The sequence below is a fragment of the Leptolyngbya sp. AN02str genome (assembly GCF_050565595.1).
Taxonomy (GTDB): Bacteria; Cyanobacteriota; Cyanobacteriia; order Elainellales; family Elainellaceae; genus Kaiparowitsia.
Genome location: NZ_JBNXVR010000005.1, coordinates 115,343 through 173,013 on the forward strand (window position 1 = coordinate 115,343; position 57,671 = coordinate 173,013).

General features: G+C 51.4%; 46 protein-coding genes and 1 pseudogene (2 of these 47 running past the window's edge). 36 read left to right on the forward strand and 11 right to left on the reverse strand.

Going from position 1 to position 57,671, the window contains the following annotated elements; genetic code table 11:
* Positions 1-190: the beginning of a phosphoribosyltransferase family protein gene (locus ACQ4M4_RS05575; RefSeq protein ID WP_430683481.1), read on the reverse strand. The gene continues 377 nt to the left of window position 1, outside the view; the window shows 190 of its 567 coding nt (coding positions 1-190); it begins with the start codon at positions 188-190; the stop codon falls past the left edge of the window.
* A 719-nt stretch (positions 191-909) separates the two neighbouring features.
* Between ACQ4M4_RS05575 and ACQ4M4_RS05580 the strand changes: the two genes are divergently transcribed.
* Entirely contained in the window at positions 910-2,070 is a 1,161-nt protein-coding gene (locus tag ACQ4M4_RS05580) for an ABC transporter substrate-binding protein (protein WP_430683482.1), read from the forward strand.
* 317 nt (positions 2,071-2,387) lie between these two features.
* Positions 2,388-3,470, forward strand: coding sequence for a ring-opening amidohydrolase (locus tag ACQ4M4_RS05585; RefSeq protein WP_430683483.1), 1,083 nt, complete (start codon positions 2,388-2,390; stop codon positions 3,468-3,470).
* A gap of 81 nt (positions 3,471-3,551) precedes the next feature.
* On the opposite strand, the gene ACQ4M4_RS05590 is transcribed toward ACQ4M4_RS05585, so the two are convergent.
* Complete coding sequence (locus tag ACQ4M4_RS05590; RefSeq protein ID WP_430683484.1) at positions 3,552-4,520, reverse strand: acetamidase/formamidase family protein; 969 nt, start codon at positions 4,518-4,520, stop codon at positions 3,552-3,554.
* A 709-nt stretch (positions 4,521-5,229) separates the two neighbouring features.
* Between ACQ4M4_RS05590 and ACQ4M4_RS05595 the strand changes: the two genes are divergently transcribed.
* The 12 genes and pseudogenes from ACQ4M4_RS05595 to ACQ4M4_RS05650 form a co-directional block, all read left to right on the forward strand.
* Complete coding sequence (locus tag ACQ4M4_RS05595) at positions 5,230-6,309, forward strand: ABC transporter substrate-binding protein (protein ID WP_430683485.1); 1,080 nt, start codon at positions 5,230-5,232, stop codon at positions 6,307-6,309.
* Between the two features lie 50 nt (positions 6,310-6,359).
* Entirely contained in the window at positions 6,360-7,181 is an 822-nt protein-coding gene (locus ACQ4M4_RS05600) for an ABC transporter ATP-binding protein (RefSeq protein WP_430683486.1), read from the forward strand.
* Positions 7,182-7,404: 223 nt separating this feature from the next.
* A complete protein-coding gene (locus ACQ4M4_RS05605; protein WP_430683487.1) occupies positions 7,405-8,175 on the forward strand; it encodes an ABC transporter permease in 771 nt (256 codons plus the stop codon).
* A 458-nt stretch (positions 8,176-8,633) separates the two neighbouring features.
* A complete protein-coding gene (locus ACQ4M4_RS05610; RefSeq protein WP_430683488.1) occupies positions 8,634-9,857 on the forward strand; it encodes an ATP-grasp domain-containing protein in 1,224 nt (407 codons plus the stop codon).
* A 288-nt stretch (positions 9,858-10,145) separates the two neighbouring features.
* Positions 10,146-12,119, forward strand: coding sequence for a glycoside hydrolase family 2 protein (locus ACQ4M4_RS05615; RefSeq protein ID WP_430683489.1), 1,974 nt, complete (start codon positions 10,146-10,148; stop codon positions 12,117-12,119).
* On the forward strand, positions 12,031-13,116 hold the full coding sequence (gene galT, locus ACQ4M4_RS05620) for a galactose-1-phosphate uridylyltransferase (RefSeq protein ID WP_430683490.1): 1,086 nt from the start codon (positions 12,031-12,033) through the stop codon (positions 13,114-13,116). The genes ACQ4M4_RS05615 and galT overlap by 89 nt, the downstream gene beginning before the upstream one ends.
* A gap of 279 nt (positions 13,117-13,395) precedes the next feature.
* Positions 13,396-13,614, forward strand: coding sequence for a hypothetical protein (locus tag ACQ4M4_RS05625; RefSeq protein WP_430683491.1), 219 nt, complete (start codon positions 13,396-13,398; stop codon positions 13,612-13,614).
* A gap of 214 nt (positions 13,615-13,828) precedes the next feature.
* Entirely contained in the window at positions 13,829-14,392 is a 564-nt protein-coding gene (locus ACQ4M4_RS05630; RefSeq protein WP_430683492.1) for a DUF2243 domain-containing protein, read from the forward strand.
* A 208-nt stretch (positions 14,393-14,600) separates the two neighbouring features.
* The gene (locus tag ACQ4M4_RS05635) at positions 14,601-15,731 is read left to right on the forward strand and encodes a M24 family metallopeptidase (protein WP_430683493.1); all 1,131 of its coding nucleotides are present in this window, start codon (positions 14,601-14,603) and stop codon (positions 15,729-15,731) included.
* Positions 15,732-15,734: 3 nt separating this feature from the next.
* Entirely contained in the window at positions 15,735-16,802 is a 1,068-nt protein-coding gene (gene galK / locus ACQ4M4_RS05640) for a galactokinase (protein ID WP_430683494.1), read from the forward strand.
* A gap of 232 nt (positions 16,803-17,034) precedes the next feature.
* Positions 17,035-17,286: a hypothetical protein gene (locus ACQ4M4_RS05645; protein ID WP_430683495.1), complete on the forward strand. Its 252-nt coding sequence runs from the start codon at positions 17,035-17,037 to the stop codon at positions 17,284-17,286.
* A 111-nt stretch (positions 17,287-17,397) separates the two neighbouring features.
* A pseudogene (locus ACQ4M4_RS05650) lies at positions 17,398-17,613 on the forward strand (NADH-quinone oxidoreductase subunit B); the annotation flags it as partial.
* A 12-nt stretch (positions 17,614-17,625) separates the two neighbouring features.
* On the opposite strand, the gene ACQ4M4_RS05655 reads toward ACQ4M4_RS05650, so the two are convergent.
* Entirely contained in the window at positions 17,626-19,236 is a 1,611-nt protein-coding gene (locus ACQ4M4_RS05655; RefSeq protein WP_430683496.1) for an ATP-binding protein, read from the reverse strand.
* Positions 19,237-19,329: 93 nt separating this feature from the next.
* Positions 19,330-20,289: a phosphate/phosphite/phosphonate ABC transporter substrate-binding protein gene (locus ACQ4M4_RS05660; protein ID WP_430683497.1), complete on the reverse strand. Its 960-nt coding sequence runs from the start codon at positions 20,287-20,289 to the stop codon at positions 19,330-19,332.
* Between the two features lie 885 nt (positions 20,290-21,174).
* On the opposite strand from ACQ4M4_RS05660, the gene ACQ4M4_RS05665 reads away from it, so the two are divergent.
* The 8 genes from ACQ4M4_RS05665 to ACQ4M4_RS05700 all read left to right on the forward strand — a co-directional run bounded on the left by ACQ4M4_RS05665 (position 21,175) and on the right by ACQ4M4_RS05700 (position 30,722).
* Positions 21,175-21,381 carry a hypothetical protein gene (locus tag ACQ4M4_RS05665; protein ID WP_430683498.1) on the forward strand — a complete coding sequence of 69 codons (207 nt, stop codon included), beginning with the start codon at positions 21,175-21,177 and terminating at the stop codon, positions 21,379-21,381.
* Positions 21,382-21,572: 191 nt separating this feature from the next.
* On the forward strand, positions 21,573-22,394 hold the full coding sequence (locus ACQ4M4_RS05670) for an MBL fold metallo-hydrolase (RefSeq protein WP_430683499.1): 822 nt from the start codon (positions 21,573-21,575) through the stop codon (positions 22,392-22,394).
* 223 nt (positions 22,395-22,617) lie between these two features.
* Positions 22,618-23,424, forward strand: coding sequence for a phytanoyl-CoA dioxygenase family protein (locus tag ACQ4M4_RS05675; RefSeq protein ID WP_430683500.1), 807 nt, complete (start codon positions 22,618-22,620; stop codon positions 23,422-23,424).
* Between the two features lie 43 nt (positions 23,425-23,467).
* On the forward strand, positions 23,468-24,457 hold the full coding sequence (locus ACQ4M4_RS05680; RefSeq protein WP_430683501.1) for a glycoside hydrolase family 43 protein: 990 nt from the start codon (positions 23,468-23,470) through the stop codon (positions 24,455-24,457).
* 34 nt (positions 24,458-24,491) lie between these two features.
* Positions 24,492-24,845 carry a hypothetical protein gene (locus ACQ4M4_RS05685; RefSeq protein ID WP_430683502.1) on the forward strand — a complete coding sequence of 118 codons (354 nt, stop codon included), beginning with the start codon at positions 24,492-24,494 and terminating at the stop codon, positions 24,843-24,845.
* Positions 24,846-25,820: 975 nt separating this feature from the next.
* Entirely contained in the window at positions 25,821-27,089 is a 1,269-nt protein-coding gene (locus ACQ4M4_RS05690; RefSeq protein ID WP_430683503.1) for a glycosyltransferase family 1 protein, read from the forward strand.
* A gap of 24 nt (positions 27,090-27,113) precedes the next feature.
* Complete coding sequence (glf, locus tag ACQ4M4_RS05695; RefSeq protein ID WP_430683504.1) at positions 27,114-28,397, forward strand: UDP-galactopyranose mutase; 1,284 nt, start codon at positions 27,114-27,116, stop codon at positions 28,395-28,397.
* Between the two features lie 57 nt (positions 28,398-28,454).
* Positions 28,455-30,722, forward strand: a complete 2,268-nt coding sequence (locus tag ACQ4M4_RS05700; protein WP_430683505.1) for a family 1 glycosylhydrolase — start codon at positions 28,455-28,457, stop codon at positions 30,720-30,722.
* A 76-nt stretch (positions 30,723-30,798) separates the two neighbouring features.
* On the opposite strand, the gene arfB is transcribed toward ACQ4M4_RS05700, so the two are convergent.
* Positions 30,799-31,215 (reverse strand): alternative ribosome rescue aminoacyl-tRNA hydrolase ArfB, encoded by a 417-nt coding sequence (gene arfB / locus ACQ4M4_RS05705; protein ID WP_430683506.1) that lies wholly within the window; start codon positions 31,213-31,215, stop codon positions 30,799-30,801.
* Positions 31,216-31,219: 4 nt separating this feature from the next.
* A complete protein-coding gene (locus ACQ4M4_RS05710; protein ID WP_430683507.1) occupies positions 31,220-32,017 on the reverse strand; it encodes a DUF3891 family protein in 798 nt (265 codons plus the stop codon).
* Between the two features lie 377 nt (positions 32,018-32,394).
* On the opposite strand from ACQ4M4_RS05710, the gene ACQ4M4_RS05715 reads away from it, so the two are divergent.
* From ACQ4M4_RS05715 to ACQ4M4_RS05750, 8 genes are all read left to right on the forward strand, one after another.
* Positions 32,395-33,186 (forward strand): 4'-phosphopantetheinyl transferase family protein, encoded by a 792-nt coding sequence (locus tag ACQ4M4_RS05715; protein ID WP_430683508.1) that lies wholly within the window; start codon positions 32,395-32,397, stop codon positions 33,184-33,186.
* 452 nt (positions 33,187-33,638) lie between these two features.
* On the forward strand, positions 33,639-35,108 hold the full coding sequence (locus tag ACQ4M4_RS05720; protein WP_430683509.1) for a lysophospholipid acyltransferase family protein: 1,470 nt from the start codon (positions 33,639-33,641) through the stop codon (positions 35,106-35,108).
* Between the two features lie 362 nt (positions 35,109-35,470).
* Positions 35,471-37,222 (forward strand): ABC transporter ATP-binding protein, encoded by a 1,752-nt coding sequence (locus tag ACQ4M4_RS05725; protein WP_430683510.1) that lies wholly within the window; start codon positions 35,471-35,473, stop codon positions 37,220-37,222.
* A gap of 232 nt (positions 37,223-37,454) precedes the next feature.
* The gene (locus tag ACQ4M4_RS05730; RefSeq protein ID WP_430683511.1) at positions 37,455-38,441 is read left to right on the forward strand and encodes a helix-turn-helix transcriptional regulator; all 987 of its coding nucleotides are present in this window, start codon (positions 37,455-37,457) and stop codon (positions 38,439-38,441) included.
* 249 nt (positions 38,442-38,690) lie between these two features.
* The gene (locus ACQ4M4_RS05735) at positions 38,691-41,180 is read left to right on the forward strand and encodes a TonB-dependent siderophore receptor (RefSeq protein ID WP_430683512.1); all 2,490 of its coding nucleotides are present in this window, start codon (positions 38,691-38,693) and stop codon (positions 41,178-41,180) included.
* A gap of 36 nt (positions 41,181-41,216) precedes the next feature.
* Complete coding sequence (locus ACQ4M4_RS05740) at positions 41,217-42,284, forward strand: iron-siderophore ABC transporter substrate-binding protein (RefSeq protein WP_430683513.1); 1,068 nt, start codon at positions 41,217-41,219, stop codon at positions 42,282-42,284.
* Positions 42,285-42,326: 42 nt separating this feature from the next.
* Entirely contained in the window at positions 42,327-42,698 is a 372-nt protein-coding gene (locus ACQ4M4_RS05745; RefSeq protein WP_430683514.1) for a DUF1636 domain-containing protein, read from the forward strand.
* Positions 42,699-42,980: 282 nt separating this feature from the next.
* Positions 42,981-44,846 (forward strand): ATP-binding cassette domain-containing protein, encoded by a 1,866-nt coding sequence (locus ACQ4M4_RS05750; RefSeq protein ID WP_430683515.1) that lies wholly within the window; start codon positions 42,981-42,983, stop codon positions 44,844-44,846.
* Between the two features lie 48 nt (positions 44,847-44,894).
* On the opposite strand, the gene ACQ4M4_RS05755 is transcribed toward ACQ4M4_RS05750, so the two are convergent.
* The 5 genes from ACQ4M4_RS05755 to ACQ4M4_RS05775 all read right to left on the reverse strand — a co-directional run bounded on the left by ACQ4M4_RS05755 (position 44,895) and on the right by ACQ4M4_RS05775 (position 49,518).
* Positions 44,895-45,755, reverse strand: a complete 861-nt coding sequence (locus tag ACQ4M4_RS05755) for an ABC transporter ATP-binding protein (protein WP_430683516.1) — start codon at positions 45,753-45,755, stop codon at positions 44,895-44,897.
* Positions 45,756-45,812: 57 nt separating this feature from the next.
* Positions 45,813-46,862, reverse strand: a complete 1,050-nt coding sequence (locus ACQ4M4_RS05760; protein WP_430683517.1) for a FecCD family ABC transporter permease — start codon at positions 46,860-46,862, stop codon at positions 45,813-45,815.
* A 53-nt stretch (positions 46,863-46,915) separates the two neighbouring features.
* Entirely contained in the window at positions 46,916-47,941 is a 1,026-nt protein-coding gene (locus tag ACQ4M4_RS05765; protein WP_430683518.1) for a FecCD family ABC transporter permease, read from the reverse strand.
* 425 nt (positions 47,942-48,366) lie between these two features.
* Positions 48,367-48,771 (reverse strand): ExbD/TolR family protein, encoded by a 405-nt coding sequence (locus ACQ4M4_RS05770; protein ID WP_430683519.1) that lies wholly within the window; start codon positions 48,769-48,771, stop codon positions 48,367-48,369.
* Between the two features lie 96 nt (positions 48,772-48,867).
* A complete protein-coding gene (locus tag ACQ4M4_RS05775; protein WP_430683520.1) occupies positions 48,868-49,518 on the reverse strand; it encodes a MotA/TolQ/ExbB proton channel family protein in 651 nt (216 codons plus the stop codon).
* A 571-nt stretch (positions 49,519-50,089) separates the two neighbouring features.
* Between ACQ4M4_RS05775 and ACQ4M4_RS05780 the strand changes: the two genes are divergently transcribed.
* The 6 genes from ACQ4M4_RS05780 to ACQ4M4_RS05805 form a co-directional block, all read left to right on the forward strand.
* Positions 50,090-51,712 (forward strand): TonB family protein, encoded by a 1,623-nt coding sequence (locus tag ACQ4M4_RS05780; RefSeq protein ID WP_430683521.1) that lies wholly within the window; start codon positions 50,090-50,092, stop codon positions 51,710-51,712.
* Positions 51,713-52,676: 964 nt separating this feature from the next.
* Positions 52,677-52,991 carry a hypothetical protein gene (locus ACQ4M4_RS05785; protein WP_430683522.1) on the forward strand — a complete coding sequence of 105 codons (315 nt, stop codon included), beginning with the start codon at positions 52,677-52,679 and terminating at the stop codon, positions 52,989-52,991.
* On the forward strand, positions 52,988-55,039 hold the full coding sequence (locus tag ACQ4M4_RS05790; protein WP_430683523.1) for an ATP-binding protein: 2,052 nt from the start codon (positions 52,988-52,990) through the stop codon (positions 55,037-55,039). The genes ACQ4M4_RS05785 and ACQ4M4_RS05790 overlap by 4 nt, the downstream gene beginning before the upstream one ends.
* Positions 55,040-55,606: 567 nt before the next feature.
* Positions 55,607-55,930, forward strand: a complete 324-nt coding sequence (locus tag ACQ4M4_RS05795; protein ID WP_430683524.1) for an ArsR/SmtB family transcription factor — start codon at positions 55,607-55,609, stop codon at positions 55,928-55,930.
* 271 nt (positions 55,931-56,201) lie between these two features.
* Positions 56,202-57,275, forward strand: coding sequence for a PstS family phosphate ABC transporter substrate-binding protein (locus tag ACQ4M4_RS05800; protein WP_430683525.1), 1,074 nt, complete (start codon positions 56,202-56,204; stop codon positions 57,273-57,275).
* A 104-nt stretch (positions 57,276-57,379) separates the two neighbouring features.
* On the forward strand, positions 57,380-57,671 hold the 5' end (the start) of the coding sequence (locus ACQ4M4_RS05805; protein WP_430683526.1) for an ArsJ-associated glyceraldehyde-3-phosphate dehydrogenase. It continues 722 nt past the right edge of the window; 292 of the gene's 1,014 nt are visible here — the first part of the coding sequence; the start codon lies at positions 57,380-57,382; its stop codon lies beyond the right edge, outside the window.

Sequence of the window (57,671 nt, forward strand, 5' to 3'; positions counted from 1 at the left end):
TAGGCTGATCTGCAAATCGTTGGGCGATCGCATCGAATAGCGGTTGCGCTAGGTGCGGGTTACGAAATAGCTTAATGCAGCGAAAGAATCGGCTTGCATGAAAACCACTGGCTAACTGGAAATGTCCAGTCTGCAAAGCTCCTGACTGTTCAATGAGTTGAAATAGCTGGCGATCGCGTTCAGTTGTCATGAGTCAACGTTGATGGGTGCTTTAGATAACTTTGTCTGTACCAAGGTATCATGAGCTGTTCTAATCAACTTAGATAGATAGGACAAATTCGCTCATAAAACCTGTGGTTATGCGCTTGTCCGAAACAGATAGTGCGATCGCAGAAGACTTGAAAATAAGCATTCACAATAAAATTTGAAATTCAGATAGAAGAAGCTCATCATGAAGGATGAAACTCCGCATGAAATCATCGAATTAAGCTTGGTTAGATATAGATATTTGTATTGATGGGAAATATGGATTCGAAACTTTAAAAGTAATGAGTAATTAATGAGCTAATTTTCCAAAAAAAAGATGGGTAATCGTGATGCTTGATACAAATTAACCTAAGGTTATTCGTCAAAATTTAGGTCGTGGTTTTGAGTCTCCAGATCTGGATCGATCACTTCATTAAGAAGATTCTTAAAGAAGATTCTTGTTTCACCTGTTTGCTATCTTCTATCTCATGAATCGATCGTTTAAGCGCCAATTGATCTAACGTAGATTCAGTGTCATGCCTGCTCAAAAGATCTCGTACTCTGCCGATTTTAAGTGTCCAACCTTCAGAGATTCAATTGCCAAAGAAATAGGCTAAGCGCATGGTGAACTTTGGTGTATTGCCAGCCGTTACCAGCCGTTTGTTGCAATCAATTCTTCACAGGTCTACCAACTGTAGTTCTAGATAACGTCGTTAGAAAATTATGATGCACAGCTTATTGCCCAAGTCAGTCTTCAACAAAATGCTGAAGCGACAGTTCATTAGTCTCTGTCTTGCTGCCACGGCGATCGCAGGTTTGGGGGCTTGCCAATCTGTTGAAGCGCCACCCTCTGCCAGCGAATCACCATCTGCCGCCGACACAGCAGCGAGCGCTACCAACACCGAAGAGCTCACTACCGTTCGGTTCACGTTGTCCTGGTTGCTGCAAGGCGTGGATGCTCCGCTCACCCTGGCCATTGAGCGGGGCTATTTTGCGGAGGAAGGGATTGAGGTTGTTTTTGAGCGTGGTTTCGGTTCTGCTGACACGGCCAACAAAATTGCCGCAGGCCAATACGACATGGGATTTGGCGATATGTATTCCATGATCGAATTTAATGAGCGCAATCCTGATCAAAAGCTTGTCGTTGTTGCTGTGCCCTATAACAAAGCTCCCTTTGCCCTAGTGACGCTCAAGGAGAGTGGCATCGACTCAGTAGCAGAATTTGAGGGGAAAAAGCTGGGTGCTCCGGCAGGAGATGCGCCCCGACGATTGTGGTCGGTGCTGGCCGATGAGGTTGGAGTTGAGTCTGAATCGGTTGAGTGGGTTACGATGGAGCCTCAACTGCGGGAAAGCTTCTTGCTGCAAGGAGAGGTGGATGGTATTAGCGGCTTCATCTACTCCATGCTGCCGTCTATTTTGAAAGGTGGCAAAACACTGGATGACCTGAACATTTTCTACTACAAAGACAATGGCTTGGACTTTTACGGCAACGTTGTGATTGCCCAGCCAGCGTTTTTAGAGCAAAACCCTGATGCAGTTAGGGGATTTTTGCGGGCTTACATGCGCGGGATGCAGGATGTTCTGCGTGATCCAGAGGCGGGTCTTGCCAGTGTGATTGCTGCTGGGGATGAACTGATGGATCCCGAAGCAGAACGGCTGCGGTTGCGACTGGCTATTGAAAACCTGCTGGTGAATGAAGAGGTACGACAGTTTGGGCTAGGAACGGTTGATCCAGCTCGATTGGAAACCACGATTCAACAAACGGTAGAGGGCTTTGGATTACAGCAAGTTCCTGCGATAGACGAGGTGTTTGTGGATGACTATTTGCCACCTTTGGAAGAGCGCCAACCACCCGCAGACTCGGAGCTGGGTGCATTAAGCTAAGCCACATTGTATTGCGATGTAAATACTTTTGGGCACCACGGCGATATTGTGGAATTCTTGCTATGCCTGAGTTCCGCAATATCGTTTTTATGCTTGAAGCAAGCTCTTATACATTCTTTTTGGCTTGGATAACCCAGCCAAGTAGGGTTTGTAGCAATGAAGTCGAGGAGTTCGTTAAAGGATTCAAGTTCGCTTGAGATGATCACTCGCTGGCTTTTGTTGGATCGTTTTAACTCAACGGGCTTAACCGTAGTATTGGCGGAGCGATTCATGTTTTATCGTATCAACGCAGTTTAGATGCAGAGGAGCGCGATCGCATGCAGGTCAACGTGTTCAAAATTCCACAACAGGGGCCAGATGATGTCTGTGGCTTGGCAGAACTAGTTGAGCAGGGCCGCATTGACCCCGCCTCTATTGTGGCTATTTTGGGCAAAACCGAGGGTAATGGCTGCGTCAACGACTTTACGCGAGGATTTGCAGTGCAGTCGTTGCAACAGTACTTGGCAGAAAAGATTGGGATTACCGCTGCCAGACGCATTATTTACGTGATGTCTGGCGGCACGGAAGGTGTGTTGAGTCCCCACTTAACCGTGTTTACTCGGGAGCCTGCCCAGTCTGCAATATCTCCTCGCTGGGGATTGGTGTTGGGCACCCACCACACGCGCGACTTTTTGCCGGAGGAAATTGGATCGCTGGACATGGTACACACGGTTGCAGATGGGGTCAAAGCTGCGATCGCAGAAGCAGGGCTAGAACCGGAGCATGTCCATTTTGTGCAAATTAAATGTCCACTGGTAACGGCCCATCGGACGGTGACAGCGAATCCCAGCGCAGAGTCGGCTGCGTCCGTTTTAAGCGACAGCTACAAATCCATGGCTTACTCGCGAGGAGCCTCTGCCTTGGGTGTGGCGATCGCGCTTGGGGAAGTTGCACCCGATCACATTACCGCCGAAACCGTATGCCGAGATTATGAAATTTACTCGCGTGTAGCCTCTACATCTGCTGGGGTGGAGCTGCGCAATTGCGAAATTTTGGTTTTAGGCAATGCGCCAACTTCCACGAGCGCCTATGTAATTGGTCACAGCGTGATGCAGCATGCCTTGGATACTCAAGCGATTCATCGAGCGATCGCCCAGGTGGAACAACCTGTGGATCAAATCGTGAACATTTTTGCGAAAGCAGAGGCAGATCCATCGGGATATATTTTGAATAGACGGCATACGATGCTAGATGATTCAGATATTAGCCATACGCGCATGGCCCGCGCGGTGGTGGGAGCGGTGGTGGCTTCCGTGATTCAAGATCCAATGGTGTATGTGTCTGGCGGTAGCGAACATCAGGGGCCGCCCGGCGGGGGGCCAGTGGCGGTTATTGCTCGACGAGTTGACCTTCGTTCCTAAGCAAGAGGGCTGTGCTCGCTAGGGGAACGGTTGAGAAGAAGAGGCTCAGCCCCTTTTCCATAACCGTGTTGAAGTGCGGTCTTATAATGCGATCGCTTTGGGTAATAACGATTTGGGCAGGAGCGCATGGACTCCGCGCCGGGGTGCATTGGCGACCTGCGTAATGTGAAAATGTACCGCGATACTGCACAACACATAAGCATCTTCTGCATCTAATCCCAAATAGGTTTCCAACAGCAGGATCATTTTGGTTAATGCTTGCTCACACGCCTCATCCAGACTGGGGGCAAAGCCCATGGTCATCCAGTAGTCTGGTGTTTCGACTAGGGGTAACAATGCCTGGGGAATGTGCGATCGCACCCAAACTTGAATTGTGCCGTTCATTGACGTTTCCACAGCGGTCAGGCTGACTTCGCCATCCCCCTGGGCACTGTGCCCATCCCCAATCGACAACAGCGCACCCGGCAGATAAACGGGCAGCCATAGCCGAGAGCCAGCCTGCAAATGGCGACTATCCATATTGCCGCCGTAGTCTCCTGGTGGAATTGAATTGCGGTTTGTGTCCTGGGTGGCTACCCCAATCACTCCAAAAAAGGGTTGCAACGGTACCTGAATGCCGCTGCCTGAGGGAAACTCCAGCACTTGGCGCTCTAAATCAAGCTCTATAAATCGTACCCGGGTTTGACAAAAACGCTTGGGTAATGCCCCCGCCCCCTCACGAATAAGGTTAAATGCCATAGGAACGCTGGGCACGATTTGCTCTAGATAAACTTCCAGCACGTCTCCGGGTTGGGCTTGGTCAATGTAGATTGGCCCTGTTAGCAAGTGTGGACCACTGCTGACGTGACGATCACGCGGCAGATGTTGGCAAATGTCGATTAAGCCGGGGGGCAAAAATTGCGCCGGAGCCTGCTCATACAGTTGATATCCGGTATAGGTTTCTACGGTAATGCGATCGCTCGACTGCACCACAATCGCGGGCGGCAGCGCAGATGAAAAGCCGCCAAAATGAACCGTTTCACAGGTTGCATTCAACACATGATGAGTCACTCCAATATCCTCATTTTTTGAAATGTAATGGTTAATTTCGGCATATCAATGCTGATGAAATGCCATGTGCGATTTCATTCGCACCAAATTCTACAAACCCGAACTCTTGCGCGATCGCAGCGTTCATTTTGGTATCTACTTAGCCAATCATAAAATTCAACGTCGAATCTCCAAATTCTTGATTTCGATCGGGAATAGAGCCTGTTTAGTAGCACGCAATACAGTTCATTCCCACTCAAGCTCTTAGGATTATATATCATATATGATTTGTTGAATCGCTTATCTGGATAGACTTTAAGCGAGAGTCTTCAATATTTCTGTAGGGTTGAATCTTCCTGGTCTCTTTTGGATTTAGGTGGGTTGCCCATTGCTGAACCGTTTCTGAACACTTTGTTATCTGAACACTCTGTTACCGGAACACTTTGTTATTGGCTCGACAACTCAACCACAACTCGGCGTCTGAACAATTTATCGATCGGAGTTCATCAAATTGGCGGAACACCCGACAGTCAAACATTGCAAATCAAACCCCGAGTCAACCAACCAGTCAAATTGGGTCGCTAAATCAGCGTTAGGTCAGCGTTTCATTTTTTAAGGTTCATCCTTGTGCGCAGTGTGAATAGTTGCGGTGTTCAAAGTCGGCACTGCACGCCTTGAAACTGCGAGCTGCAATACCGAGTCAACCGAATTTTAAGGAGAAATGGTAATTATGGTCATGTTTCGTCGTCGTACGTTTTTGGTACAAGCTGTGGCCGCGATCGCCACAGTCCTCATGCTCAAAGCCTGCACCAGCCCCCAAGCACCCTCTGAGCCAACCAGTGCTGAAGCAACAAGCACGTCTAATAGTGCCACGGTTCGCTTTACTCTAGACTGGGCGGTGCAGGGGGTTCATGCCCCAATCGGAGTGGCAATTGAAAAGGGCTACTTTGCAGAAGAGGGCGTTGATGTTGCCTTTGAACCCGGAACAGGCTCTGCCGATGCCATTACCAAAGTTGCTTCAGGTGCCTTTGATATGGGGTTTGGCGATATTAATAGCTTGATGGAGTTTAATGTCAACAATCCAGAAACGCCTGTGCGAGCCGTTGCCATCTATTACAACCAATCGCCTATGGCGGTGATGACGCTCGACGAAAGCGGCATTACAGATCCTAAACAACTAGAAGGCAAAAAGTTGGGAATTCCTGCCGGCAGCGCCACTCGACGCCTTTTGCCCCTGTTTGCTCAAACGGTTGGATTTGACGAGGCGCAGGTGGAGCTACCGGCCATCGAATCGAAGCTTCAGCAAACGCTGCTTCTAACAAAAGAAATTGATGCGATCGCCCCCTTCACCATTTCGGCGCTGCCTAATTTAAAGGAAGCAGGCTATCCTCCTGAACGCCTAAATATTTTTCGGTTCACAGATTATGGTCTCGATTTATACGGAAATGCGGTCATCGTTTCTGCTTCTTATTTAGAGAATAACCCGGAGGCGGTGCGAGGATTTTTGCGAGCATTGGCGCGTGGCCTCCAGGATACGCTGAGCAATCCCGATGAGGCGATCGACATCATGGCCGAGTTTGATGATCTCTTTGAAAAAGACTTGGAGCGGGAACGCCTGCAAATTGCCATCGACACATTGTTCCTATCGCCAGAGGTGACTCAAAACGGATGGGGAGCCGTCGATCCACAGCGCTTCGAGCGCACGATTGATCTGGTGGTGAGCGGCTTTGGGCTAGCGCGAACTCCAGCCGCGAATGAGATTTTTGACGCCCAGTACTTACCGGATGCAGCAGAGCGATCGCTCCCCTAGGGCACACGGTCTCCATCCCAAAGCAGTTGTTAAAGCAAAAGGATTTGTCTATGCCTGAGTCTGCTCCTCTCGTTACGGCTCGCCCCACGGATGTTACTCCCGTTTTAGAGTTCAAAAAAGTCGGCCTCGAATATCTATCTGCTGGTCGCCCGATGCGGGTGATCGACCAGGTGGACTTTACCATTCGGCCTTCTGAGTTTGTGTCGATTGTTGGATCAAGCGGCTGCGGCAAAACCTCGCTTTTACGCATGATTTCGGGACTCAATCCAGCGACGTTGGGTGAGGTCTCATTTTATGGAGACCCTATCAAAAAACCGCTGAAAAACGTTGGGATTGCCTTTCAAAACCCCGTCTTGCTTCCCTGGCGCAACACGTTGAGAAATGTCTTGCTGCCGCTGGAGATTGTGCCGCCTCACAAGCATCAGTTGCGATCGCAAAAAGCGCTGTACTTGGCAAAAGCTCGGGAACTGCTGTCTACGGTGGGCTTGCAGGATTTTCAAACTCACTATCCCTGGCAGCTCTCTGGGGGGATGCGGCAGCGAGCTTCGCTCTGTCGCGCCCTCATCCATCAACCCGAGATTTTGCTACTGGATGAACCGTTTGCCGCACTCGATGCATTTACCCGTGAGGAAATGTGGGATATGTTGCAGCGGCTGTGGGCTCGCACCCAATGTACCAGTGTGTTGGTGACTCACGATTTGCGAGAAGCCCTATTTCTATCAGATACGGTGTATGTGATGGGGCCAAGGCCCAGCCAGATTGTGCATCGGATTGAGGTCAACTTGCCTCGTCCCCGCACCCTCGATATGTGCTTCTCAGAGGAATTCCACCAAATGTATACCGAGCTGCGTCGCCATATTCAACGCAACTAGCAGCACAACTTATGGTGCTTCGCAAATCTTCACCAATATCTATCTACGCTTTGAGGTGAAGACTGTGCCTTTTCTGGATTCTGTGTTGGTTAAGGGCGATCGCATCGATATTTCTCGCTTTCATTGGATGAAACATATCCATTGCTTGTTCATCTTGAGTATCGATCTATGCTCGTATCGAACTTGCTAGCCTCTGCTCAACTCTTCACTCATCCATCAACCTATGCTAACGCTCAAAGATATTCTCAAGTCCAAGCACTCGTCCTATCTGTTCCCGCTGATAACGACGGTGTTGTTGCTGATCGGGTGGGAGTTGGCAGTACGACTGTTTTCCATTCCCACGTTTGTGTTGCCTGCACCGTCTGCCATCTTTGCTGAACTGGCTCAGTGGGGGCCAGTGGTTACCCGCAATGCGATTACCACGCTGAACACCACCCTAATTGGTTTTGGGCTAGCGCTCGTGACGGGTGTATTTTTGGGATTTGCGATTGGTTACTCGCGGGTCGCTTACCTCACGCTTTATCCGTTATTGATTGGGTTTAACACGATTCCAAAGGTGGCGCTTGTGCCGCTGATGGCAATTTGGTTTGGCATTGGAACGACACCCGCCATTCTCACTGCATTTTTGCTGGCCTTTTTTCCCATTGCTGTGAATGTGGCGATCGGGTTGGCCACGGTAGAACCCGAAATGCAAGATGTGCTGGTATCGCTTGGAGCCTCCAAAATCGAAGTGTTTCAAAAAGTTGGTCTACCCCATACATTGCCCTACTTGTTTGCCTCCTTAAAAGTTGCAATCTCGCAGGCGTTTATCGGTTCTGTCATTGCCGAGACTGTTGCTTCGAATGGCGGCATTGGTTATGTCATTTTGAACGCGAGTTCCAATTTTCGAGTCCCGTTGGCCTTTTTAGCACTGATGGCTTTGGCCGTGATGGGGATTGTGCTGTACGGCATCTTTGCCGTGTTGGAAAAGCGCACCGTTCATTGGATTCGCTAGTTTCTCCGTTTCGTAACGCGTCTGTATGCCTCTCTGTTGAGTTTCACACTGCGAAGCCAACAGAGGGGCAATTTCTTTTATATGCGCTGTTTATCGAAGCACCTTGAGATCTCACCTAAACAGGACTTAACGCAGGTGAATGATTTTTGGATGAAATGCGTAAGCCTTACTAAAGCAAACACAACCTTACTAAAGTTGACAGTCGGATAATGCTTGGGATGGAGATGGAATGAAGAATCAGCCGCTAGGCTACAAATAGAAGCCCTCATCCATCGCTTGCTCGCAAGATTTAAGGATGCATTGGCTGGGCCTACAGTTCTCGGCCCTGCGATCGCCGACAGATGCGAGGAGCAGACGATGCCCACAATTTTTAACCACAAGGATAAATTGATAACGTTTGCCTAAAATTAATGACTTTAATGACTTCCTCGACCTTTCCATACTTTCAAGGAAACTCTTTGTCCGATTTGTTCGGTCAAGATATTGAGAACGATCGCTACGCATTGCTGCTCAACTACCCCGCAACGGCAAGTTGGGCTGCCTATCCCAACACTCAAAAGTACTTTTTACAGGACGGTAGCAGCGAATCTACCAAAACTCCATTCAATAAAATTTGCCAAAAAGAGCCTTGGAAAAATTTAGCTGTATTGGGCGATCGCCTTCCCGGTATTGTCATCAGTCCACCTCATCCACTGCTGATGCAGTACTGGCAGGATCAGTTTGGTTTTCGGTATCCGCATTTAGAAAAACTGGACTGTGCAACGTATCTCGATGACCTGAGCCAGAGCGATCGCATTGATCACGTGCTGACGCTCTTCCCGTTCGACCATTTGCACCCCGAAAAACATGCCATTCCTCCCGATACGCACTACCACTTGCTGAGCAAAGCAACCTTGGCAAAACTAGGTGTATCCTGCCCTAACTATCACACGTATTTTCTAGATCAAACTCCCTTAGCCGCTATTTCCTTTCCTGAACAATTTCCCTACCTCATCAAAACATCCCATGGCTTATCCGGTGAAGGAACCTATATTATCCGCAACAAGAGCGACCTCAACTATTGCCTAGACGAACTCAAACAGTACTTAAAGATTCGCCTTTTAAAGACAATCATTATTTCTGAGTTTGTAAAACACGAAGTTCAAAATTACTGTGTGCAGTTTTATGTAAGTAAACAAGGAGCAATGACGCTCATTGGGGTGACTCAGCAAATTGTTAGCCCCGAGGGCAACTATTTGGGTGGCATCATTGACTATACGTACGATCTCAGTAAGTTCTACGACATGATTGCTGCGATGGGAAGTGCAGCCCATCAACAGGGGTACTTTGGTGTGATTGGGTTTGATGTATTGGAAGATCGAGATGGTCAACTGTACGCGATTGATGCAAACTTTCGGATTAACGGCTCTACGCCCCTATGTTTACAGCGGCATCGGTTGACAGCCCACAATAAAGCGATCGCAAAATACTCTAGCAACTACACAATGGAAGGAACGCTCGATTCGATTTTGAGCACGCTGAAGCCAGCGTTGGACAATCAGGATTTTATGATTCTGTCGGCACTGGAGAAAGTGAAGTACGGCAAAATCTTCACCGAGATTTACGGCATTGTTGCAGGTGAAACGCTGAGCGACATGCAACACATTGAGCAGTCCTTACATCAAAAAGGATTGCAGCTGTAGCAGAGGAAAACAGGGGCGATTTAACAAGAAGCGAGCTGAGCAATCGTTAGAAAAATACCTGATTGCTAGGCACGCATAAGAACAGCCAAAGCCTTTGTTGCGAGTAGCTTTGAAATTTATGTAATCAAAGTATTTTATTTAGGAAATGCTCTGAAAGCTTGATGAGGTAAGAATTGATAAATCAAGCAATTAAATATCGTTCACAGCTCAAAAGAACTGCGAGAATAGAGTTATGTAAGGATGTGTGAAAGGGCATCCTAATAGAAAGCAGTTTGGCTCGATATCTCTATGAAGTCCTTTGGTAAGTGCCTCGAAAACCAATATCCTTGCGACCTGACAGCCACAAAGCGATCGCAACTGGAAGCCGCATACCCTCGTCCCCAGCTCCAACGCCCACAATGGACCTCGCTGAACGGGGCATGGAGGTTTATTTTTGATGATGAAGGAAAGTATAGAATTCCTTCTGATATCGCAACCTGGAGCCAGCATATCGAAGTTCCCTTTGCACCGGAATCTATCCGAAGTGGGATTCACGACACAGGCTTTCATACGAACTATTGGTATCAGCGAGACTTTGCCATACAGCCCAATGAAAACCGGGTGTTACTTCACTTTGGGGCGGTCGATTATCGAGCCCGCGTGTGGGTGAACGGACAGTTCATGATCGATCACGAAGGCGGCCATACTCCCTTTTCGGTCGATATTACATCGGTGCTGCATGGCGAGGGCGTGCAAACGGTAACGGTATGGGCCGCAGACGATCCGCACGATCTGGCCAAACCGCGAGGCAAACAGGACTGGCAGCTTGAGCCCCATAGCATTTGGTATCCGCGTACAAGTGGCATTTGGCAAACGGTGTGGCTGGAGCAAGTTCCTTCAACCTACATTGAACGCATCAAGTGGACTCCGCACTTTGAACGATGGGAAATCGGGTTTGAAGGCTTTGTGACCGGCCAACCGCAACAGGACATGCACTTGAAGGTTCGACTAACGGTTGGCAACCAGCTGTTGGTCAACGATACCTATGAAGTAATGAATGGTGAAATTCACCGTCGAATTGCATTATCGGATCCGGGAATTGACGACTACCGCAACGAATTGTTGTGGAGCCCCGAAAAGCCGACGTTGATTGATGCTCAGATTCAACTGTGGTGCCAGGGGCAGTTAGTGGATGAGGTGGCATCCTATACGGCCATGCGCACCGTCAGCATTCAGCGCGATCGCTTTATGTTGAACGGGCAACCGTACTACTTGCGTCTGGTGCTTGATCAGGGCTATTGGGAAGAGACCTTGATGACGGCTCCATCGGACGAGGCGCTGCGCCGCGATGTAGAGTTGGTGAAGCAGATGGGCTTTAATGGGGTTCGCAAACACCAGAAGATTGAAGATCCACGCTTCCTATACTGGGCCGATGTGTTGGGTCTGTTGGTGTGGGAAGAAATGCCCAGCGCCTATCGCTTCACTCCTAAGGCGATTGAACGGTTGACCAAGGAATGGACAGAAGTCATTGAGCGAGATGCGAGCCATCCCTGTGTGGTGGTTTGGGTGCCGTTCAATGAGTCGTGGGGGGTGCCCGACTTAACGGCCACTCCGGCGCACCGCCACTGGGTGCAAGCGCTGTACCACCTCACCAAAACTCTGGATCCCACTCGTCCGGTAATTGGGAATGATGGGTGGGAAAGCACATCTACCGATATTTTGGCGATTCACGACTATGACACCAATCCGCAGAGTTTGTCCAAGCGGTATGGCCCGGAGGTGAAGCTGACCGATCTGTTTGATCGGCAGCGGCCAGGGGGGCGGGTGCTGACGCTGGATGGCTATCCGCACCAGGGGCAGCCGATTATGCTGACGGAGTTTGGTGGGATTGCCTATACCAAACCCGAAGACCTCGACTCGACTTGGGGCTACGCTCGCTCGTGCAATATTTCGGAATTTCAACTGCAATACGGCGCATTGCTAGAAGCCGTGAATCAGGTCGAGATCTTTAGCGGCTTTTGCTACACCCAGTTGACGGATACCTTCCAAGAGGCAAATGGGCTGCTATATGCCGATCGCACACCAAAATTCCCGATTGAGGCGATCGCATCTGCTACTTTGGGCAGGGGCTACCCGCCAGAAGAGCAGACTATGCTTCTAGAATCGGTAAAAGTGGCATGGTCCCAAATGGAAGATGCATTCTCAGACGCTGTTAAAGCCCGACGGACGCAAACTAACGCTGTACAGCAGGTTCCCCATTGCGGAGGGAATAGTTGCCCCTAGTCCAAGTCGGGAGCCTGTACAGGCTACGCCGCATTTGCGGTGGCATCCACTGCGAGGGGAATGGGTTGCGTATGCCAGCCACCGTCAGGGGCGCACGTTCATGCCCCCGCCGGAATACAATCCACTGGCTCCGACAAAAGATCCTAACTTTCCAACCGAACTACCCCAGGGAAACTACGACATTGCGGTGTTTGACAATCGGTTTCCGTCCTTGATTCTTTCGGTAACCGAAGCGCCCACAGAAATTGTAGAGACTGTCCCTGCCAATGGAGCCTGCGAGGTGGTTGTGTTTACACAAAATCCGCAGGCTTCTTTGAGTTCGTTACCGTTGGATCATTTAGAGTTGTTGTTTCAGGTGTGGGGCGATCGCACTCGTGCCATCAGCGAGCATTCCCAAATTCGCTACGTGCTACCGTTTGAGAATAAGGGCGTTGAGGTGGGGGTGACGCTGCACCATCCCCATGGGCAAATCTATGCCTATCCCTTTGTTCCGCCCGTGCCAGCTCGGATGGAAACATGCCAGCGTGAATACTATCAGCAACATCAGCGAGGATTGTTGCAGGATTTGATTGCGAAAGAAATTCAGGACGGCCAAAGGATTTTATATCAGGATGAGTGGGCTGTTGCATTTGTTCCGGTGTGTGCCCGGTATCCTTACGAGGTGTGGATTGCTCCTATTCAACCGAGCGCAACCTTTGCTGACCTCAGCACCCATGAGCGGGCTGGACTGGCCAAAGCGCTGAAAACGGTGACATTAAAATTTGATGGGTTATGGCAGCGTCCGTTTCCCTACTTGATGGCTTGGTTTCAAGCGCCTGTGAATGGGCGATCGCATCCTGAATGGCACCTCCATGCGGAATTTTATCCCCCCTACCGCACGAGCGATCGCCTCAAATATTTGGCGGGGACTGAGTTGGCCGCTGGAATGTTTGCCAACGATGCCCTACCCGAAGAAAAAGCCAAAGAGCTACAAGCAGTGGCGGTGACGTTGGAGTAGGGAAACGAAAATCGGCGATCGCTGACCAGAATAAGCACTAAGGATGAAGTGTAATCCTTCAAGTTGTTTTCTAATAGACAAACAGCAGGATTCTGCATGAATACAAACAAATATATTTGGTAGATGTGTTTTTCATCGGCTGCAAGCAACGTTTAAGCCAGATTTAAGAGAACCAATTTTTGATTCATGTGAGGAATTCAGCCATACGCCAGAATGACCGTATGTTGGGTCATTTTGGCGATCTTTTCAAGATGATTTCAAGATGAATGGAGGAACCCCATGAGTAGTGGTCATGCAAGCCATAAAGGGCCTGGAATTAAGCACAGTCACGACAGTGGGCAAGTCGATTCTGCTGCTACAACCCCAGTCGCTAACCCCGAGGATTTGCTGCCTGAAGGAGAAGGCTATCCGTATAATGCTCAGGGCAAAGCTCAGGGTACAGAGAGCAATTCTGAAGCAACCGAGCGCCCCCATGAGAACTCAACTCAGTCGCAATAATCAGTGTTGCGATCGCCCTACAAATCAGTCCAACAAACAAGTCGAGTACATGAGTTCAGCCTCTGAGCAACTCACAAGCTGCGCTTTAGATTGGGATCGTGTTAATGAAACGGTTTCAATCTAAAGCGAGAATGACTGATCTGCTGCGAACCAATGTGAACTGGTGCGAACCAAAGACAAAACCAGTGCGACAGACCCATGAGGAACAATGGCGATGAACGCAAACAGCTCAACCTCAAATCCCTCTACGCAACGTGATGTGGAGGCTATCTTAACGCCTAATCTGTGGCCTTTGTGTTTAGCCGGATTGGTCTTGGGTATTGGTCAGGGAGGATTTTTTGATGGTATTGTTTTTCATCAACTGCTGCAATGGCATCATATGTTTTCCAGCATTGAAACGGACCAAACTGTGATGGGTATGGAACTGAATACTCTGGGAGATGGGCTGTTTCACCTGTTTGATTGGTTGATGACCCTAGCTGGAATTGGCCTGCTGTGGCGCGCCGGACGCAAAGAACAAAATGCGTGGCATGGTCGGCTGTTTTTGGGCTCTTTGTTGACAGGAGCCGGAATCTTTAACCTGGTTGAGGGAATTGTTGATCACCATATCTTGGGGATTCATCACCTTAAACCTGGGCTTTATCAGGGATGGTGGGATCTGGGCTTTTTGCTATCTGGAGTTGTGCTCATTGGCATTGGGCTGGTGCTGGTGCAAACTGCGAAACCCGTACATCAATTCAATCTAGGCACTTCGACACCATCAAACACCAGATCCTAAAACTCTCTGGATTTACGTATTGGTGTTGTGGGTTGGGTGCTTCGCACCCTACCCACAACACCAGCACACCAGCTTTAGTGGGTTTGCGTAAGTTCTGACTCTGTAATGTCTGCTGTGTGGGCGGTACAGAGTTTTACGGTTTTACGTTTTATGATGGCGGCTTGCCGATAAACCTAACTTGTCTATTTAGCAAAGGCACCTTCATGTCATGAATCGAATTGAAGAAGTTTCTGCAAAATTGAAACTCATGCGCCAGAGCTTGAGCGAAACGGAGTCTGCTGGAATTCGCCTACGGGGAACAGACTGGTTTGCCTGGGCCACAGCAGGAGGCTCTAACACGGTGCTGCTGGGGGCAGAGACGGGTGCTGCCGAAGTGCTGGTTACCCCAACGGATGCATGGATTTTGACAGATGAAATTGAAGCCCAAAGGCTGAAGGACGAGCAACTCCCTCATGTTGTAGAAACTTCTCCATATCAGCTGTTTGTGCATCCGTGGGCTGAGGTCTCAAAGCGCAATGCATTTGTGCTGGAGGCGGTGGGCGGTGGGCGAATTTTGAGCGATAAGCCTTCTGGCTCGTTTCACGATCGCACCACGTTACACGAATATCCATTGCCCCAATCGTTGATCAAACAGCGGCGAGTGCTGCTGCCCAGTGAGCTAGAGCGGTATCGGCAGGTGGGGCGTCTTGCCAGCGAGGCCATGACCGAGGTGTTGTTGCAGGCGCAACCCACCTGGACTGAGCAACAGTTGGCGGGAGCTGGAGCCAGAGCCATGTGGGCTAGGGGGCTGCACCCTGTTCTGACGCTAGCCGGGGGCGATCGCCGTTTGCCGCTGTATCGTCACCCTTTGCCCAGCGCAGAACGGTTGGGATGGCAGGCCATGCTAGTGTTTTGTGCGCGAGGATCGGGGTTAGTGGCTAGCCTGACTCGGTTTGTGTGGTTTGACAGCCCATCTGCCCAGGACAAGGCTCTACATTGCACCATTGCGGAGATTGAGGCGATCGCCCTTGAGCGCTCTCAGGTAGAAGTGCCATTGAATGCGGTGTATGCTGCATTGGCGCAGACCTACGAGCAGTACGGCTATGCCAACGCCATTCGCGAACACCACCAGGGGGGCACAGCTGGCTACGGAGCGCGAGAAGTAATCGCCACTCCCGAAACGAGCGATCGCTTAGCTGCCAACATGGTTTTGGCGTGGAATCCCAGCATTCCAGGAGCCAAAATTGAAGATACCTTCGTCCTGCACGATGACAACCGCCTGGAGAATATCAGCCTTGATCCCCAATTTCCCCATCAGGATGTGAACGGACGACCTCGACCCATTCCTTTGGAGCGGTAACGTATGGACTACATACAAATTTTTAATGCGGCTGCAGAAGTAGAGGCGATCGCTCCCGGACGCGTGAATTTGCTGGGGGAACACACAGACTACAATGACGGCTTTGTGCTGCCGACGGCCATACCTCAACAAACGAGAGTGGCAATTGGCCACAGCCCCAACGATCGCCATCATATTTACTCAGCGGAACTCGAAGAATGGATTGATATTCACCCCATCAAAACGAGTCACACCAAGCCCGAAGGCTTTGCTCGTTACGTTTATGGCTGCATTCGTGTGCTGGAAACTGCGGGATATGATGTTCCTCCTCTCAATGTGTTTGTCACGTCTGCGGTTCCCATTGGTGCTGGGTTATCGAGCAGCGCGGCATTGGAGGTGGCGACTTTGCGGGGATTGCGATCGCTCCTGCACCTTGAGATTGACGATGTGAAAATTGCGCAGTTGGGGCAACAGGCTGAAATTCAGTACGCTGGCGTGAGCTGTGGCATTCTCGACCAAATGGCATCCAGTCTGGCCGATACGGAACATATGCTGTTTCTCGATACGCGCACGTTAGAACGCCAGATTGTACCTTTTCCCGCTGGGGCTGCCATTGTTGTGATTGATAGCGGAGTGGCGCGATCGCTTGCGGCCAGTGGTTACAACCAGCGCCGCGCCGAGTGTGAAGAGGCCGCGAAACAATTGGGAGTTAAGGCCCTGCGCGACGTTCCAGATCCGCAAGCTGCTGCCGCCTTACCAGAATTGTTGCGAAAACGGGCTCGCCATGTCATCACCGAGAACAACCGCGTTCTGCAGGCGCGAGATGGGGTTGCAGCAGATGAATTTGGTCAACTCATGAATGATTCCCATGCCAGCCTGCGCGATGACTACGAAGTGTCGATCGCGGCGCTGGATCATTTAGTGGAACTACTGCAGCAAACGCCGGGTGTTTTTGGGGCTCGGTTAACGGGTGCTGGTTTTGGCGGTGCTTGTGTAGCGTTAGTCACAAAAGGACAGAGTGAAGCGATCGCTACTCATGTGCTAGAAGCCTACAACCATGACGGTTTTGACGGTCGCATCTTGGTTGTTTAGCTCTTCCATAATTTGTCAACTAAACTGGGTTTAAATCAGGCTCAAGTGAGTCATCAAGCCATTGTTTTTAGTAATCGTTTACCAATGATTTTTTCATGGAAACTTTATGCCTTGCTCCCTCCTAGGCTAGAGGTGGTTTCCATCGCAAATTCTTATGCTTAGGACTGGAGTAGATTGCTCCGTCTCCAATTTATCTAATTTTTTAGTCCATTCATCCGAAAAGAGTAGATATATGCAACTTCAAGTTGAGTGCGATCGCCCTTCAGTTGTGCAACCTTGCCTCATTTGTGCTGAACCCGTTGCCATGGCTGCCGCTCGCATCATTCTTTGCGACGATCAGGGTCATGGCGTTGGCGAAGTCTGCACAACCTGCCTCGAAAACGGATTTGACTGGCTGAGTGCTCAATTTGAGCAGTTAAGCAAGCCCAAGAAGCCTGCGATCGCCCGACAACCTCGCCATTTAGAGATGCCGATCAGTGCGTAACGGGCCTTCTCTCGGTTGATGACTGATGAATAGTTAACCCAATGGCCATATGGCGGATTCGCCCCCAAACTCGAGCGAGGCGAGATTAGTTCCGCCTACAACGCTCCCTAAGTGACAAGGCAACTGCCCGAAAATATAATTTTGACCACGGTTGATGATTTGTACAACTGGGCAAAACTGTTGAGCTTGTGGCCGTTGCTCTATGGCACAGCTTGTTGCTTTATCGAATTTGCAGCACTCATTGGCTCCCGGTTCGATTTTGACCAGTTTGGGCTATTGCCTCGCTCGACTTCTCGCCAAGCCGACTTAATTATGTTGGCGAGGACACGTTAGCGCCCCCTAGCTCAACGGCAGTTTAATCACAAACTTAGTCCCTTTCCCCAGTTCAGACAGACAGTCCAGGCTACCGTGATGCTGTTCCACAATAATTTTGTAGCTGATTGACAGGCCCAGCCCCGTTCCCTTGCCCACGGGCTTTGTGGTGAAAAAAGGATCGAACAATTTCTCGCGCACTCCCGGCAAAATTCCCGGTCCATTGTCAGCAATCACAATTACCACTGCGTTGCTAAAAACTTCGTTGGTAAGGGTAATTTGGGGGCTCCAGGAACTCTCCTCAAATTGTTTCTCGCAGTGTTCCTCCAGGGCATCAATCGCATTCACCAGAATATTCATAAACACCTGATTGATTGAGCCACCACAGCAGGTCACCTTGGGCAAGGGGTTGTCCTGTTTAATCACCTCAATCTCTGGCCGATTGGATGTGGCCTTGAGGCGGTTATGCAAAATCATCAGGGTGCTATCCAACGCGGCCTGCAAATCAGTCGGTTTCTTGTCGGTTTCGTCTAGGCGAGAAAAGGTTTTCAGCGACTTGACAATGCCTGTAATACGTTCACTGCCCACCTGCAACGAGTGAAGCAGACGGGGAAAGTCCTCCATTAAAAACTTTAGATCAATGGTTTCTGATAGGGCCTGAATCTTTTTGGAGGGAGTTGCATATTCCGCAACATATAGCTCGATGAGCGCTAACAAATCCTCTGCATACCGCTGGGCCGGTTGGATATTGCCAGCAATGAAGCTGACAGGATTGTTAATTTCATGGGCGATCCCAGCGACAAGTTGCCCTAGGCTAGCCATCTTTTCGTTTTGCACTAGTTGGCCCTGGGTAAGCCGCAATTCCTGCAACGCTTGTTCTAGGGCGGCTGCCTTTTCGGATGCCTGGGCTTCGCTCAACCGCAGCTTTGCCTGCTGCTCCTCTAGCCTTTGAATGGAGCACTGCACCTGCTGGGTCATGTGGTTAAAGGCTTGGGTCAGCACTGCCAACTCATCTTGACTGGTAACTTGAATCGCTTGATTGAGTTCTCCCGCCGCCATCCTGTGGGTTGCCTGGGTCAGGGTTTTCAATGGCCCAGTGATGGAACGACTAATTAACCGCGCCAAGCCTGTGCCCACTAGCCCCGCCACTAGGGCCAGTCCCAGGCCGTATTGACGAGTCGTCGCCAGTTGAGCCTGCAAAGGGGCCGTAGAAAGCCCAATGCTGATTGCCCCTAGAGACTCATCTCCAGCGCGTACCACCTGCCCCGCCAGCAATTGATTTGATCGCCATTCAAAGATGATGGTGGGGCTTTGCAATAGGGTTTTTCCCCACGGGTCTACCTCCAAACTGTAGATTTTCACGTCTGGTTCGTAAACATCGGAAACCAGTCGGCCATCTTCCTGATAGGCTCTGCCCGCCGTTAGCAGCTTGCCTTGATTAAGCTCCTGCTGCAACTGCTCCATCATGACTTCAATTGCATCGAAGTCGCGGGCGTAGAAATCATCCCGAGACGAGGCCACCAGTGTATTCAAAATCATGGTGGCTTGATGTTCTAGCTCCTGGCGCAACTGCTGCCGCTCTCGGTGTAGCAACACTAGGGTCAGGCTGGTCACGGAGGTGATCACCAGCGCTGTCATCGCTAGGGTCAATTTAGTTGATAAGGATGGGGAGAAAAGTTTGCCCATGCGCAATTTCCCTGCCGGATGCTGTGTGTTCTCTTCTCCAAGGCTCTATTCAGACACCGCCCTAACACGGATATACATCTTCTGCAGTTGATTCAGGTAATCATCGCTAGGAAAGGGATCAAACTTGGCCGTTTCGTCAAAAATTTCCAGGATCGCTTTACCTTCCTCTGCCTGATCGAGCGTGAGCAACCTTTGGGTAATAGTATTTACCACTGCCGGGTCTAAATCGCTGGCAACCAGCGCAATGTGGCGCGGTACCGGATCGGTCTCGAACAAAATTCGCATATTAGCCCGGACGGATTCTGGCAGTTCCGCAAAGGTCTGATTATCCACCACTCCCACGGTGGCATCGCCGTTGAGCACCCATTCCAGAACGTTCTCATCGTCGTAGCTGAAGATATAGCCAACTTCGTCGGCTGCCACCGGTGATTTGAGGGAGTTTTTCTCGGTGATCTTCAGATTTTCTTCCAGGAAATGATAGACCGGCAGCATATAGCCGGAGGTGGAGTAGGGCGCATCTAAGGCGACTAGGTGTCCCGGCAGATCCTGGAGAGATTCAACGCCGGAATCTGCCATTGTAAAAATGATGGAATGGTACTCGGCATCACCCTCTTTCCATCGGCGCAGGATCAACTGAGCGTCTGCCTCTTCGGCCAAACGCAGGGCTGGATAGGCGCTGTCAAAAAAGACATCTACTTCTCCATTGGCCATCCACTGGCTCATGGTGGCGGCATCGGGAGCGACTTTCACCTTGGCACCATCGATGCCAGATTCTGCGAGCTGTGCTGCCAGATAATCCGCCAGGGGCTGAAATTCATCGAGCGATCGGGTGGGGTTGTTGGAAATATCGCCCAGAACAATGGGATTGGTGGCGGGTTCAGTTGCGATCGCAGTCTCTTCCTTTGCTGGCCTTTGAGCATTGGTATCCACCGCTGAACCAGAGCAGCCCACCAAGCCCAGCAGCAACCCCATGGAGACCAAACTGGTAAAACGAGTTAGAAACATAGATTAACGTTTTGTAGCGATATAGGGTTTATTATTCTCCTTCTGGAGTGTAGAATTCCCAGTTTTCTCTGAGGTCTATCTTGCGATCTTGAGGTATATCTCTAGGGCTTACGCTCTTCATCCGAAGAACCGGGGGAAATGATGTTTGGAGCGCTTAGTGTCCCAAACGTCATTCAACTGCGTAAGTCCTGTCTCTGTAGAAGCTCTAACCAGTTTGGTTCAGATTACCCTGCCGAGATAGTAAATTACATGATGGCTTAGGCACTTGCGCCTGTTGGCTTAATTTTGGTGCTGTTTAAGACAGATCTGGCTATCACTTCTTCCTCGCGGTACTATCCCATCCTCCTTTTGGCTGCTATATCAATATCCAATCAGCAAAGACAGCTCCGGACGGATGGCAGGCATGATGGATGACGCAGGGATGCGCTAAGGGCCTATTAGAGGGGAATCTGGCCAGATACAACGTTCCATCACCTGTCGCAGGCGGTGATCATCGTCTCCATCTCGGCGTTGCTGGCGTTGCTTGGGTTCAACCAGCGCTTTGAGCCGTTGTTTGGCGGGCCATCTGCTTTTGCCTACCGTCTACTTCCCTAACCTGTAGATGCGCCCTTAGCCGTTGGTGATGTGCTAGACACTCAGATGTTTGTTATACAAGTAGGGTGGAGCTGTACTTCCAACAACAAAAATCCACACATTTGAAACCCAACCGAGTCGTTGGACACGGCTTTTCACTTCATTGGCCGATGAATCGTCTAAAGAATTCAGCGATCGCTTCAATTTCATTTTTGGATGCTGTGATTCCATGCCGTTGTTGGTGTGTATTGAGATCTCTTTAAAATCTTCAATTTGTTCGTTGTCTCTACCCTACTTTGACGCGAGCCCAGCATGAACCCTGATAACCAGTTATCTGCCAAAACAGCGCAAGTTTACCAAGCGCTAGCCGAAGCCCACGATTTTATTGCCGCACTCGATGTTCAAATTCACTCGGGGCAATTTCCCATGCCAGGAGAAACGGACTTGAATGAAGCGCTGCTGCCCAACGGGTGGACTCCCATTGTGGATGCCAACTCGTGGCTTGCGGACGAGTTTTAGGGCGTTTAATAATTGGCGTTGGATGATTGGCCTGTTCTTTTATTTTCCTGCGTGGAAACCTGGTTTTGGCGGTTTATTGTTCCTGATGGAAACCTCGCTTACCCATCCCAGCAGTGTTCTATTTTCAATGGTCTTCAAGAGCCGAAAAATAGGAAAAAATTATGCACATCCATCATCTCAACTGTGGTTGCATGTGTCCGGTTGGTGGGGCACTGTTCGATGGCTTTAGCACTGGTTTGGTATCTCATTTGGTTTGCCACTGTTTGTTAGTGGAAACCAATCGGGGCCTTGTGCTAGTTGATACAGGATTTGGACTGCAAGATATTCAGTCACCGTATTCTCGATTGAGTCCATTTTTCATTCATGTCAACAATATTCAATTCGATCGCAAGTACACAGCGATCGCTCAAATTGAGCAGCTTGGTTTTTCGGCTCAGGATGTTCGCCACATTGTTTTGACCCATCTCGATTTTGATCATGCGGGTGGGTTGGAGGATTTTCCTGAAGCGACGGTGCATGTGATGCAGAGCGAGAAAGAGACTGCGCGCGATCGCCATGGAATCATTGCCCGCGGGCGGTATCGTCCCCAACAGTGGAATGAGGTGAAACATTGGCAGCACTACACTGCAGGCGGCGAACCCTGGTTTGGTTTTGAGGCTGTTCGGGATCTCAAAGGACTTCCCCCCGAAATTTTGTTAATTCCGTTAGTGGGTCACACATACGGTCATGCTGGAGTTGCCATTCAAACGTCGAATGGGTGGTTGTTGCATGCTGGAGATGCTTATTTCTACCGCGATGAGATCAGCCCTCATTATCCTCACTGCACCCCAGGATTGCGCGCCTATCAATGGATGATGGAAGTCGATCGCAACGCTCGGTTGTTCAATCAAGCTCGACTGCGTAAACTATCGCGCGATCGCAGCCAAGAAGTCCGCCTTTTCTGTAGCCATGATGCGATCGAATTCACAACATTTGCTAAAGAGAATCAGCCCCTTTCTCGCTTTCAGAATTAATTCAAGGAAATTAGGAATCTTTGGGTTCTGATGGAATGAATGACACGAATTTGTGCCGTTAGTAAATTGCTATCAGCGAAATTGAGATTTTTGAAGAAAGAGTCAATTGTCATCATTGTGCATCTATCAATGGGGAGAATAAATCTGTAGGTGGGCTTTATTCCCTTCCTGGATGGAAACGTGAAATATCGCCTCAAGATCCCCGTTTGGAGCGGGTGGCAATATGGTTCAACATATCAATCGATCAGTGTTTAGCCCAGCGGATTTGGATCAACTGGCAGCCGACCTAAATCGAGATGGAATTTGCATCATTCGTGGCCTATTCGATCGCGCATTGATAGATGAATGGAAGGTTGCCTTTGATGCATTATTTGCGGAGCGACAGCAGCGACCGGGTGGCATTGCGCCTAGGGGCACCGCTCGTGGCTACATTACCTTGCCCTGGGTAGCCCCCTTTGCGAATCCGGCTGTGTTTGCGAATCCTACAATTTTAGATGTGCTGAATCGGGTGTTTTATCAGGAGTACAAGCTCGTTCAGCTTGCCGCCGATATTCCCATGCAAGGCTCGGAATATCAACAAATTCACCGCGATTTTCGTCCGCTATTTACTGACCACATCGTGACGCCGCTATATGCACTGGCGGTGAACTTTCCCTTGGTAGAAGTGAACGCCAACAATGGCCCGTTTGAAATGGCGCGGGGAACCCATGTGATGCCACGCGACGAGGCGCTGATCAAAATTCGGGCGGGAGAAATTGCCATGGAGCAGTTCTACCTGCAACCTGGCGATGTGATGGTGCGATCGCCCCTTGCACTGCACCGAGGCACCCCAAACTACACCCCCCACCCCCGACCCATGATCGTGATGGGTTACGTGATGCACTGGCTTCATACCCACAAGGTAGATTTAACCCTGGAAGAGTCGTATTACAATCAACTTGCTCCTCAGCTTCAGCAGTTGTTGCGGTGCCAAACGGTGAATCAATTATCGGCCCAGGCAACCGAAACGTATACGAATTTTGAGTACTAAATTCTTGAGCCTGCAACGGTTAGGCTGGAATTCTAAACCTACAATGGCAGCCCAAACGTATACCAACCCCGTGTACTCCCAGTACTTTGCCGATCCGTTTGTTTGGCGGTATCAGGATGTTTACTATGCGATCGGCACGGGACCAGCCGAGGCCGTAGGTCAGGTTGATGCCGCTGACCAATCGCATGTTTTTCCGCTGCTGCAATCTAGAGATCTGGTGAACTGGATGAAAGCAGGGCAGGCGTTGCAACGTCCCGATCCTGCCCTGGGAGACAACTTTTGGGCACCGGAAGTTGTCTATAGCGAGGGACTGTTTTACCTGTACTATTCGGTGGGGCATCAGGATAAGCGGCATCAATTGCGAGTGGCTACTAGCGCTCACCCGCTTGGCCCGTATGAAGATGTGGGTCTGCCTTTGATTGATCCCAGCACTTGCCCATTTGCCATCGATCCCAGTCCTTTTCAAGATGATGACGGGCAGTGGTATCTATTTTACGCCCAGGATTTTTTGGATAGGGATGAGAACGTGCGTGCGGGTACTGCGCTGGTGGTTGATCGCCTACACAGGATGACCCAGCTTGCCCACCAGCCCAAGACGGTGCTGCGCGCTCGGCATGATTGGCAACGGTTTTTGGTCAACCGTCCGATGTATGGTAGCGTTTACGATTGGCATACGCTCGAAGGCCCATGTGTGCGCAAACATGGCGATCGCTACTATTGCTTTTACAGTGGTGGTCGCTGGGAAACGGAAAATTATGGAGTGGACTATGGGGTGGCAGATCAGGTGATGGGGCCATACTCCGATGCGGGAAATGAAGCGGGGCCACGGGTGTTGCGATCGCGCCCAGGTCAAATCCTTGGCCCTGGCCACAACTCGATGATTTTAAGCCCTGATGGACACACGGAGTATGTGGTCTACCACGCCTGGGATGCCAAAATGACTGCCCGCCAAATGCGCATTGATCGGCTTAGGTGGACGGCAGAAGGGCCACGCTGCGATGGGCCAACCTGGACACCACAATCGTTGCGATAAATTGCGCTGCTAATTCTGTGTTTGAGAGTGCGCTATGCCAGCAAATGTGTTGATTGGAAATGCTCAAACTGAAGGAGCCCAGCGACGGGGCTGGTTTGTGGGAGGGTTTATCACTCCGCTGGATGATCCCCGCTCTACGACAGCTCTAGAAGTGAAGTGGGGTGTACACGCAGAGGGCGATCGCCGGGTTGAATGGTCTGCCCCCGCAGACACCGCTACGCTGTCAATTTTGGTGCAGGGTCGTTTTGGGCTACAGTTTCCCGATGGCGAGATTGTGCTTGCCGCCCAAGGTGACTATGCGCTGTGGCTCCCAGGAGTTGCCCATACTTGGTGTGCTGAACAAGATTCTGTTGTTGTTTCGGTGAGATGGCATCCTCAACAGGCTTGAGGCTTGCATTCTGGCGTGACCGGAGCTGTGCGGCGTATACTGATGGCGCTCTGAATCTACCGTTTGGCTCGTGCTGGTTCATCATGTAGCCTGGGCCGAGTCATTCGCCACGGAATAGACCTCCTGACAAATCATTGCACAGCGATTTTACGCTTCAAAAGGCGATTTGCGCAGCCAGTCTATTGTCTTTATCAAGAACACCGAGGGTTGATAGCAGGTTCGCGAATCATCAACCGAAAACCTTGTGTGGAAAAAACTAAGTTCGGGATGATGCCCCAATTTTTTTGCAAGAAACGGCCATCTTGAAGCGGTAAATCATACGTTGGATATTACGTTCGATATCAAGAGAATCGAATTGTTCCTTTCGTATCTAATGAATTTATCTCTACCCTATGGCTAATTACCTTTATCTCAAAGTGTCAGTATTATGAAAGTTTATGATTGATCTCGATCGAGAATAACCTAACTGCCAAATCGCTGCTCTACAAGATTCATCTCATTGAAAGACTCGAATTCAACGAGCATAAACTTGCTTGGCTGAACGAATATCTATAGCAATTCGCAGAACTTCTATCAAAAGAAGTATCGTTAATAGAATAAAAACTTCTATTCTTTAGATATTCACTTGGTGGTCTGAAAGCAGTCAGCAGTTCATCGCAACATTTCTTAGCCTGTTTTTGATCGTTTCTGAACCGTAATTCATCATTGCGATCGCTTGCAACTGTTCCTCCAAAGGCGATCGCCATCCATTTCCAAGCCGAAACTTACTCTTTTGGATAGGTTTATAGTTTCGTCCAGGTTGATTAAGGTTTGAGCATGAAAGACGGTTTCACTACTTCCTGCAAACTCTTATCACTCATTTGAGAATTAATCATTTGAGATGTTGGGGAGTCCTCAATTTGACGAATACATTAAACTTCCAACCATAAAAACAGTTGTTCAAGAATTTAATTTCATCAAGAATAAGGTACGTTAATGTCTAATCTGCAATGGTCTGAAAACCCCAATAAAAAATCTTCTGGAGTTCCAGATCTGGTTTGCTTCTCTCATCTGCGATGGGATTTTGTGTATCAACGCCCTCAACATTTGTTGAGTCGCTGTGCTCAAATTCGAAGAGTTTTTGTTGTTGAAGAACCATTTACCAGTTCTGATACTACCTGCCGATTAGACATTAGCAAGCGTGAGTCTGGAGTATGGGTTGTTGTCCCCTACTTGCCTATAGGATTAAACGAAGAAGACTCGATTCAATGTCAACAGCAGCTTGTTGAGCAGTTATTTTGCGAAGCTCAAATTCAATCCCCAATTCTTTGGTATTACACACCAATGGCGGTGCCGTTTACTCAGCAGCTTGATGCGTCGGCAGTTGTGTATGATTGCATGGATGAGCTGTCGGCTTTTAAGGGGGCGCATCCTCAGCTGCGATCGCGCGAGGCCCAACTGTTTCAGCGGGCAGATCTGGTGTTTACCGGGGGGCACAGCCTCTACGAAGCCAAACAACACCAACATTCCAGTGTGCATGCATTTCCCAGCAGCATTGATAAGGCGCACTTTGCCCAAGGCAGAGCCATTGCAACAGAGCCCACCGACCAAGCCTCGATTCCCCATCCTCGGCTTGGGTTTTATGGGGTGGTGGATGAGCGTATGGATTTGGACTTGTTGCGCGGAATTGCCAAGGCTCGTCCAGATTGGCATCTTGTCATCATTGGCCCCGTTGTTAAAATCGATCCCGAAACCCTGCCCCGCGAGCCCAATATTCATTACCTAGGCGGCAAGCCCTATCAAGCGTTGCCCAACTATTTGGCAGGGTGGGATGTTGCGCTTTTGCCCTTCGCGCGCAATGAATCGACTCGCTTTATTAGCCCTACCAAAACACCAGAATATTTGGCGGCTGGCAAGCCTGTTGTATCCACTGCAATTCGTGATGTGGTGCGGCCCTATGGCACTGAGAACTTGGTTCACATTGCCAATACAGTACCTGAGTTTGTGGATGCGATCGCCACTGCGCTGGACCCAACTCACACATCGCCGGATTGGCTCAGCCGGGTAGATGCTTTCCTATCCCAAACATCGTGGGATCGCACGTGGCAAGCCATGAATGAATTGATTGAAGACGTAATCGCCACACGGCAGCAAAATACGACCCGTCCACCCCAGTCACAAGATGCTGTTGCTGCCCGATCTGCTCAACAAGACGGACAACGCACCGTTGCCGCGAACGCCAACACAGACACGTTGGTCAGTTAAATCTTTGCCAAGAGGAATAGACCCATGTTCGACTATTTAATCGTTGGTGCCGGATTTGCTGGCAGTGTGCTGGCAGAACGCTTGGCAAGCCAAAGCAATAAAAAAATATTAATTGTGGATACGCGAAACCACATTGGCGGTAACGCCTATGACTATTACAACGAAGATGGAATTTTAATTCATAAGTACGGGCCACACATCTTTCACACCAACTCTCGGGATGTGTTTGAGTATTTGTCGCGGTTTACCGATTGGCGACGCTACGAGCACCGGGTGCTGGCCAGTGTGGATGGGCAATTGGTTCCGATTCCGATTAATTTAGACACAATTAACCAACTCTACAGCTTGAACCTGACGGCCTTTCAGCTAGCAGAATTTTTAGAGTCGGTTGCAGAGCCGAAAGACTGCATTCGCACCTCTGAAGATGTGGTGGTGAGCAAGGTAGGACGCGAACTGTACGAGAAGTTTTTTCGAAACTATACGCGCAAACAGTGGGGAATTGATCCATCAGACCTGGATAAATCGGTCACTGCCCGTGTGCCTACCCGGACCAACCGAGACGATCGCTACTTTACCGATACATATCAGGCGATGCCGCTCCATGGCTACACGCGCATGTTTGAGAGAATGTTGGCCCATCCCAACATCAAAATCATGCTCAACACAGACTACCGGGAAATTCAAGACATCATTCCCTACAAGGAAATGATTTATACCGGACCGGTGGATGGTTTCTTTGACTATTGCTACGGCAAGCTGCCATACCGATCGCTCGACTTTAAACATGAAACGTTGAATGAAGTGGTGCATCAGCCACAAGCAGTGATTAACTATCCCAACGAACATTTGTATACACGGGTAACGGAATTCAAATATCTCACCGGACAAGAACATCCCAAAACCAGTGTTGTTTACGAATATCCGAAGGCAGAAGGAGATCCCTACTACCCGGTGCCACGCCCTGAAAATGCCGAGCTGTACAAACAGTACAAAGAGTTGGCAGATGCCACACCTGATGTCCATTTTGTCGGTCGATTGGCAACGTACAAGTACTACAACATGGATCAGGTTGTGGCGCAGGCATTGGCTGTGTATGCTCAATTGACTCAGCGTTCGAGTTGGCATCCGACGGAGGAAAACCGATTTGTGAAGCAGCCTAAAACCGCGCCTGCCATGGGCGATCGCACCTTCAAGTCTCCCCTGCGGTCAACCGCTGCTCGAACGGTGCCCGCCTCCAAATCTGCATCCAATCATGGTAATCATGGCAAAGCTGAATCTCCCAATGGCAAGTCCCTAACCTCCACCTAAGGTGGTCGTTGGGATGGGCAGAACACGTGATTTGCCAAACGGCAACGATGGACAGGGATGACTTCAAATCAACGATTACCCAATCAGCAGCCGTTGCCCAAGCTAGAAGTTTGGGGGGGGATTGAATGCACCGTAAACCGTGTGGGCGATCGCTACTTTGATCAGCTTGAGCGCAACGGTCATGCAACCCGCATGGACGACCTCGATCGGTTTGCGGCCTTGGAAATTCAGGCAATTCGCTATCCCATTTTGTGGGAGCGAGTGGCCCCTCATGGGCTAGAGCAAGCCGACTGGCAATGGGCCGATCAACGATTGCTGCGTTTGGATGACTTGGGCATTCGGCCTATTGTTGGCTTGGTGCACCATGGCAGCGGCCCGCGAGAAACCAGCCTGATCGATCCGGCCTTTCCCGACAAGTTGGCGCAGTTTGCCACGGCTGTCGCGCAGCGCTATCCCTGGGTGGACTCTTACACTCCCGTCAATGAACCACTGACCACCGCCCGATTTGCTGGGTTATATGGGCATTGGTACCCCCATGGGCGCGATGATTTGAGCTTTGCCAAAGCTCTGATTCACCAGTGTCGGGCTACGGTGTTGGCCATGCAGGCCATTCGTCAAATTAACCCGCGTGCTCAACTGGTGCAAACGGAAGATTTGGGCAAGATCTTGAGTACGCCGCTGTTGGCGTATCAGGCCGAGTTTGAAAATGGGCGCCGCTGGTTGTCGCTAGATTTGTTATTTGGCCGGGTTAATGCCGATCACCCCATGTGGAGCTACTTGCAGTGGATTGGGGTGGAAGCGGACGAACTGCTGTGGTTTGCCGAAAATCCCTGTCCGCCTGATCTGATTGGTATCAATCGCTATGTATGTGGCGATCGCTTGATTGATGAGCGAGTGCATCGTTATCCACCCCATACCCATGGCGGCAATGGCAAGCACCAATATGCCGATGTGGAAGCGGTGTGGGTATGTGCCGAAGGGATTTACGATCATGTGAGCCTGTTGAAGGATGTATGGGAGCGCTACCAAACGCCTATTGCCATTACTGAGGCTCATTTGGGCTGTACCCGCGAGGAGCAAATGCGCTGGCTCCGGGAGGTATGGCAGGTGGCACAAACGCTGCGCCGGGATGGGGTGGACTTTCGGGCTGTAACCATTTGGTCGCTGTTGGGAACCTACGACTGGAATACCCTGGTGACGCGAGAGGACGGCTTTTATGAGCCGGGTGTGTTTGATGTGCGATCGCCCCAACCTCGCCCAACGGCTCTGGCCAGTTTGGTGCAGTCGTTTACCAAAGGGCAGGAATACTCGCATCCCGTGCTGGATCTGCCGGGTTGGTGGCAGCGATCGCAACGATTGCGCTATCCCCCGGTGCGCTTTTCCACCCAAGCGGGAGGATGGGTGGATGCAGAACCTGACCAAGTTGTGCGATCGCCAGAGATGAAGCTAACCCGTACCCCAGGTAAGGCTGCAAATGCATCGATGCGGCCTTTGCTGATTACGGGGGCAACGGGAACGCTAGGACAAGCGTTTGCCCGCTTTTGCGAAATTCGTGGTATTCCCTACCATTTGCTGTCGCGCCAAGAGCTGGATATTACCGATAAAGATTCGGTTGATCGGGGGCTGGCTGAATTGCGGCCTTGGGCGGTGATTAACGCTACAGGCTATGTGCGGGTGGATGATGCCGAGCGCGAACCCCACCTGTGCTACCGCATCAATACCGAAGGTGCAACCCTTTTGGCACAGGCCTGTGCAGAGCGCAACATTGGTATGGTGAAGTTTTCATCGGATTTGGTTTTTGATGGAAACCGCGCGGCGCCCTATGTGGAAAGTCACGAGGTTGCCCCGCTCAATGTGTATGGACAAAGCAAGGCGATCGCGGAACAGCAAGTGTTGCTAGCTCATCCCGATGCGTTGGTGATTCGTACCAGTGCTTTTTTTAGCCCATGGGATGCCTACAACTTTTTGACGATTGCGCTGCGCACCTTGGAAGCTGGAAAGCCGTTTGTGGCTGCATCGGATGCGGTGGTATCGCCAACCTATGTGCCCGATTTGGTGAATGTAACGCTGGATTTGCTCATTGATGGCGAATCGGGCCTGTGGCATTTGGCCAATGCAGGGGCGAGTGCGTGGGCTGATCTGGCACGAGATGTGGCAACGCTGGCCGGATTGGACAGTACGCAAGTTCATGCTTTGCCAGCGAGGGATTTGAATTGGGTCGCAGTTCGCCCTGCGTATAGTGCGTTGGGTAGCGAACGCGGAATTTTGATGCCTCCGTTGGATAAGGCGATCGCTCGGTATTTGCATGAGCGAATCTGTGCATGAGCGGATTCCTGCATAAGCGAATCGATGCATGAGCGCTAGATAACCCTTGCCCGTGTTGGCTGCGGTCTTGTGCTCTCTAGTCCTCGGTGACTTTGCCTCGCAAGGCTTTGATGTGGCTGCGCTGAGTTTTGCGCTCCAATCGTTTTCGTTGAGAGCTGCGGGTGGGTTTACTGGCTTTGCGCGGTTTTGGAATGGCGATCGCGCTTTTGATTAATTCCTGCAAGCGCTGTAAGGCCTCTTCTCGATTTTGTTCTTGCCGACGATGCTCTTGGGCTTTGATCACGATCACGCCGTCTTTGGTAATGCGTTGATCGTTCCATTTCAGCAATCGTTCTTTGTAGCGTTCGGGTAAGGATGATGCCACAATATCAAACCGCAGATGAATGGCGGTGGCGACTTTGTTCACGTTTTGTCCACCAGCCCCCTGCGATCGCACAGCGGTCATGTCAATTTCATGATCCGGAATCGAAACGGTGTTGGAAATGTGCAGCATGGATTCAATGGAATTTCTTGGCGGGACAAAGGGTAACGGTGAGGGTAATCCAGGGGGCTTTGGCGAGGCGATCGCGCATGGTTTGTTCGTCTTCAGAGGGTTCTGTCAGCATACGCCCTTCAAACGTAACGGTCACGTCTTCCGATTGAAAGCACCACGGCTCAACCGAGAGATGCGTTGGGTCATGGTCGATCGGTGCAAGGGTGAGTGTGGTTTCGCCTGTGGCGGTGGGGACAGGCCCAAATGATCGCTCATGGGTCACTCCCATGCAAATCATGAGGGAAAGTGCATCCCATGTGGCGACAAGCTGTTGGTTGCGGGCGATCGCCTCAGATGTCACGTAGCGTGCGTAAGCGGCATCCTGTTGTAATTGCTGTATCAATTCCTGCTGGAATTCTTTTTCCTGTTCCAGAAATGATTCAACAATACGTGTCGATTCCGGTGAGTTTTTCCAATGGGTAAAGCGTTCGTACAATCCAGTGCCATGGCGGGAAACCAGCAGTGCCGCATAGCGTCCCATGGGCAATACCATGTGCTTTGCTCCAGCCCACAGTTGCGTATGGATTGCAGGGGCCACTTCATTAAAGCTGTGGGGATACCCCGTCGCTCTGTTGAGCGTGGGTGCTGCTTCCCATGGTACCCAGCCAATATCGTGCTGCTCTGCCCCCAAGCACACCGCCTGCCGAGGAGCCACTGCACCAAATTGCTCGTTGCCCCACGCCTGCGCCAATTGACCCGACACCCAGGCATGGGTTGGCTGTGTAATGCAAATGCGGCTCTCATCCATGGTGCGATACAGCATGACGACCCCCAGGCGACTCCCAGTTGAACATCTTCTCTTTCAACTGTAAAACTTCGCCAGAGCATATGTCTTCACGCTGGAGATATGAATTCAAAATTGCGCTTCAAGCTTAATCCGCTGTCAATCCAGCTCAATATGATCGCCACTTAAGCTGCAATACGATCAACCTCAAACAGCCCTGAAATCAGCCTTGCTCTACACCCTATGACCCTTGGATAAATTAACAAAATCTTGGCTATTCGGAAGCGGCTTCTTCGCAAAATAGTCTGCAAAGTCGGTAAGATTGGGCAGGTGGCTGAGACCCGTGGGCGCTGAACTTGCGTGGAAAGAGCCATTCTGAATAGTTCGGTCTGAATAGTTTGGTTTGTTTGGGCTGCATGTTGAAAGTGAAGACTCCATCTTGGTTAATTCCTCCGATTCGTTTGGAGTTACCCGCAGAATCGATTCACATTTGGCGGGTTGACTTGGGTGTGGGTAGTGCAACGCTTCAGCGCTTTGCTCGCATGCTTTCTCTTGATGAATGCCAGCGGGCAGAGCAATTTCGGTTTGAGCGCGATCGCAACCGTTTTATCGTTGGACGGGGTGCTTTGAGGTGCCTGTTGGGGCAATATTTGGAGATAGAACCCAGCCAGCTTCAGTTTCGCTATGGAGCGACCGGAAAGCCTGAGTTATGGGTTGCAGATGGGGAAGCAACGCTGCACTTTAATGTGTCTCATTCCCAGGATTTGATGCTGTGTGCGATCGCCCAACATCAGCCCGTGGGGATTGATGTGGAGTATTGCCGTTCGATTCCAAACTTGTCCCAGCTCACCCAGCATTTTTTTGCCCATCAAGAGCATGTGGCGATTCAAGCACTGCCGCCTGACCTACAGCCAATGCTATTTTTTCAATATTGGACATGCAAAGAAGCATTGCTGAAAGCGACAGGAATTGGCATTCAAGATCTGAAAAAGATTGAAGTGATGATTGCCGATGGAATAGTGCAGCAGATGCAATGGAACCTAGAAGCACAACACCAACCGCAATTTGGAATAGAACTCTTTTGCCCTGCCTCAGAGTATATGGCCGCGATCGCCATTCATCATCATGAACCTTTCCCCCCAACGAGTTCGCAAAGCCAACATGGGCTCATGTCCGTTCCCTGTAAATTTTGGCAATGGCCAGAGTAGTGGAGTGTAAGAGGATGTCTGAAAAGTGCCTAAAGCTGCGTGTATTTCCCTCACCCCTTGTGTTCCCCTCTCCCAATTTTGGGCGAGGAGAAAGGGTTTGCAGCTCCCCTTCTCCCAAAATTGGGAGAAGGGGTTGGGGGATGAGGGCTATTTTTTGACTTCTCAGACATCCTCTAAGAGGATGCTTTAAAGGCCCTGATTTTTCGGATGAAGTGTGTAAGTCTCATAACGCTTTGAGGCTCATTCACATGTAGAGTTCTTAAGCCTTTGGCCGAAGATTTATCCAGTTCATGATAATGAGGTTGCTGAACGGTTCCACCGCTTGATGGGTAACCTTTGGGCGGAGCCATGAAACAGACCAAATCCACAGTCGAGAGCTTATTTTTACGGTCGTGTTCATTTAATTTTTATACGTTGAATGGTTTATTGATTTTTAAGGGAAATAGAGTGTTGTGCCTCGTTCAACTCATTATGCCTATTCTGGTCTTTTATTTATTCCTCAACGCTTCAACCGATTGATTCTCATGGCAATGCAGCTTGCATTGCCAGTGCTATTGCGCATTCGGTTGCGGCGATGGTTGCCGACTGGAATTGCTCGTGTAGAGGTTGTGAATGCAGAGGGCTTGGCAAAACTATATTCCCAGTTTCAGTCGGGGCAATGTCGCTTCATTTTGGCATTTCGTCATCCCGAGGTGGATGATCCGCTCTCCATGCTGTATTTGCTTTCTAGGGCGGTTCCCCAAGCCGCTCGGCAGCATCACATTCCGCTGCGATCGCCCATTCATTCTCACTTTGTGTACGACCGGGGAATGACCATTTGGGCGGGTAAGTGGCTGGGGTGGCTGTTTTCTCGGCTGGGTGGCATTCCCATTCATCGGGGCAAGCGGATCGATCGCGCCGGAATTCGGGCTGTCCGCGCCCTGCTGCTGCATGGACAGTTTCCTTTGGCGATCGCCCCCGAAGGTGCAACCAACGGCCACAGCGAAGTGGTCAGCCCCCTAGAGCCAGGAGTCGCGCAATTAAGCTTTTGGTGTGCCGAAGATTTGAAAAAAGCTGGACGAACTGAGCAGGTATATATCATTCCGATCGGTGTGCAGTACCACTACATCCATCCGATTTGGCCGCAGATCGATCGGCTTTTGAGCCGAATGGAGCAGGATGTGGGGCTGTCCGCGCTGGCAACACCCCCCCATGCGGTTGAGGGTCGCTACCAGCGGGTGCTGCGTTTGGCCAACTCCTTGCTATCCGAAATGGAAGCGTTTTATCAGCGGTTCTATCCGCAACACGTTACCGTTGTGCCCCCGTTAGAAGATGCATCGGTTGGGGCGGCTCATCTTGACAATAGGCCTGTGATTCAGCGGCTCTATGCCTTGCGAGATACTGCACTCAAGGTGGCCGAAGCTTATTTTGGCCTCAACGGGCAGGGAACGATTATCGATCGCTGCCGCCGTTTAGAAGAAGCCGGTTGGCATGCCATTTATCGTGAAGATTTGCCTGCGCCGTTGAAGCGGCTGCCTCCATTTCGGCGAGGATTGGCTGACTGGGGCGCAGAAGAGGCCACAATTCGTCTACGGCATATGCGGCTGGTCGAGAGTTTTGTCGCGGTTACTGCCGATTATCTTGAGGAAAAACCAACTGCTGAGCGCTTTGCCGAAACGGTACTACTTATGTTTGATGTGGTTGCGCGCATTCGGGGCGATCGCATACCGGCTCGGCCTCGGCTCGGGTGGCGGCAGAGCCGGGTGACGGTGGGAGACCCCATTTGTGTGAGCGATCGCCAACCCCTTTACGAACGCGACCATGCTTCGGCAAAACAGGCTGTGACTGCATTAACCCAAGATTTGCAAACGGCACTGGAGCACATGATTTCGTCAACGGCTCCACTCATCAGCCCAGATGGAAGCAATATCCCTCCTGCATGAATCCTTGCGCAGCACCGCCAAGGATTCATCCTGCAAAACACCATTCGTGCAGGAGGTCTAATACTGACCCAGTTTTCCCGCTACGAATCAAAAAACTCCGCCTAGGAATCCTTTTTGAGGCAATGTTTCGCTACACTGCTGACTGCGATCGATAACGTCAGGACTTTGCATTGCATGCAAAGTCCTACGGAAGTTGGTTTCGGTTGGTGAGCGTTGTCTACCATCCCAAACCAACCTCATCAAGACTTACGCACGTCATCCAAAAAACCAGGGGATTGAATGATGGTTGGAGTGCCCAGCGCTGCAACCATCATTCAACGGCGTAAGTTCTGTTCCTAAGTCCTAAAACAAACGACGGATGTATGAGTGGATGGATTCAGCCCTATCGTGTGCTGTTGGGCACGTACCTCAAGCCGCAGCAGAGGCGAGTATTATGGCTCGCGGCAACGTTGCTGGGCAGCATTGGCTTGCAGGTGTTGAACCCTCAACTGGTGCGCGACTTTATTGATACGGCAGTGGCGGGAGGATCGCAGCAGCGGTTGGTGTTGGTTGCGCTGGCGTTTGTGGCGATCGCACTGGTGACTCAAACATTGGCGATCGCAGCGACTTTCTTAAGTGAAACCATTGCCTGGAGCGCAACGAACGAGTTGAGGTTGCACTTAGCCGCTCATTGCTTGCGGCTTGATCTAACCTTTCACCAAGCGCACACCCCCGGCGAACTGGTGGAACGAGTTGATGGCGATGTGGATGCCCTGTCTCGCTTCTTTTCGCAGTTTGTGCTGCAAGTGGTGGGAAATAGTCTGCTGGTGGTTGGCATTTTGGCCGTCCTGTGGCTCGAAGATTGGCGGGCGGGCTTGGCCTTAAGTTCGTTTGTGCTGGTTGCATTTGGCATTTTGGTGCAATTGCAGGGGCTAGCCTTGAAACCCTGGCAACTGTATCGCCAGGTCAGCGCAGAATTTTACGGCTTTGTTGCCGAGCATTTAAGCGGGTTGGAAGACATTCGGGCGAATGGGGCGGTGGGCTATGTCATGAATCGGCTCTATCGTATCTTTCGCGAGTGGCTGGCCGTCTTTCACAGGGCGCGGTTTGCAAGCACACTGCTGTGGAGTAGTACCGTGGGTTTGTTTGCCATTGGAAATGCGATCGCCCTGGGGATTGGTGCATATCTGTGGAGCCGAAATGCGATCACCATTGGCACGGTTTACCTGCTGTTCTACTACACCACGCTGCTACAAGATCCGATCGAGCGTATTCGCGAAGAACTAGAGCAACTTCAGCAAGCAACAGCCAGCATTCAGCGAATTCAATCCTTACTGGCTTATCCAGCTCGGCGGCAGCCTGACGGATTGGCCACATTGCCCCAGGGAGCGCTTGAGGTCACGTTTGAGCACGTTAGCTTTCAATACGAATCGTCTGTCAGTACCCTTCATGATCTGAGTTTGCATCTTCCAGCTGGGCAAATTTTGGGATTGCTGGGGCGCACAGGCAGCGGCAAAAGTACCCTGGCCCGATTGCTGCTGCGACTCTACGACATTCATCAGGGAAAAATTTGCCTGGGAGGGGTGGATTTGGCCCATCTTGCCCCCCACGAGCTGACGCAGCATATCGGTTTTGTGACGCAAGATGTACAGCTATTTCAAACGACCATTCGAAACAACCTCACGTTCTATCATCCCCACATTCCGGATGAACAGATTCTGCAAACGCTGGAGGAATTGGGCCTGCTGCCGTGGCTGGAGGCACTACCGCAGGGATTGGATACAGAGTTAGGAGCCGATAGTGGTGGCCTGTCTGCCGGACAGGCACAACTGCTGGCATTGGTGCGCGTGTTCCTCAAAAATCCGGGATTAGTGATTTTGGATGAAGCTTCCTCTCGCCTAGACCCGCTGACAGAGCAGTGGATTGAACGAGCAATGGATCGCCTCCTGAAAAACCGCACCGGCATCATCATTGCCCATCGGCTAAAAACGGTGGAGCGAGCAGACCAAATCTTGATTTTGGAACAGGGGCAGCAGGTGGAATATGGCGATCGCACGATCCTGATGTCCAATCCCAATTCACGGTTGTCGCAGTTGTGGCGGACGGCCTCCAGTGTGGAGATCCGCTCATCGTAGGCGTGATTCAGGTGCGGAGAATATCCAGTCTCGGAGGATAATCCAGTCCCGGAGAATATCCAGTCGTAGGCGGCTTGCTCTGGGGTTGTTCTGGCAACTATTTGAGAGTCATTCCCAATTAACGGTAGAATCTGCAAGGTTATGATTGCAAATACGTTTGTGCTGTCTGGCATCTGGGTTCGGCAACAACCCAGCACGTTGCTCCTTCACGCCGTTGTTCACCCCGATCGCTATGACCATTACCCTCTCGCAGGCTGACTATTGGCAGTTATTTGATGAAGCCGCGCTGCATGCTGCCGCTACAGCAGATAGAGCACAAGACATTGTGGCGGAGGCCAGCCCTTCAATGTGCCCTTTTCCTGCTCAATTAGGACAGGGTTGGCAGCTCTTGGTGCCGTTGCAGCCGGGGGTAGAGCTGATGATTGAGGATAGCTGCTTGAGCGAGGATGTGATGATTCGCCATTGCGATCGCACCCATCCGGTTGAGTTTACCTTTGCTCAAGTGACCCAAAACGGCAGAACGCATTCGCAGTACGCTTTGTATGGCAGCGGGTTGGCGCGGGGGGAGCTGTGGCATCTGTCTTCTGGGCAGCGTACTGTGCAAATTACAGTGCACTTGGAGCCAGAGTTGTTGCAGCGATGGTTGGAGGAGGATGCGGCGGTGCCTCAGGTTGCGGAACTGTTGCGATCGCCCGAAACGCCCTACTATGAACGCTCCGGTACACCCACGGCGGCCATGCAAATGACGGTACAGCAAATGCTGAACTGTCCGTTTCAGGGGTTGACGCAGCGGCTGTATCTCAATAGCAAAGTATGGGAACTGTTAGCGTTGCTGATTGAAGATATGCGATCGCTCCAGTTGCCTCCTAGCGACCTTCATCCCCTCAAGCCCGACGATGTGGAGCGCATTCACTACGCCAGCAAGCTGCTGCGCCAGCGGCTTGAAAATCCCCCATCGTTGATTGAACTGGCGCGCGCCACTGGCATTAACGATCACAAACTCAAGGTGGGATTTCGCCAAGTCTTTAACACCACGGTGTTTGGCTATTTGCACGAGCTGCGATTGGAGCGATCGCGCCAACTGCTAGAAGCTGGCGAAATTAGCGTAACCCAGGCGGCCCAGGCGGTGGGATTTGCAAATCGTGGCCATTTTGCGGCGGCTTTTCGGCGTAAATACGGGGTGAATCCTGGGGTGTATCTTCGACAAAAACGAGCCTAGTCACCCTTGCTAACGGTGCGGTAGTCGCAGAGCGGCCCTGATCTGTGGTGGATGGGCGAACTGGGATGATCCAAAACTCCCGGACGCGATCGCAAAAACTCCGCCACCGGATCGTTAGCCGTATGGGCTCAGACCCTCCCTCCTGTATGTTCTTGATAATGATTCCTAATTATTTGGTGCGGCTGGCCGAAACCGTTCTGCCCAACGGTTTGGCGGCTGGTTTATTCAACTCATGTGATGTGTGGAGTGATGATGCATAAGGTGCAACGATTGATGCTGGCTAGTGTGCTGGCGTGGGTTCCGGTGTCGGCGATCGCGGCTGAACCCAATCTCACCGAGGGCGATCGCGATTCGGTGGGCCAAACCGAGGTCCGCTATCTCGATATGGCGCAAGGGCTGACCCAGATTACCAATATTCAGGTAGAGCCGGGCAATCCGGGTGTGCGCTTGGTGCTGCAAACCTCAGGCTCGCTGGCCACTCCAGAAACCTCTACGGTAGGCAATGCATTGATTGCTGACATTCCCAATGCGGTGTTGGCTTTGCCAGAGGGCGACTTTTTTGAGGTGGTTGGCCCCGCTGAGGGAATTGCCTTTGTGTCGATCACCACGGTGGGCGATCGCGTTCGCATTTCCCTAACAGGGACCGATGCACCACCCAGCCTCAGCCTCAGCTCAGAAGCGACTGGAGTGGTGTTGGCGGTGCTTCCTGGCGTTGCTCAAGCCGATGCTGCCTCTGACGAGGCGCTGCAAATTTCCGTGACAGGACAAGGCGACGAAGGCTACAACCCATCGACCTCTAGTACCGCAACGGGAACCGATACCGCCCTCCGAGACGTGCCACTGTCGGTGCAGGTCATTCCCGAAGCGGTGATCGAAGACCGAGGCGTGACTGAATTGAGCGATGCTCTGGAAACGGCGGGGAGCGTAGTGCCCACGAGCGGGCGCGGTACTAGTGTGTTTGGTCCTGGTTTCTACATTCGCGGATTTAACACGCGGGGCGGCATTTTTCGAGATGGGGTGCAGGCCACGTCCTTATCGCCGCTGAGCACCAACGACATTGAACGGGTGGAAATTTTGCGTGGGCCTGCTTCGATTTTGTTTGGGCAGGGAGAGCCCGGGGGTATTATCAATGTAGTGCCCAAGCGGCCTTTGAGCGAACCGTTCTATGAACTTTCTGCAACGGCGGGAAGCTTTGCAAGTTATAGTGGCGGCCTCGATTTTTCGGGACCGTTGAATGATGATCGCAGCGTACGCTATCGCCTAAATGTGAGCTACGAGAACTATGATAGTTTTCGAGATGTGGTGAATGGCGAGCGGTTGGTTATTTCACCAATTGTGACGTGGGATATCAGCCCCAACACATCTATTGATGTGTATGGACAATACACAAGCGATCGCGAAACTATTGACGAAGGCATTGTGGTTGGTGCAAATGGAATTCTCGATTTGCCGCGCGATCGCTTCTTGGGAGAAGAATTTGGTGAGTTCACCCAGGATCAATTTAACGTTGGCTATCGCCTCAATCATCAGTTCAATGATGATTGGTCTGTGCGTCACTCGTTGCAGTATTTGCAGTATCAACCCGAGCGTTACGCTCCGCTGTTCGATTCGTTTGACGAAGCGACGGGACAGTTAGATCGCCTTGCTTACTATGGGGGTGGCAACTATCAGCGCTTTTTTACCAATGCGGAAGCTGTCGGTCGATTTAACACGGGAAGCATTCAGCATCGGTTACTGTTTGGCGTAGAGTATCGCAATGTGCTGGAACAGCCAGAGTTTCAATTCAGCAATTTGTATACGCCTATCAATGTGTTTAACCCCGTTTACACGGGGATTCCCTACGCAATTCAGCCTGAGTTTTTTCGGGATGACACGATCAATACGATCGGGGTGTATTTGCAAGATCAAATTGAGCTATCGCCCAACCTAAACCTACTTGCAGGAATTCGCTACGATACGGTCGATCAGTTCCGCACGACTCAAGATGTGGGGGAGGCGCGAGCGGAGTTTGAACAAGTAGACAGCGCTTTTTCGCCTCGATTTGGGATTGTGTACCAGCCTGTGGAGCCAATTTCGCTCTATGCATCCTACACCAGCTCGTTCAGCCCATCGTTTGGTGCAAGTTTGAACGAAGATGGCTCCAACTTTGAACCAGAGCGGGGTCGCCAGTGGGAGGTGGGGATGAAGGCCGATCTGAGCGATCGCCTCAGCCTCAATGTTGCTGCGTTTGATATTCGTCGGCAGAATGTGACTACACCCGATCCCAATAATCCTCTGTTCTCAGTGCAAACTGGCGAAGTTGCGAGCCGTGGCCTGGAGCTAAACCTGGGGGGTGAAATTTCGCCTGGATGGAACATTACGGCGGGCTATACCTTGCTCGATGCCTTTGTCAGCGAAGATAACACCGATGTGGTGGGCAATCGGTTGGCCAACATTCCCGAAAATCAGTTCAGCCTGTGGACAACCTATGAGCTGCAAGCAGGCAGTTTGCAAGGGTTGGGATTTGGTCTGGGGTTGTTTTATCTGAGCGATCGCCCAGGCAACCTCGATAACTCCTTTACCATTCCCAGCTACTTCCGAACCGATGCGGCCTTGTTCTACCGCCGCGATAATTGGCGCGCTCAGCTCAATGTTGAGAACTTGTTTGACACCGAGTATTTCACTGCGTCGGATGAGTTTTTGGGCGTGACTCCAGGGTCTCCGTTTACGGTAACGGCCCGAGTTGCGGTGGAGTTTTAGATGCGCAGAAGGATAGATGATTTCATGGGTGAAAGGATGCGTTGTTCAGGTTCCAATCAATCCTGGACGGATGTTTTGGGACATGAGTTTTCGCAACTGCTGGGGAATTGCCGTAAAGGGGTGGGGCGATCGCTGCAACGTTGGGGCCTGAATGCAGGATTGGCACTGCTGACGCTCACGTTGGTTGTTGCCTGTCAGCGTCCCGCCGCTATGACTCCGCCGAGTGAATCTCAGGATTGTACGGTGGTGGAACATGTGGCAGGGTCGGTGTGTGTGCCCAATACCATTCAGCGTATGGTGACGCTGGATGGAACGGCGTTTGAGTATGCGATCGCGGCCAACCTCACGCCCATTGGTACAGTTGTGCCAGAGTTTCGTCGGCAGCTCGACGCCTTACAGCTTGACGTCGAAAACATCGGCAGAGCAGGCGAACCCAGCATTGAACGAATTCTTGCCCTCAAGCCTGACCTCATTGTGGGGCTCAACTTTCACGAAATCATCTATCCTCAACTGTCTCGCATTGCGCCGACGCTGCTGGTCAATTTTGAACACAGTGGCCAGTGGAAATCTGTGTTTGAAACGATGAGTGCTCAACTGGGACAAACCGCCGCCGCCGCGGCCGCAATGGCAGATTACGAAGCCAGAATTGCAGCATTTAAGGCCGCGATGGGCGATCGCCTGAATGATCTGCAAATCTCGGTGATTCGCCTCTACCCTGAAACCATCAACTTGTATTTGCAAGATTCGTTTTGCGGTACGGTATTGCAAGATGCAGGGCTAGCGCGTCCTGCGGCTCAGGCCATTGGTGCAACCGAGGCAAAGCAGCGGTTTGGTAACGAAATTCAAACATCTATTAGCCGTGAACTGTTGGCCCAGGCCGATGGGGATGTCATCTTTATGTGGACGGCAGAGGATAGCGCCACCGCTGAGCAGTCAGCCCAAGAGCGTTTACAACAACTTCAGCAAGATCCCCTGTGGAGTCAGCTCAAGGCTGTGAAAGCTGGCCGGGTGTACCGCGTGCCGAGCTATTGGATTGGCAGTGGCCCCATTGCCGCAAATGCCATTTTGGATGACCTGTTCCAATATTTGGTCGAGCCAAGCTAACGGTGGTTTCCATTGCCCATATGTGCGTGTGAGGAAAATTTCATGCCAGATCAATTGATTGTTTGCAAAAGTTGTGGCTTTTCGGTGGAAGAGGAAAGCCGCAATGGCGAAACCGGGGGCGAGCATTTGCTCAAACAGCTGCAAGCACTGCACGAACAGTGGCCTCGTAACAATGAACTCATCATTGAAACGACTGGATGTTTATGTATTTGTGACCAGCCCTGTGCGATCGCGTTTGTGGGCACCCACAAACCCAGCTATTTGTTTGGGGATTTGTCTCCGGTTGACCATGCTACCGATTTGCTCACAGCTGCCGAACTTTACCTGGATTGCAAAGATGGCATGGTACCTGCCTTCAAACTTCCAGAATCCCTTCAGCCCCATCGAATTGCTCGTATCCCGCCTGCGCCATAAACTTGAGGCTGATGAGTCAGTCCCTCGACACCATGAAAAACCTCACCCTAAAGCCCTATGCCGCCCGCCGAAAACCAGAGGGTTGAATGATGTTTGGGATGCTTAAGCACCCCAAACATCATTCAACTGCATCAGTTCTGTTGAAGTGGATTGGTGTTCAGGCATCAGTTCGCTAAACTGGCCGATGTCTTCCAAGCTGGTGTAGTTATCGCGGGTGTGGTTGATAAACAACCCAACAGCGTCAACATTTCATTCGTCGTTTCATTCATCCAAGAATTGGCTATGCCGTCTATTTGGCATCTTTTGGTGCAAATGCTGCGCTATGCGCCACGGCTCTATGCAGTGGATACGCTGCTGTGGCTGCTGATTTTGGGGCTGCCTGCGGTACCTGGCCTCCTCATCCGCGAATTTTTTGACAGCTTGACTCAGGAAGCGGGAGTCGTTGGATCGCCGTGGATGTGGATTGGCTTGCTGCTGGCAACTGGACTGGCGCGAGTGGTGGCAATTTTGCTAGGACGGGTGACCAAAACTCAGCATCGATTTTTGATGAGTGGTTTGGTGCGGCATAATCTGCTGTTGGAGCTGTTGCAGCGGCCAGGGGCGGAGGTGGCCTCGGGTGGAATCAACGGACAAAAGACCTCTCCGGGTGAGCTGCTGAGCTACTTTCGGGATGATGCGCTGCAAATTGAGGATACGGTGGTTGGCACCAACGAGCTGTTTGCTGCGGGGGTGTTTGCGCTGGGTTCGGTTGTGGTGCTGCTCAGCGTCGCTCCCAAGATGACGCTGCTGGCATTTTTGCCCCTATGCGCGATCGCTGCCCTGGCCCACCAGGCCGAACATCGTCTCAAGCGCTACCGGCACGCCAGTCGGCAGGCAACTCAGCAAGTAACCGGACTCATTGGGGAACTGTTTACAGCGGTGCAAGCTGTAAAGGTGGCCGGAGCCGAAGCCAGAATGCTGGAAGAATTGAGACGACGGAGCGATCGCCGCCGTCAGCTCATGGTGCGCGATCAGGTTTTCACCACGACCCTCAACTCTGGTTTTGAGAATATTGTCAGCCTGGGAACGGGCCTGCTTTTGCTCCTCGCCTCTCAAAGCCTGGGTCGCCAAGGAACTTTAACGGTTGGTGACTTTGCTCTATTTGTCTATTACCTTTCCTTTGTGACCCACTTTTTGGGGTTTCTGGGCGGTTTTCTGGCAACGATCAAGCAGAGCGAGGTGTCGTTTGAGCGGATGGCCGAACTCGCCCCTCAAAACAAGAACTTAGACCCTGCACGAACGCTCCACCCGCTGACTCAACCGCATCCGCTCTATCTCAAACCCATTCTTGGCGCTCCACCATCCTTGCCCCAACCCCAGGCTCCTACTCACGTTTCTCCTCTACAAGAGTTTCGGGTGGAAGGACTGACCTACTGCTATCCTGGCACGCAAAATGGAATTTTTGAGGTTAGCCTGACGGTGCCACGAGGTAGCCTAACGGTGATTACAGGCCGGGTTGGTGCTGGCAAAACGACCTTGCTGCGATCGCTCTTGGGGCTATTACCCCATCAATCGGGCCAGATCTTTTGGAATAATCAGCCGATTTCAGACCCTGCCAATTTTTTGATCCCGCCCCATGCGGCCTACACGCCACAAATTCCTCAACTGTTTAGCACTTCCCTTCAGGAAAATTTGCTGCTGGGTCTAGAGGTTGAATCAACCCAAACGGTGATGCAACGGGCGATCGCCACAGCTGTGTTTGATCGCGATTTGGCCGCTATGCCCGATGGGCTAGATACCCGCATCGGCACCCGTGGAGTTCGGCTTTCGGGTGGCCAAAAGTATCGCGCTGCTGCCGCTCGTATGCTGTTGCGCCAGCCCCAACTGCTGGTGTTTGACGATCTCTCTAGCGCATTAGATGTGGAAACAGAGCAACAGCTTTGGGCACAGCTTTTTGCCAATCGCCATCATTTTGTCAATCGCCACGACATAGACCCAGCAAATGATGAGCCTATCCCCACCTGCTTGATTGTGTCGCATCGTCCGTCTATTCTCAAACGCGCAGACCAGATCATTCTTCTAGAGGCGGGAACGGTGCAGTTTTCGGGAAAACCCGCAGACTTTTTGAGCCAGTTTCCAACCTTTTTGCAGGAATCCACACCTTGCTAACCTGAGTTTTGGATAAGCAGAAAAGCTCTTAACCGAAACTGACGTTAGTTAATCGATCAGATGGGGAACTTCGTTTCGATCGCCGTGATTCTGGCCTACGGTCGCAACGGAGGTGATGGGTAAGCAGAGCGGTGTGTTGGATATGGGATCGGTCAGAATGCGGCTCTTGAGGTTGAAGACCTGCTGCACCATGGCTTCGGTCACCACTTCGGTGGGAGTGCCCTGAGCCATAAGCAGCCCATCGCGCAGGGCCACCAAATGATGGCTGTAGCGGCAAGCCAGGTTCAAGTCATGCAGCACCATGACAATGGTGCGTCCGCCTTGCTGATTCAGGTGATACAGCAAATCCAGGACTTCGATTTGATGGGCTAAGTCAAGATAGGTGGTGGGTTCATCGAGCAGCAGGGTGTCGGTGTTTTGGGCAAGGGCCATGGCGATCCAAGCGCGCTGCCGCTGTCCGCCCGACAGGGTATCGATAGGGCGGTTCGCAAACTCTTGCAAATGCGTGGTGGCGATCGCCGCTTCAACCGCGTGCTCATCGTCCTGAGACCATTGTTTGAACCAGGTTTGATGGGGATAGCGTCCCTGGGCGACCAGTTCGCGGACAGTGAGCCCTTCGGGTGCGCTGGGGCTTTGGGGCAAAATGCCCAGCCGTTTTGCCAACTCCTTGGTCGGCAGTTGGGCGATCGCCTCTCCTTTTAGATACACCGTGCCACCTTTGGGAGCGAGCAGTCGTGCCATGCCCCGCAGCAAGGTCGATTTGCCGCAACCGTTGGGACCCACCAGCGTCGTCATTTTCCCTTGAGGAATGGCTAAGTCCAGCCCTTGAATAATCGTGTTGCCATCATAGGCAAGCGTGAGCTGATGGGTGGCTAGTGCAGCTGGTGCATTGGCATCAAACTTGAGCATGGGTGGTGACCAGGAAAGAGGTGAGATCAAAACGGGAACGAGGAATGAGCCCTCAAGTTAGCGATTGCGATTGCGATACAGCAACCACAAAAAATACGGAGCCCCAATGGCAGCTGTGATAATGCCACAGGGAAGCTCTAGCGGGGTAAACAGCAAGCGCCCTGTCATGTCAGCTAGCTCGACAATGCAAGCCCCGGTAAGGGCTGCAACGGGAATTAGCCCAGCGTGGGACGGGCCAACCGCGAGCCGCGCGAGGTGAGGTGCCATCAGCCCAACAAAGTAGATGGTGCCTGCCGTTGCCACTGAGGAACCAGCCAGGGCAACCGAGCACACGATCAGCAGTCGGCGGGTCCATTCCACCCGAGTGCCCAGCCCCTGAGCCAGATCGTCACCTAGGCTGAGGGCATCCAAGTCGCGGGCCAAGAGCCACGACAGCGGAATGAACACGACGAGCCATGGCAGCAGCGGCCCCAAATGCTCCCAACTGCGGCCATAAACGCTGCCCGTCAACCACACGAGCGCTTGGGTTACCGCATTAATTTCGCCAAAGGTGATCATCAAATTGGTGAAGGCATTGAGCAACATGGTGAGGCCAATTCCAACCAGGATGAGCCGGATTGGTGAGGTGCCCTGATTCCATGCCAGCAGGTAGATGGCGATCGCCCCCACTAGGCCACCCACAAATGCCGCAAGCGGCAAACTCGCGATGGGTAAGCTAGGAAATAATACAATCATGGCGACGGCGACCACGCTAGCCCCTGCATTAATGCCCACAATTTCTGGCGCTGCAAGAGGATTGCGCGTTAGCCCTTGCAAAATGGTTCCAGATGTCGCCAACCCCATGCCAATCAACAATGCCACCAAGGCCCGAGGCAACCGCAGCGTATTCACCACAAAGGCCGCTTCTGGATTGGTCGGTATGCCAACAATCGTTTTGACAACATCCAGCGGTGGGATGAAGTATTCTCCCTGGCTCACATTCACCACCAGAGCCGCCAATGCAACCACCACCAGCAGCCCAAATACCACAGGCACGCGACGATCGACCCGCAACGAAATGGGGAGACGTTGAGGTTGGATAGACAGCCAGGGCTTGGGTGCAGACATAACGACGACAAATTAAAAAATTGGTTTGATGAATAGGAGCAGGAATTACTGCATTAACGCTTGCGCGATCGCGCTAGGAAGATAAAAAATGGTGCGCCGATGAGCACCGTCATAATTCCAACCGGAAGCTCCTGTGGACGAACGATGATCCGGGCTGCAATATCTGCGATTGATAAAATGATGCCGCCTGCAACCATGGCATAGGGTAAGATCCAGCGGTAATCGACCCCCACGCCAAACCGAACGACGTGGGGCACAACCAACCCGACAAAGCCAATTGGCCCTGCCAATGCTACAGAACTACCCGCCAGTACCACCACCACAAACGCAGATGAAAGCTTGACCCAGCCCGTCCGTAAGCCCAATCCTTGAGCAACATCTTCTCCAAGGGAGAGCAGGGTAAGCTGTGGAGCCAAGGCTAAAGCACCCACCAAGCCGATGGAAATATAGGGCAGCACGGCCAATAAGGTTTCGACATCTCGACCTGCTAGCGAGCCACCCAACCAAAACCGAATATCATCTAGCGTTCGCTGGCTCAAAATGAGGATGGCATAGATGAAGGAATCCAGCAGATAGGTCAATGCTGATCCGGCAATGATGAGTTTGAGCGGGGTGAGGCCGCTGCGCCCCATCGAGCCCAACCAGTACACAACTACTGCGGCGATCGCTGCTCCTGCAAAGGCAAACCCAATATAATTGCCTCCACTACCCCAAATCAAAATGGCAAGAACCATGGCGAGTGCCGCGCCAACATTAATTCCCAAAATATCGGGAGCCGCCAGGGGATTGCGCGTTATCCCTTGGGTGATGGTTCCGGCGACGGCCAGGGCTGCCCCCACCACCACGGCCAGAATGGCTCTGGGTAACCGCACAGTGCGAATAATGAGATGCTCTGTGGAACCGTTGAACTGGAAGATGGCTTGCCATACGGTTCCTGAGTCGATCTCTGCTGCACCCAGTAAGATGCTGAACATGAGGCACACCAGCAACAAAATGCCGCTCGCCACAAGCCCAAACATCAAGTAAGCAGGGGATTTGGAAGATGACTTGACAGGCGATCGCACCGTATTTGAAGACATAACAGATTGTTGATGGGTGGTACTGCGTTGAAGGCTAGTGCGGGTAGATGCGGTTCGCGTGGTGTGGATCACCCCTCAACGATGGCTGGGGGAATTGCTAAACGGTTCGTGACATTGCTTGTGGCATTGCTTGTGATATTTCGTTGAACAGGATGCACAACAGCAGCGTAACAATCCAGCAAACGATGAGTTTGAACGTAAAAGCGATATGTGAATCGATGGGCTCGCAATGAGTTTGTACTTCACCCATTCACGATCTTGCTCATGGTTCAACTCATCAATTCTTGATGGCCTGGATTAAATCGTTGAGAATTTGAACTTACCGCTTTCGGGGTAGTGATTCCTGTGTGTTCACTTGGTGTGTTGATTTGCTATGTTGACTTGCCAACGGTCGTTTTCCCAATGAGTAATTTATTGGTACTAATCTATTGGGCTTTTTCGGTGGCAATGCCTAAGGTTGCCCCCTCAATGACGCGCAGTTCATCCATCACCGCAATCACGCGACCATGGCTTACGGCCTCATCTGCATTGATGACAATCACGGTTTCTTGGGTGGTGTTCATCAAGCGGCGAACTCCAGCTTGCAAGCCTTCAATGGCGATCGCCTCTCGGTTTAGCGCGATCTCGCCAGAGGACTCCACCGTGACGGTAATGCGGGTTCGCTCTTGCACCTCAGAACTGGCGGCTTTTGGCAAATTGACGGGCAGCGATTCCGAGCGTGTTAGGAACAGGCTAGAAATGATGAAAAACGTCAGAATTGCAAAGATGACGTCAATCATCGGCACAATATTGAGTTCAAATTCTTCTTCGGGTTCTTCCGGCAGATACATGGCAGGGCTCCAATGATGACCCAATACGGCAGGGTTTATCGAGATGAGAGAGGGCGATCGCAAGCAAACGCGATCGCGTTGTTTGGAAGGACGATTCTAGCTAGCAGCGTAAGCCTCAGTTTGGACTTGGCTTTGCCGTTCGTGATGCATTTCGTAGAGAATTTCTAACTGTCCGCCGTATTCTTGAATGAGAGCAACCTGACGCTTGTACAGCCCCCGAAACAAGTTGGCAAACAGCAGCGTTGCGATCGCCACGACTAAGCCAGCAGCGGTGGATACCAGCGCTTCGCTAATCCCTCCAGTGACGGCTGTTGCGTTTGTGCCTGCACTTCCCAACTGAATGGCATCAAAAGAAGCAATCAGACCCAAAATGGTGCCCAACAGCCCAAGTAATGGCGACACGCTGATGATGGTGGCAAAAACGGTGTTGAACCTCCGCAAATGGGGCAACTCTGCCTGCATGGCGCTCACCAAGGCCAGGTGAAATTGTTTAGGACTGGCTCCCTCAATTTCCAACGCTTCTAGAAAAATCCGGGCGATGGGAAGGTTGAGGTTTTGCCGCAGCTTGGCATACACATCCATTGGAGCAGTGCGGTAAGTGCGCAAAATGTCTTGCATGACGGTCCGCTGACGACGATTGAGGCGAAACCAAAAGACTAAACGCTCAAGGATGAGCGCGATCGCCATCACCGAAAACACCAACAACGGCCACATTACGATGCCGCCAGCGGCAAAAATACTGCTCATACCCATTCCTTGTGTGAATACCCGGCTCAGGTGCCTGTGACAGCGTGGACGTTGTGAGGCACCCCAGTTATTGAAAATAAATATCAAATGTATTGAGCCCGATCGCGGTTCCATCTGTCAACCCCTTATAGAGAATTGTTCCCAATAAAGAGATGGTAGATACTTGTTAAGGTTTGGCTTTGAGGGGGTGCTGTGGGCTGAAAAATGATGCTGACAAGGAATTGAGGAGGATAACCTGCCGTTGAATGCCAATCTTAATTCGGTCAGAGTAAAACTTTTGTACAAAGCCTGCCAGAATTATTCGCAGTAGGGCTTGACTTAGTACATACTAATTCTCAATTATGTTAGGGCGAAGATGAAAGAGCGGAGTCGCGATTCACGCATCTTCGGAGACATCACCAAGACACGCTATAACGACGCGCTATAACCGCGCTATAACAATGAGCTTGCAAGAGATCCCAAGGTTGCTACGGGCTTAAGCCTGGATTGATCTGCTCTCACGTTCTCGTTGCTGTCGTTCTCGTTCTTGGTGCGATCGCTTCCATTGGGCCGTTTTCATCGGGCAGTTTTCATGAGTCTTTCTAACCTTTGTTTTGAGCAGCACGAACGAGATCAGGCGAAGCTACGCAGGTTTTTGCTGTGGGGGCTGCTGGGATCGGTGGGTGTGCATGCGATCGCCTTTGGGCTAAGCCAGCTTAACCTGTGGCCATCTGCCGAAAATCCAGAGGTTTCTCCGATTGAGCTGCTGGTCATGGAGCCGCCGCCCGAAGCAATTGAGCCAGAACCAGAAATTCAGAACCGGGTTGAGCCAGCCCAGCTCAGCACCGAAACGAATGATCCGGCTCCTGCGCCCCGGGCAGCGGCTAGTCGGGCGACGGTTGTGGCGGCTCCACAGCCTGCGCCTGTGGTACCCGTTCCAGTTCCCGAAGTCGCTGAGCCTGAAAGACCCGATGTGGTGGAGCCCGAACCCATAGCGGAAACGGAAGTGGAATCCGAGTTGGAGATTCCCGAAGAGGAGGAAGAAACCTCGGAAGCCGTAGAACCCGAAGACACTCCAGAATCACCTCAGCCAGCGCCGCCCGAGCCCGAGGTCTCTACGGTACCTGATGACGCCTCTCAGTTCGATCGCCTGCGCGACTTTTTTCAACGGCGACAAGCGGCCAGTTCCGAGAATCGTCCTGCCGCAACAGATGCTGCCGCCACTGGCGATGGCGAGGAAACGGATACGGCTGCGACCGGAACAGGCCCTAGACTCCCGGAAGGCACGGCGGCTCGCCCTGGTAACGGGAATGCTGCGGCTGGCCCTGCTTCTGAGGGGGGCAATGGACGAGGCCGGGGCTCTCGTACGATATCTTGCGAAGACTGCGTGCGTCCCGACTATCCGGAGAGTGCTTTGGCCCAGGGTGCCGAGGGGCAACCCATGGTTAGTGTGGACATTAACCCGGATGGAACGGTGCGCAGCGTCACATTGACCCGCTCAAGCGGAAACCCGGCAATTGACCAGGCTGCGATCGCGGCTGCAAGACGATCGCGCTTTCAACCTGTGAGTGGTGGTGCCAGTGTGCCCATCGAGTATGACCTCACCATTGAGGGCTCGCGCCGCAACCGAGATGCCCGCCGACGGGGCGATCGCCGCTCGGTTGAGCTACCCCCAGAGCCCGCGCCCAATGCCGAATCTACGGAATCGGCCGAATCTACGCCCTCCTCTACCCCAACAGCTACCCCATCTGCGGCTTCTGACTCACCCGCTGCCACGGATGCCACGCCAACCCCAACTCCACAGCGATCGCCCGATTCCGAAGGTGCTGCGGATTCCGACAATGAGCCAGGGCCGAGTGCGCCAGAATCACCCCAGCCAGCGGCCACACCCGCCTCACCTCGACCCACGGCACCCTCACCAGAGCCAAGCCGTGCGCCAGAACCTGCTCGCGACAGCACCCCGGCTCCGGCCCCATCTTCGGCCCCTGCCGAGCCGACTTCACCACCTCGGCCAGCCCCATCAGCTGCCCCGTCACCCCGGCCAGCCGCTCCTGCCGATGCAGCTCCGGCTCCGCGCCCTGCGGCTCCGCCTGCTCCCGCACCCCGACCTGCGGCTCCACCACCCTTGCCCAAGCCCCGGCCTGCGGCTCCGCCTCCGCCTGCAGCACCGGCTCCGCCTGCCGAGCCTGCCCCCTCGGGTGATTCAGAGTCTTAGGTCTGCTCAGGGGCGCTGGGTTTTCTAAATCCTTTTGCTGATGCTTGCGTGGCTCTGCTGCGCAAGCACTCATGCTGGCTGCCAATTCTGGGGGACTTCCGACCCTGGTTTTCATTCCCAGTCCATCAATTTTTGGGGATGTCGGGGTCGGTTCGGGGCGCAATTGGCACCTCTAAAACATCTTCTTAGACCTCTTACATGAACCTCTTGCATGACTTGCTGTGTGACGAAACGATGCAGCGAGTCATGTCTAAAGCCATTCGTTCAGAAGATCATATTCAAGGGAGGAAGAAAATTCAGACCCACATTGTCTAGGGTCTTTTTAGTTCGGGTCAGTCCTCTAATATCCACCTTTATCAGGTGAATTGAAGAGGTCGCTGTAACTTTATCAAAAGAGAAAATGGCGATCGCCCTTCAAATTTTCTCGAATTCAATCTAACTGTTGAATAAAAGGGAAGAAGTTTAGAAACCAACTGTTAATCTATCACTGTTGATGGTTCCTTTTGGTTGTGATCACCCGTAACGGATTGCGCCTTCGCGAATTCTATGCATGCCTCTATTGATAATGCTTTCCCCTTCTAGGGATAGAGCCAATTTGTTAGTTAAAACTTTAGAATCACAAACATTAAGGCTAAAAAAATCAACTTTTTAACTTAGTTTCGTGTTCTCTAAAATAAGCTTGAGGTTGGTTATCTATTCAGAATAAAAATTTGAATAGATTGAAGGTTGATATCGAGAACAGTTTGCTCTTAGACAAAGGCTGAACATTGGCACACCCAATGGTGTGGCATTTTCGCATCTGCGTTTGCATTCATGTTCTACTCACTCTTCCTTTTCTCGAATCCTTGCTTCAAGTCTGAGAACACGTGCGTGAACTCAAAATAATTTCAAGATAGTGATTCAGCACGCTGCTTCAAGGTGGCAAAACCCTTTAACAATTGAGCGCAGGCAAGCAAGGCAGCACATGAGAAACTTGAACGACATATTTCTATTTATTTATCGCGCTCATGATGAAATTGTAGCAAAACCCTATCGAGGGCAGCAAAACTCCAGACATATTGAGCAAGGCATCGAGCGGCATCCCAAACAACAGTTTGCGTTAGTACACGCTGACTTATTGCACAAGCTGGATTTCTTATTCGTACTTGCGGCGAACGGGGTGAGGCTAGCAGAAGATTGGTTCACGATGCTCAATGTTCAGCATTGCCTGTGGGTGAGTGCTTGCGGTCTAAGTGTTATGTCTCACGGATCGCTGCTTGGGCAGGAGGCAAAGGTATGAGTCGGTTACGATTTTTGATATTGGAAGATAACCCATCGGATGCAGAGGTTGTCTCCACCACATTAAGCAATGGAGAGATTGAACATGAGCTGATGCGAGTTGAAACTCGAAATGAGTTTATTCACGCATTAGAACATGATTCGTTTGATTTGATTTTGGCAGATTACTTTTTGCCAGGTTTGGATGGTATGTCAGCGTTGGACATTGCAAACGATCGCTGTCCCGATCTACCGTTCATTCTTGTGTCGGAGTCTTTGAGCGAAGAATTGGCGATCGCAGCGCTCAAAATGGGAGCAACGGATTATGTGCTGAAGCATGAGTTGGGGCGTTTGGTGCCTTCGGTGCATCGAGCCCTGCGCGAAGCCCAAGAACACCGCGATTGCAAAAAGGCTGAGGCCGCTCTAGCTGCCGAACTCCGTGATGTGAAACGGCTTCAGCACATTAGCACCCAACTCATTCAAGAAGGCGACATGAACGCGCTGTATCAGCAAATCTTGGATGCGGCGATCGCACTGATGGGGGCTGATAGTGCAAGCTTTCAGCGCCTTGACCCTAATCGGTATGAGCTATACCTCATGCTGTCACGTGGGGTTGATGCAGAGCTGGAATCGGTTGGGAAATGGATAGAAACGAACTCGGCGTCACCCTTTAGTGTGGCTCTTAACACAGGCAGGCGCGTGATTGTGCCGGATATTGACCAATGCGAATCCATGCAGGGTACAGATACTTGTCGGGTGTTGCAGCATGCTCACATTCGAGCAGTGCAAATCACACCATTGATCAGCCGCAGTGGTCAACTCGTGGGTATGTTGTCTACATACTGGCACCAACCCCATTGCCCCTCTGAGCGCGAACTTGATTTATTTGATGTACTGGCTCGACAAGCCGCCGATCTGATTGAACAGCGACAGATTGAGCTTGATTTGCAAGCTTCTCAAAATCGACTTCGCAAGGCGATCGCCGTTGAAACTGTTGGCATCATCTTTTTTGATTTGAATGGCAATATTACCGAAGTAAATGACGCTTTTTTACAGACCAGTGGCTACACGGCGGCAGAGTTTGAATCCGAACGTTTGTTGTGGGCAGATTTAATTCATCCCCGCTATGTGCCCGGTGCTCTAAAAGCGCTGGAAGAGTTGAAAACCCAGGGGCGCACGTCACCTCTGGAAAAAGAGATGATTCGCAAAGATGGTTCGTGCTGGTGGGGACTGGGTGCCCTGAATGTGCTGAACGATAATGAAGTAGTGGAATTTGTGATTGATGTGAGCGATCGCAAACAGGTAGAGCGTGCACGCTCGCGTTGGTCTCAAGAGCTGGATCACCTTAATCAACGGTTGGAGGCTGTTACGGGCGATCTGCGACAGCGCAATCAAGATCTCAACCAGTTTGCCTATGTGGTTTCCCATGATCTGAAAGCACCGCTGAGGGGCGCACGTAACCTGACTCAATGGATTCAAGAGGATCTGGGGCAAATCATTCCGCCCGATAACCAAGAATTGCTGCATCTATTGGTGAAGCAGGTTGACCGCATGGATACCTTGATCAGCGATTTGCTGGCGTACTCTCGTGCCGGACGCACCCAACAGCAGCCCGAATGGGTGAATGTGGAAGCCGTGGTGCAGAATTTGCTGGATGAGTGGTCTATTCCGCCAGGTGTGGAGATTCAGTTTTCGGCCTCAACCCCAATTTTGAAGGCGCGTCCCCTAAATTTAGAGCAAGTGCTGTCGAGCCTGTTGAGCAATGCCTTGCAGTACGGCTGTAACCATCAGCAAGGGCATATCACGATTTCGGTGCGACCGTGTGCGGATTGGTATGAGTTTGCGATCGCAGACGATGGCCCCGGCATTGAACCCGAATATCATGAAAAAATATTTGGGGTATTTGAAACGCTGCAACCTAAGTCTGAAACGGGTAACACAGGCATTGGTTTGGCGATCGCCAAAAAGTTGGTTGAAGCGGAGGGCGGCAGTATTTGGGTGGACTCGCAACCCAACATTGGAGCAACCTTTTTCTTCACCTGGCCCAAAGTTCCCATTGAAGAAATGTAAGCTCTACCTGTTTTAGCAATCCCCAAGATCTAAGTCCCCCGACACCATGAAGAACCAGACTCTAAAACTCGATGCCGTTCGCACAGTGGGCGGCATCGAGTTTTAGGGTTTTATGTTGAATGATGGCGGCTTGCTGAGAATCCATAAAAATACCAGACAGGACTTACGCAGTTGAATGTTTTTTGGAGAATCATTCAACCCCCTGGTTTTTCGGATGAAGTGTGTCAGTCCTAACGAGAATTGCATCAAATTTAGTTGATGATTTTAAGACAGGATAGGGCGACGAGTTTGTGCCCTTACCCCCTCTTAGATCTGGAGTGTTGGTTGAGATGGATATACTTAGATCGCTTGGATGAATCGTTGCGCGACTTTGCTGCACAATGATTCATCCTTCCCAAAAAGCCATTTGTAGGGGAGATCGGCTGTTGTAGGGAAAGGACTTTGGCGTTTGGGCTGATTTTACACGGCTGGTTGTAGGCTGATGTTTTGATCAACCATGACAGATCGACTAAGAGTGTTTAGGATAAGTTACATCAAAAAAAATTCATAGATTAAAGGTGAAATTGAATGGTTGAAGCGATCTCCTCTCCTCCTGAACTTGTGGTGACCGGCTTTCATGCCCTTTCCGAACCGTTGCGAGTTAAGGTGATCGAGCTTCTGCGCGAGAACGAGCTTTGCGTATGCGACCTGTGCGATCAGTTAAAGGTGGCTCAATCGAAGTTATCGTTTCACCTCAAAACCTTGAAGGAGGCAAATTTGGTGCGATCGCGCCAAGAGGGTCGTTGGATTTACTACAGCTTGAATCTTCCGCAATTTGCGGTGCTAGAGCAATATTTATCGGAGTTTCGTCGGTTTAGCCCGATTGCTCCGGCGCGTTCCTGCTGCGACTAAGGCATCCGGCATTGCTTAATTCGGCTATGAAATTGTTGTGGGATGCACGTGGAGCGCGCCTCCCACAACAATTTCATAGCTACAATCAGCAACGTCAAGCATCCATGGGCTTGTCCAGTTGTGATGCGGGGCTGTTGTGGTGCCCTATCTATCAAATTTTGTTGATAGATTTAGTATGATGTGATCTGGGCGACTTGCAATATCAACTTATTTTGAAATGATGGAGTGGATACTGCTTCTATCTCTGAGATGGCCCAGGAGGTTTGGCGTGATGAGAAGGCAATGGTTTGGGATGGCAAGAACCGTGGCGATCGCCATGAGTGTATCGGTATTCATTGCAGGTTGCAGCGCCCCCAATGCCGAGGTTGGCGCTTCCCAGGGAGACTCTGCCGCTGAAACCTCTCAGGTTCAGCAGCCCGCAACTCAATCAATCTTGATTGATGGTTCCAGTACGGTCCATCCCCTGACGGATGAAGCCGTAAAAGAATTTGAGTTTGAACGAGAAGATGAACCCAGGTTTGCGATCGCCTTTTCGGGAACAACGGCAGGGTTCCGCAAGTTTTGTGCGGGAGAAACCGACATCACCAATGCTTCTCGTCCCATCACCTCGGCAGAAATTGCCGCCTGCAAAGCGGCAGGGGTGCAATACATTGAGTTGCCGGTGGCCTTTGATGCGTTGACGGTTGTGGTACACCCCAGCAATACCTGGGCCAACGACTTGACCGTTGAGGAATTGAAGCGCCTTTGGGAGCCTGCCGCCGATGGGCAAATGACCACCTGGAATCAAATTCGCGCCGAGTGGCCCAATCAACCGATTCAGCTCTATGGTGCAGGGCAGGATTCGGGAACGTTTGACTACTTTACCGAGGCGATTGTGGGTGAATCGGGGGCGAGTCGCCGCGACTATACTGCCAGCGAGGATGATGCGGTATTGGTGCAGGGGGTTGCCAACGATCCCAATGGCCTGGGCTACTTTGGCTATGCCTACTACGAAGAAGCTCAAACCAAACTCAAGCCTGTGGCGATCGCCGATGGGGAAGAGGCTGTATTGCCGTCTGATCAGGCGGTGGTCAACAATCAGTACCACCCGTTGGCGCGACCGCTATTCATTTATGTGAGTGTGCGATCGCTGCAAGAAAAGCCAGTCCTGCGTGAGTTTGTAGAGTACTACCTCACCCATGCCAGCAATTTAGCCAATACGGTGGGCTATGTTCCCCTCTCCGACGAGACCTATCAAGTGGTGCAAGATCACCTGATCAACACCAAAGTGGGTACGGCATTTGGCGGCAAGGCCCAAACCGACCTGACGCTCGACGAACTGTTGCAGCGAGAGAAGGCGTTTTAATTCACTGAAGAGTGACTGCCAATTCTAACTTTGTGCGTTTTTGTGAGGGGTGTAGTGCTACACCCCTCACAAAAACAAGCTTGACGATTCAGTAGGGCGACATCATGACGATACGAGTTGGAATTAATGGATTTGGACGAATTGGACGGCTGGATTTGCGGGCGGCCTGGGGTTGGCCCGAGCTAGAGTTCGTTCACATCAACGAAGTAAAAGGTGGCCCCGAGGCGGCAGCTCACCTACTCAAGTTTGACTCGGTGCATGGACGCTGGGCACCGGATGTCATGGCAGGGGGCGATCGCATTAGCATCGATGGCAAACCCATCACCGTGTCGGAATTCCCAAACCCTGGCGATGTTCCCTGGGAAGATTTTGGAGTGGATGTGGTGTTGGAATGTT

Excerpts from the sequence above, each read along its gene's own strand:
- ACQ4M4_RS05600 (WP_430683486.1), top strand. The coding sequence starts at position 6,360 with ATGCCTGAGTCTGCTCCTCTCGTTACGGCTCGCCCCACGGATGTTACT.
- ACQ4M4_RS05665 (WP_430683498.1), top strand. The coding sequence starts at position 21,175 with ATGAACCCTGATAACCAGTTATCTGCCAAAACAGCGCAAGTTTACCAA.
- ACQ4M4_RS05755 (WP_430683516.1), bottom strand. The coding sequence starts at position 45,755 with ATGCTCAAGTTTGATGCCAATGCACCAGCTGCACTAGCCACCCATCAG.
- ACQ4M4_RS05595 (WP_430683485.1), top strand. The coding sequence starts at position 5,230 with ATGGTCATGTTTCGTCGTCGTACGTTTTTGGTACAAGCTGTGGCCGCG.
- ACQ4M4_RS05635 (WP_430683493.1), top strand. The coding sequence starts at position 14,601 with ATGAATCGAATTGAAGAAGTTTCTGCAAAATTGAAACTCATGCGCCAG.
- ACQ4M4_RS05700 (WP_430683505.1), top strand. The coding sequence starts at position 28,455 with ATGACTTCAAATCAACGATTACCCAATCAGCAGCCGTTGCCCAAGCTA.
- ACQ4M4_RS05655 (WP_430683496.1), bottom strand. The coding sequence starts at position 19,236 with ATGACAGCGCTGGTGATCACCTCCGTGACCAGCCTGACCCTAGTGTTG.
- galT (WP_430683490.1), top strand. The coding sequence starts at position 12,031 with ATGCATTCTCAGACGCTGTTAAAGCCCGACGGACGCAAACTAACGCTG.
- ACQ4M4_RS05710 (WP_430683507.1), bottom strand. The coding sequence starts at position 32,017 with ATGCTGTATCGCACCATGGATGAGAGCCGCATTTGCATTACACAGCCA.
- ACQ4M4_RS05715 (WP_430683508.1), top strand. The coding sequence starts at position 32,395 with ATGTTGAAAGTGAAGACTCCATCTTGGTTAATTCCTCCGATTCGTTTG.
- ACQ4M4_RS05745 (WP_430683514.1), top strand. The coding sequence starts at position 42,327 with ATGCCAGATCAATTGATTGTTTGCAAAAGTTGTGGCTTTTCGGTGGAA.
- ACQ4M4_RS05660 (WP_430683497.1), bottom strand. The coding sequence starts at position 20,289 with ATGTTTCTAACTCGTTTTACCAGTTTGGTCTCCATGGGGTTGCTGCTG.
- ACQ4M4_RS05780 (WP_430683521.1), top strand. The coding sequence starts at position 50,090 with ATGAGTCTTTCTAACCTTTGTTTTGAGCAGCACGAACGAGATCAGGCG.
- ACQ4M4_RS05800 (WP_430683525.1), top strand. The coding sequence starts at position 56,202 with ATGAGAAGGCAATGGTTTGGGATGGCAAGAACCGTGGCGATCGCCATG.
- ACQ4M4_RS05795 (WP_430683524.1), top strand. The coding sequence starts at position 55,607 with ATGGTTGAAGCGATCTCCTCTCCTCCTGAACTTGTGGTGACCGGCTTT.
- ACQ4M4_RS05790 (WP_430683523.1), top strand. The coding sequence starts at position 52,988 with ATGAGTCGGTTACGATTTTTGATATTGGAAGATAACCCATCGGATGCA.
- ACQ4M4_RS05675 (WP_430683500.1), top strand. The coding sequence starts at position 22,618 with ATGGTTCAACATATCAATCGATCAGTGTTTAGCCCAGCGGATTTGGAT.
- ACQ4M4_RS05685 (WP_430683502.1), top strand. The coding sequence starts at position 24,492 with ATGCCAGCAAATGTGTTGATTGGAAATGCTCAAACTGAAGGAGCCCAG.
- ACQ4M4_RS05730 (WP_430683511.1), top strand. The coding sequence starts at position 37,455 with ATGACCATTACCCTCTCGCAGGCTGACTATTGGCAGTTATTTGATGAA.
- ACQ4M4_RS05670 (WP_430683499.1), top strand. The coding sequence starts at position 21,573 with ATGTGTCCGGTTGGTGGGGCACTGTTCGATGGCTTTAGCACTGGTTTG.
- ACQ4M4_RS05625 (WP_430683491.1), top strand. The coding sequence starts at position 13,396 with ATGAGTAGTGGTCATGCAAGCCATAAAGGGCCTGGAATTAAGCACAGT.
- ACQ4M4_RS05735 (WP_430683512.1), top strand. The coding sequence starts at position 38,691 with ATGATGCATAAGGTGCAACGATTGATGCTGGCTAGTGTGCTGGCGTGG.
- ACQ4M4_RS05740 (WP_430683513.1), top strand. The coding sequence starts at position 41,217 with ATGCGTTGTTCAGGTTCCAATCAATCCTGGACGGATGTTTTGGGACAT.
- ACQ4M4_RS05585 (WP_430683483.1), top strand. The coding sequence starts at position 2,388 with ATGCAGGTCAACGTGTTCAAAATTCCACAACAGGGGCCAGATGATGTC.
- glf (WP_430683504.1), top strand. The coding sequence starts at position 27,114 with ATGTTCGACTATTTAATCGTTGGTGCCGGATTTGCTGGCAGTGTGCTG.
- ACQ4M4_RS05770 (WP_430683519.1), bottom strand. The coding sequence starts at position 48,771 with ATGTATCTGCCGGAAGAACCCGAAGAAGAATTTGAACTCAATATTGTG.
- ACQ4M4_RS05615 (WP_430683489.1), top strand. The coding sequence starts at position 10,146 with ATGAAGTCCTTTGGTAAGTGCCTCGAAAACCAATATCCTTGCGACCTG.
- ACQ4M4_RS05750 (WP_430683515.1), top strand. The coding sequence starts at position 42,981 with ATGCCGTCTATTTGGCATCTTTTGGTGCAAATGCTGCGCTATGCGCCA.
- ACQ4M4_RS05785 (WP_430683522.1), top strand. The coding sequence starts at position 52,677 with ATGAGAAACTTGAACGACATATTTCTATTTATTTATCGCGCTCATGAT.
- ACQ4M4_RS05580 (WP_430683482.1), top strand. The coding sequence starts at position 910 with ATGATGCACAGCTTATTGCCCAAGTCAGTCTTCAACAAAATGCTGAAG.
- ACQ4M4_RS05645 (WP_430683495.1), top strand. The coding sequence starts at position 17,035 with ATGCAACTTCAAGTTGAGTGCGATCGCCCTTCAGTTGTGCAACCTTGC.
- ACQ4M4_RS05765 (WP_430683518.1), bottom strand. The coding sequence starts at position 47,941 with ATGTCTTCAAATACGGTGCGATCGCCTGTCAAGTCATCTTCCAAATCC.
- ACQ4M4_RS05680 (WP_430683501.1), top strand. The coding sequence starts at position 23,468 with ATGGCAGCCCAAACGTATACCAACCCCGTGTACTCCCAGTACTTTGCC.
- ACQ4M4_RS05725 (WP_430683510.1), top strand. The coding sequence starts at position 35,471 with ATGAGTGGATGGATTCAGCCCTATCGTGTGCTGTTGGGCACGTACCTC.
- galK (WP_430683494.1), top strand. The coding sequence starts at position 15,735 with ATGGACTACATACAAATTTTTAATGCGGCTGCAGAAGTAGAGGCGATC.
- ACQ4M4_RS05775 (WP_430683520.1), bottom strand. The coding sequence starts at position 49,518 with ATGAGCAGTATTTTTGCCGCTGGCGGCATCGTAATGTGGCCGTTGTTG.
- ACQ4M4_RS05690 (WP_430683503.1), top strand. The coding sequence starts at position 25,821 with ATGTCTAATCTGCAATGGTCTGAAAACCCCAATAAAAAATCTTCTGGA.
- ACQ4M4_RS05760 (WP_430683517.1), bottom strand. The coding sequence starts at position 46,862 with ATGTCTGCACCCAAGCCCTGGCTGTCTATCCAACCTCAACGTCTCCCC.
- ACQ4M4_RS05605 (WP_430683487.1), top strand. The coding sequence starts at position 7,405 with ATGCTAACGCTCAAAGATATTCTCAAGTCCAAGCACTCGTCCTATCTG.
- arfB (WP_430683506.1), bottom strand. The coding sequence starts at position 31,215 with ATGCTGCACATTTCCAACACCGTTTCGATTCCGGATCATGAAATTGAC.
- ACQ4M4_RS05630 (WP_430683492.1), top strand. The coding sequence starts at position 13,829 with ATGAACGCAAACAGCTCAACCTCAAATCCCTCTACGCAACGTGATGTG.